Origin of the sequence: Bacillus sp. Leaf49, assembly GCF_001426125.1 — a bacterium.
Taxonomy (GTDB): Bacteria; Bacillota; Bacilli; order Bacillales; family Bacillaceae; genus Bacillus; species Bacillus altitudinis.
Map to the genome: position 1 here is coordinate 1 of NZ_LMRK01000004.1, position 57,671 is coordinate 57,671.

At 40.4% G+C, this 57,671-nt stretch carries 50 protein-coding genes, 1 pseudogene and 2 other annotated features (1 of these 53 running past the window's edge); of the genes and pseudogenes, 34 read left to right on the forward strand and 17 right to left on the reverse strand.

The genetic code is table 11. The features are described 5' to 3' along the window. Positions 1–119 precede the first annotated feature (119 nt). Both ASG46_RS04050 and ASG46_RS04055 read right to left on the reverse strand, forming a co-directional pair. On the reverse strand, positions 120–707 hold the full coding sequence (locus tag ASG46_RS04050) for a YjgB family protein (protein ID WP_050827677.1): 588 nt from the start codon (positions 705–707) through the stop codon (positions 120–122). Between the two features lie 101 nt (positions 708–808). Then, complete coding sequence (locus ASG46_RS04055; RefSeq protein WP_017358781.1) at positions 809–2,791, reverse strand: LTA synthase family protein; 1,983 nt, start codon at positions 2,789–2,791, stop codon at positions 809–811. Positions 2,792–3,369: 578 nt separating this feature from the next. Here ASG46_RS04055 and ASG46_RS04065 point away from each other — a divergent pair. From ASG46_RS04065 to ASG46_RS04095, 7 genes are all read left to right on the forward strand, one after another. After that, a complete protein-coding gene (locus ASG46_RS04065) occupies positions 3,370–5,028 on the forward strand; it encodes a pyridoxal phosphate-dependent decarboxylase family protein (RefSeq protein ID WP_056703306.1) in 1,659 nt (552 codons plus the stop codon). 31 nt (positions 5,029–5,059) lie between these two features. Next, on the forward strand, positions 5,060–6,784 hold the full coding sequence (locus ASG46_RS04070) for a methyl-accepting chemotaxis protein (RefSeq protein ID WP_056703309.1): 1,725 nt from the start codon (positions 5,060–5,062) through the stop codon (positions 6,782–6,784). Between the two features lie 82 nt (positions 6,785–6,866). Beyond that, positions 6,867–7,253: a J-domain-containing protein gene (locus ASG46_RS04075; RefSeq protein ID WP_056703310.1), complete on the forward strand. Its 387-nt coding sequence runs from the start codon at positions 6,867–6,869 to the stop codon at positions 7,251–7,253. A 162-nt stretch (positions 7,254–7,415) separates the two neighbouring features. Next, complete coding sequence (gene treP, locus ASG46_RS04080) at positions 7,416–8,849, forward strand: PTS system trehalose-specific EIIBC component (protein WP_008341760.1); 1,434 nt, start codon at positions 7,416–7,418, stop codon at positions 8,847–8,849. 15 nt (positions 8,850–8,864) lie between these two features. After that, entirely contained in the window at positions 8,865–10,565 is a 1,701-nt protein-coding gene (treC, locus tag ASG46_RS04085; protein WP_056703313.1) for an alpha,alpha-phosphotrehalase, read from the forward strand. Positions 10,566–10,584: 19 nt separating this feature from the next. Further along, on the forward strand, positions 10,585–11,301 hold the full coding sequence (gene treR, locus ASG46_RS04090; protein WP_017358787.1) for a trehalose operon repressor: 717 nt from the start codon (positions 10,585–10,587) through the stop codon (positions 11,299–11,301). Between the two features lie 63 nt (positions 11,302–11,364). Further along, a complete protein-coding gene (locus tag ASG46_RS04095; RefSeq protein ID WP_056703316.1) occupies positions 11,365–11,799 on the forward strand; it encodes a hypothetical protein in 435 nt (144 codons plus the stop codon). 214 nt (positions 11,800–12,013) lie between these two features. Here the strand turns inward: ASG46_RS04095 and ASG46_RS04100 are convergent, their stop codons facing one another. Beyond that, the gene (locus ASG46_RS04100) at positions 12,014–16,294 is read right to left on the reverse strand and encodes a multifunctional 2',3'-cyclic-nucleotide 2'-phosphodiesterase/3'-nucleotidase/5'-nucleotidase (protein ID WP_056703320.1); all 4,281 of its coding nucleotides are present in this window, start codon (positions 16,292–16,294) and stop codon (positions 12,014–12,016) included. 254 nt (positions 16,295–16,548) lie between these two features. Between ASG46_RS04100 and ASG46_RS04105 the strand changes: the two genes are divergently transcribed. Continuing rightward, positions 16,549–17,067: a type 1 glutamine amidotransferase domain-containing protein gene (locus ASG46_RS04105; protein ID WP_007496591.1), complete on the forward strand. Its 519-nt coding sequence runs from the start codon at positions 16,549–16,551 to the stop codon at positions 17,065–17,067. 107 nt (positions 17,068–17,174) lie between these two features. Here ASG46_RS04105 and ASG46_RS04110 read toward each other — a convergent pair whose 3' ends face one another. Both ASG46_RS04110 and ASG46_RS04115 read right to left on the reverse strand, forming a co-directional pair. Continuing rightward, positions 17,175–17,390, reverse strand: coding sequence for a DUF1128 domain-containing protein (locus tag ASG46_RS04110; RefSeq protein WP_008341757.1), 216 nt, complete (start codon positions 17,388–17,390; stop codon positions 17,175–17,177). 75 nt (positions 17,391–17,465) lie between these two features. After that, positions 17,466–18,821 carry an alanine/glycine:cation symporter family protein gene (locus tag ASG46_RS04115; protein WP_056703324.1) on the reverse strand — a complete coding sequence of 452 codons (1,356 nt, stop codon included), beginning with the start codon at positions 18,819–18,821 and terminating at the stop codon, positions 17,466–17,468. Between the two features lie 174 nt (positions 18,822–18,995). On the opposite strand from ASG46_RS04115, the gene ASG46_RS04125 reads away from it, so the two are divergent. From ASG46_RS04125 to ASG46_RS04135, 3 genes are read left to right on the forward strand one after another with little or no spacing between them, the layout of a single operon-like run. After that, positions 18,996–19,466, forward strand: a complete 471-nt coding sequence (locus ASG46_RS04125) for a low molecular weight protein-tyrosine-phosphatase (protein ID WP_056703327.1) — start codon at positions 18,996–18,998, stop codon at positions 19,464–19,466. Between the two features lie 20 nt (positions 19,467–19,486). After that, on the forward strand, positions 19,487–19,819 hold the full coding sequence (locus tag ASG46_RS04130) for a hypothetical protein (RefSeq protein ID WP_046527356.1): 333 nt from the start codon (positions 19,487–19,489) through the stop codon (positions 19,817–19,819). Between the two features lie 18 nt (positions 19,820–19,837). Further along, positions 19,838–20,656, forward strand: a complete 819-nt coding sequence (locus ASG46_RS04135) for a YihY/virulence factor BrkB family protein (protein ID WP_046527357.1) — start codon at positions 19,838–19,840, stop codon at positions 20,654–20,656. A gap of 207 nt (positions 20,657–20,863) precedes the next feature. Here the strand turns inward: ASG46_RS04135 and ASG46_RS04140 are convergent, their stop codons facing one another. Then, entirely contained in the window at positions 20,864–22,045 is a 1,182-nt protein-coding gene (locus ASG46_RS04140) for an MFS transporter (RefSeq protein WP_025206930.1), read from the reverse strand. A 75-nt stretch (positions 22,046–22,120) separates the two neighbouring features. On the opposite strand from ASG46_RS04140, the gene ASG46_RS04145 reads away from it, so the two are divergent. From ASG46_RS04145 to ASG46_RS04155, 3 genes are all read left to right on the forward strand, one after another. Continuing rightward, the gene (locus ASG46_RS04145; RefSeq protein WP_017366828.1) at positions 22,121–22,498 is read left to right on the forward strand and encodes an OsmC family protein; all 378 of its coding nucleotides are present in this window, start codon (positions 22,121–22,123) and stop codon (positions 22,496–22,498) included. 65 nt (positions 22,499–22,563) lie between these two features. Continuing rightward, a complete protein-coding gene (cax, locus tag ASG46_RS04150) occupies positions 22,564–23,631 on the forward strand; it encodes a calcium/proton exchanger (protein WP_017366829.1) in 1,068 nt (355 codons plus the stop codon). 67 nt (positions 23,632–23,698) lie between these two features. Further along, positions 23,699–24,481, forward strand: a complete 783-nt coding sequence (locus ASG46_RS04155) for a YfkD famly protein (RefSeq protein ID WP_017366830.1) — start codon at positions 23,699–23,701, stop codon at positions 24,479–24,481. A gap of 374 nt (positions 24,482–24,855) precedes the next feature. Here the strand turns inward: ASG46_RS04155 and ASG46_RS04160 are convergent, their stop codons facing one another. The 4 genes from ASG46_RS04160 to yfkAB all read right to left on the reverse strand — a co-directional run bounded on the left by ASG46_RS04160 (position 24,856) and on the right by yfkAB (position 28,175). Continuing rightward, positions 24,856–25,575 carry a YebC/PmpR family DNA-binding transcriptional regulator gene (locus tag ASG46_RS04160; protein WP_007496614.1) on the reverse strand — a complete coding sequence of 240 codons (720 nt, stop codon included), beginning with the start codon at positions 25,573–25,575 and terminating at the stop codon, positions 24,856–24,858. Between the two features lie 132 nt (positions 25,576–25,707). After that, positions 25,708–26,109: a nuclear transport factor 2 family protein gene (locus ASG46_RS04165; RefSeq protein ID WP_017358797.1), complete on the reverse strand. Its 402-nt coding sequence runs from the start codon at positions 26,107–26,109 to the stop codon at positions 25,708–25,710. Between the two features lie 100 nt (positions 26,110–26,209). Further along, complete coding sequence (locus ASG46_RS04170; RefSeq protein WP_046527360.1) at positions 26,210–27,046, reverse strand: mechanosensitive ion channel family protein; 837 nt, start codon at positions 27,044–27,046, stop codon at positions 26,210–26,212. Between the two features lie 7 nt (positions 27,047–27,053). Then, positions 27,054–28,175: a radical SAM/CxCxxxxC motif protein YfkAB gene (gene yfkAB / locus ASG46_RS04175; protein ID WP_017358799.1), complete on the reverse strand. Its 1,122-nt coding sequence runs from the start codon at positions 28,173–28,175 to the stop codon at positions 27,054–27,056. A 147-nt stretch (positions 28,176–28,322) separates the two neighbouring features. On the opposite strand from yfkAB, the gene ASG46_RS04180 reads away from it, so the two are divergent. After that, positions 28,323–28,514, forward strand: a complete 192-nt coding sequence (locus ASG46_RS04180) for an SE1561 family protein (RefSeq protein ID WP_003218031.1) — start codon at positions 28,323–28,325, stop codon at positions 28,512–28,514. Positions 28,515–28,616: 102 nt separating this feature from the next. Continuing rightward, on the forward strand, positions 28,617–29,408 hold the full coding sequence (pdaA, locus tag ASG46_RS04185) for a delta-lactam-biosynthetic de-N-acetylase (RefSeq protein ID WP_017358800.1): 792 nt from the start codon (positions 28,617–28,619) through the stop codon (positions 29,406–29,408). A gap of 32 nt (positions 29,409–29,440) precedes the next feature. On the opposite strand, the pseudogene ASG46_RS04190 reads toward pdaA, so the two are convergent. The 3 genes and pseudogenes from ASG46_RS04190 to ASG46_RS04200 form a co-directional block, all read right to left on the reverse strand. Then, positions 29,441–29,741: pseudogene (locus tag ASG46_RS04190) on the reverse strand (DUF2716 domain-containing protein). A 34-nt stretch (positions 29,742–29,775) separates the two neighbouring features. Beyond that, on the reverse strand, positions 29,776–30,735 hold the full coding sequence (corA, locus tag ASG46_RS04195) for a magnesium/cobalt transporter CorA (protein WP_007496624.1): 960 nt from the start codon (positions 30,733–30,735) through the stop codon (positions 29,776–29,778). A 131-nt stretch (positions 30,736–30,866) separates the two neighbouring features. Next, complete coding sequence (locus ASG46_RS04200; protein ID WP_007496625.1) at positions 30,867–31,373, reverse strand: hypothetical protein; 507 nt, start codon at positions 31,371–31,373, stop codon at positions 30,867–30,869. A 433-nt stretch (positions 31,374–31,806) separates the two neighbouring features. Between ASG46_RS04200 and ASG46_RS04205 the strand changes: the two genes are divergently transcribed. From ASG46_RS04205 to ASG46_RS04260, 13 genes are all read left to right on the forward strand, one after another. After that, complete coding sequence (locus tag ASG46_RS04205) at positions 31,807–32,676, forward strand: DNA-3-methyladenine glycosylase family protein (protein WP_025206934.1); 870 nt, start codon at positions 31,807–31,809, stop codon at positions 32,674–32,676. Positions 32,677–32,778: 102 nt separating this feature from the next. Further along, on the forward strand, positions 32,779–34,164 hold the full coding sequence (gene rlmD / locus ASG46_RS04210; protein ID WP_419761756.1) for a 23S rRNA (uracil(1939)-C(5))-methyltransferase RlmD: 1,386 nt from the start codon (positions 32,779–32,781) through the stop codon (positions 34,162–34,164). A gap of 121 nt (positions 34,165–34,285) precedes the next feature. Beyond that, a complete protein-coding gene (locus ASG46_RS04215) occupies positions 34,286–34,696 on the forward strand; it encodes a DUF6508 domain-containing protein (RefSeq protein ID WP_082515455.1) in 411 nt (136 codons plus the stop codon). A gap of 26 nt (positions 34,697–34,722) precedes the next feature. Beyond that, positions 34,723–35,241: a hypothetical protein gene (locus ASG46_RS04220; RefSeq protein WP_056703334.1), complete on the forward strand. Its 519-nt coding sequence runs from the start codon at positions 34,723–34,725 to the stop codon at positions 35,239–35,241. Between the two features lie 133 nt (positions 35,242–35,374). After that, entirely contained in the window at positions 35,375–36,202 is an 828-nt protein-coding gene (locus tag ASG46_RS04225; RefSeq protein ID WP_048002094.1) for a MerR family transcriptional regulator, read from the forward strand. Between the two features lie 26 nt (positions 36,203–36,228). Beyond that, complete coding sequence (locus ASG46_RS04230) at positions 36,229–37,416, forward strand: MFS transporter (RefSeq protein WP_056703337.1); 1,188 nt, start codon at positions 36,229–36,231, stop codon at positions 37,414–37,416. Between the two features lie 213 nt (positions 37,417–37,629). Beyond that, the gene (locus ASG46_RS04235; RefSeq protein ID WP_056703342.1) at positions 37,630–38,460 is read left to right on the forward strand and encodes a DNA alkylation repair protein; all 831 of its coding nucleotides are present in this window, start codon (positions 37,630–37,632) and stop codon (positions 38,458–38,460) included. A gap of 274 nt (positions 38,461–38,734) precedes the next feature. After that, on the forward strand, positions 38,735–39,919 hold the full coding sequence (locus ASG46_RS04240) for a DUF1835 domain-containing protein (protein ID WP_056703346.1): 1,185 nt from the start codon (positions 38,735–38,737) through the stop codon (positions 39,917–39,919). Between the two features lie 74 nt (positions 39,920–39,993). Then, positions 39,994–40,217, forward strand: a binding site (T-box leader). 37 nt (positions 40,218–40,254) lie between these two features. Next, positions 40,255–40,479 (forward strand) — a binding site (T-box leader). A gap of 51 nt (positions 40,480–40,530) precedes the next feature. Beyond that, complete coding sequence (gene thrS / locus ASG46_RS04245; protein WP_056703414.1) at positions 40,531–42,450, forward strand: threonine--tRNA ligase; 1,920 nt, start codon at positions 40,531–40,533, stop codon at positions 42,448–42,450. A 173-nt stretch (positions 42,451–42,623) separates the two neighbouring features. Next, positions 42,624–43,190, forward strand: coding sequence for a hypothetical protein (locus tag ASG46_RS04250; protein WP_025206950.1), 567 nt, complete (start codon positions 42,624–42,626; stop codon positions 43,188–43,190). A 26-nt stretch (positions 43,191–43,216) separates the two neighbouring features. Then, positions 43,217–43,993 carry a hypothetical protein gene (locus tag ASG46_RS21240; RefSeq protein WP_235562208.1) on the forward strand — a complete coding sequence of 259 codons (777 nt, stop codon included), beginning with the start codon at positions 43,217–43,219 and terminating at the stop codon, positions 43,991–43,993. After that, a complete protein-coding gene (locus ASG46_RS21245) occupies positions 43,959–44,501 on the forward strand; it encodes a hypothetical protein (protein ID WP_235562209.1) in 543 nt (180 codons plus the stop codon). The genes ASG46_RS21240 and ASG46_RS21245 overlap by 35 nt, the downstream gene beginning before the upstream one ends. A 356-nt stretch (positions 44,502–44,857) precedes the next feature. Further along, positions 44,858–45,139 (forward strand): hypothetical protein, encoded by a 282-nt coding sequence (locus tag ASG46_RS04260; protein ID WP_056703350.1) that lies wholly within the window; start codon positions 44,858–44,860, stop codon positions 45,137–45,139. A 56-nt stretch (positions 45,140–45,195) separates the two neighbouring features. Here ASG46_RS04260 and ASG46_RS04265 read toward each other — a convergent pair whose 3' ends face one another. Further along, the gene (locus ASG46_RS04265; RefSeq protein ID WP_056703353.1) at positions 45,196–46,704 is read right to left on the reverse strand and encodes a helix-turn-helix domain-containing protein; all 1,509 of its coding nucleotides are present in this window, start codon (positions 46,702–46,704) and stop codon (positions 45,196–45,198) included. Between the two features lie 700 nt (positions 46,705–47,404). On the opposite strand from ASG46_RS04265, the gene ASG46_RS04270 reads away from it, so the two are divergent. The 4 genes from ASG46_RS04270 to ASG46_RS04290 all read left to right on the forward strand — a co-directional run bounded on the left by ASG46_RS04270 (position 47,405) and on the right by ASG46_RS04290 (position 55,697). Beyond that, the gene (locus tag ASG46_RS04270) at positions 47,405–53,557 is read left to right on the forward strand and encodes a SpaA isopeptide-forming pilin-related protein (protein ID WP_235562210.1); all 6,153 of its coding nucleotides are present in this window, start codon (positions 47,405–47,407) and stop codon (positions 53,555–53,557) included. Positions 53,558–53,578: 21 nt separating this feature from the next. After that, complete coding sequence (locus ASG46_RS04275) at positions 53,579–54,181, forward strand: class D sortase (RefSeq protein ID WP_056703418.1); 603 nt, start codon at positions 53,579–53,581, stop codon at positions 54,179–54,181. Beyond that, positions 54,174–54,500: a hypothetical protein gene (locus tag ASG46_RS04280; RefSeq protein ID WP_056703359.1), complete on the forward strand. Its 327-nt coding sequence runs from the start codon at positions 54,174–54,176 to the stop codon at positions 54,498–54,500. Before ASG46_RS04275 ends, ASG46_RS04280 begins: the two co-directional genes overlap by 8 nt. A gap of 384 nt (positions 54,501–54,884) precedes the next feature. After that, complete coding sequence (locus tag ASG46_RS04290; protein ID WP_056703367.1) at positions 54,885–55,697, forward strand: hypothetical protein; 813 nt, start codon at positions 54,885–54,887, stop codon at positions 55,695–55,697. A 40-nt stretch (positions 55,698–55,737) separates the two neighbouring features. Here ASG46_RS04290 and ASG46_RS04295 read toward each other — a convergent pair whose 3' ends face one another. From ASG46_RS04295 to ASG46_RS04305, 3 genes are all read right to left on the reverse strand, one after another. Beyond that, positions 55,738–56,052: a DMT family transporter gene (locus tag ASG46_RS04295; protein ID WP_007496650.1), complete on the reverse strand. Its 315-nt coding sequence runs from the start codon at positions 56,050–56,052 to the stop codon at positions 55,738–55,740. After that, positions 56,053–56,397: a DMT family transporter gene (locus ASG46_RS04300; protein ID WP_003217798.1), complete on the reverse strand. Its 345-nt coding sequence runs from the start codon at positions 56,395–56,397 to the stop codon at positions 56,053–56,055. A gap of 80 nt (positions 56,398–56,477) precedes the next feature. After that, positions 56,478–57,056 carry a TetR family transcriptional regulator gene (locus ASG46_RS04305; RefSeq protein ID WP_008341700.1) on the reverse strand — a complete coding sequence of 193 codons (579 nt, stop codon included), beginning with the start codon at positions 57,054–57,056 and terminating at the stop codon, positions 56,478–56,480. A 174-nt stretch (positions 57,057–57,230) separates the two neighbouring features. Here ASG46_RS04305 and ASG46_RS04310 point away from each other — a divergent pair, with 174 nt between their 5' ends. Continuing rightward, on the forward strand, positions 57,231–57,671 hold the 5' portion of the coding sequence (locus ASG46_RS04310; RefSeq protein WP_056703370.1) for a VanZ family protein. 108 nt of this gene lie beyond the right edge of the window; the window shows 441 of its 549 coding nt (coding positions 1–441); its start codon is at positions 57,231–57,233; the stop codon falls past the right edge of the window.

Below are 57,671 nucleotides of genomic sequence, written 5' to 3' on the forward strand. Positions count from 1 at the left end.
TATTCAAACGAAACTAAACAACCAATCACCGATAAACTATCGGCAATTGGCTGTATAAAGGTGTTTTGATCCCTGTCTCAAAAACGGGGGTCAGTCCCAAAACTCAGGATGCTTTTTATTTAGGAACCGGCTTTGATGAGGTTAATATGCACCACAGTCAGCTCGTGCTGACTGATATCTGGATCATGTCCGACGATAAATTCGAGCTCATAATTACCGGTCTGATAAACGTATTTTTTCTCTTTTGTTTGCGGGATGGTGCTGACTGAATCTGCTGATCCAAGCTGTTTCTTTAATAGGGAAGGAGTCATTCCTCCGATATTCGTTTCTTTTTCTACATTTGTTCCAAAATAACGGATTTCGTTAATCTTGCCTTTTTTGTCATAGTGAAAAGCAAATCCAGGGTTGCCCATCTCAGCATGATACAAATCAAAGCCGCTTTGATCTGTTGCTGGATAAGGCTGTCCTAATTTATGCCGTACGTCTTTTTTTGTTTGAACCCCTATTTTGAGTCCTTCTGCATAGTATGGCATTTGTCCTTTATGCGCCAGCTGATAAATGCTGTTTAGTGCTGCTTTCGGACCTTGAGGAATGGATTGTTCTGCCTGCGTTTGGGTCAGGGCGTGCGCTGAAATCGCCGGGCTGAAAGCAAATAAGGTGGAAGAAGCGAGTGAAGCGGTCACGAGAAATGCTGCTGTTTTTTTCATGATCAATAATCCCTCCTTCTTCACCTATACCCGGTGTCATGCGGATCAAACGTAAAAAGCCCCAGCTGATCTTGGATCGGCTGGGGCTTTAAATGAGAAAGTTATTTGGAAGACGAGCTGGATTCATCTTTGGCGGAAGAGGAATCTTTTTCATCCTGTACTTTCTTTGTGTAGTCATAATCATTTCGCTCAATTGGTGTAAAGCCTTTAGGTTTGTAGAAACGGAGTAAATCTTCCGTGACAATCTTATCAGATGTCTCTAGCATCTTTTTCACCGTTTCGTTTTCTTGTGATGCCTTTTCAGTCGGCTCGATTTTTTCACCTGTTTTGTTGCTGTAATAGTTGTTGCCTACTTTCGTGTAGTCCTTAGACACGAAGTCTCCATTTCTAAATGGCACAAGCTCTTTAAAGTTCTTCGATAAGATATCAGAACCAGACATTAAATAGTTCTTTGTATCATCTCCGAGCAGGTGGAGAAGGGTAGGCGCAACATCCACTTCACCAGAGTATTTATGAATCTGTCCGCCTTTTACGCCTGGCACATGGATAAAGAGCGGCACACGCATAAGCTGGGCATTTTCATAGTCTCCAATTTTTTCGCCAGTCACTTTTTCCATCGCTTCATTATGGTTTTCTGAAATGCCGTAATGGTCACCGTACATAATGACGACGGTATTGTCATAGAGACCGGATTTCTTCAAGTCATTAAAGAACTGTTCAATGGCTTCATCTAAATAATGAGCAGATTGGAAGTAGTTATCAACGACGGAGTCTCCGAAGTCGCCAGGTTCAAAATCGGTATCACCTTCATCCATACCAAATGGGAAGTGGTTTGACAGCGTAATGAATTTCGAATAAAACGGCTGTTTTAGATTTTCAAGCATTGGCATGGATTCTTTGAAGAACGGTTTGTCTTTCAATCCATAGTTCTTCGTATCTTGTTCATTCATATCGTAGTACTCAGAATCGTAAAATCTGTCATATCCAAAGGACTTAAACATTTCATTCCGGTTCCAGAACGTTTTCGTATTTCCGTGGAATTCAGCGGACGTGTATTGGTCCTTTTTCAAAATGCCAGGAAGCGCCTGATATGTGTTTTGAGCTTTGTTAATAAACACAGAGCCTTGTGATAATGGGAAAAGCCCCGTATCCATCATAAATTCCGCATCAGATGTCTTTCCTTGTCCTGTTTGATGGAAGAAGTTATCAAAATAAAACGTTTTGTTGTCATGGGCTAATGAATTGAGGAAAGGAGTGACCTCTTTTCCATTCACCTTGTAATCAATGACAAAGTTTTGCAGTGATTCAAGAGAAATCGTAATGACGTTCATGCCTTTCGCTTTCCCGTAATAAGCCGGGTTTGGATCAGCGCTGTTCGCCTTTAGATAATTCTCTACATCTGTTACGTCACTTGAATTTGCCAGGGCACGCTGGCTGTTTGATTTCACATTTTGAATGGCATCAAACACCGTAAAATTATAAGCACCCAAGTATTTGACTAAATAATTGCGGTCGAACGATCTTGATAAAAGCTCTGGGCGATCAATTTCTGCTGCGATTAAGTTGACAACAAAGATCAGAACAGAGGACACAAGAACGAGTCTAAACGATTTTGTTTTTTGAACAGGTACAGTTGCTGTACTTGTTTGCTGCTGTCTTTTCATGCGGACTGCGAGTACGATCAAGATGATGGTATCGAGAAAGTAAAACATATCAGTCCAACGCATGAGTGAAAATGCACTATCACCTAATTGTCCGCCATTCGTTCCTGCCTGCATCACTGTAGGCAGCGTGATAAAGTCATTGAAGAATCGATAGTACACAATGTTTGCGTAAAGTAAAAAAGACATGAAAAAGTGAATCACAATGATAGCGGCAGGCTGCCATTTTTTCTTGAACAATAAAGCAAAGCCAAGAAAGAACAAGCTGGAGCTAATAGGATTCACAAAAAGCAAAATATGCTGAAGCACATTTGATATACCAAGTTTAAATTCGATTAAATAAGCTGTATACGTCTTGAGCCATAACAAGATGGCTGCAATTACAAAGAAGCCGAGGCCCCTTTTTTGAATAAATGTTTTCATTTAAACACTCCTTTTCTCCGTTAAACGGAAGAGGCGGAACGAAAGAAAACGAACCATTAGAATATACCATGAAAAGCACAAATAGAAAAGTCATAACTGGTGAGCCGGTAAAGCAGCCTGTCCGCGCTAAAAATGGGAAGACATCGGAAATGTTCGATCTTCGAAAAACTTTTTATGAAATTCATCCTATTATTGACAGAAAATTCTGGTATTTTCCTGTTGCTATATCAATAAAACAGGTAAAAAGACACAAGTCTAAAGAATTAATTTGATTTCTACAATGGTGCTTTTAGGCGGATTTCCAGTGTTTATTAATGTTTATGCAGGTTAAGTAAAAAAAATGAGGGAATGAATGGATGAAATCACTGGATAATAATTCCTTCATGAAAATATATTGATATATTTTATTGCTTCATAAACATAAAGGTTTTGATGTGTAGTGTAAGGGTTTTATTCGTTTTGACGAGCGAACAAATTATCTAAATATACTTAAGTGAACAGTTCGACACTATAAACTTTTGAAACGGGGTCGATATAGACAGTGACAGGAAATCTTCCATTGAAAGGATTGATAGTATATGACTGTACGAGTACAGAACCTCGTTCAGAACTGGTTTCCGAGTGAGGACGGAAATGCAGAAGAGCGGAAAGAACTCATTAAATTAATGGAACAGATCATTTCAGGGGTCGATGACCTGAAGGATCCGAACCGTGCTCACCTAAAAGGTGAAAAGAATCGCGAGGAGGACTTTTACAAAAAGCTCACTGAAACAAGTCAAATTCCGATGAACGGACAACAAGCGGAACTTGTGAATGAAGAATTACTGAAGCTTTTACATAATCATCCATACCACACGAAGTATTTCTTCACGAACATTTTGCCAATGGCAAGTACACCAGGAATTCTAGGCATGCTGACGGCTATGCTGGTTAACGGAAACAACCTTTGGGATGTGTATGGACCAGCAGGTGCGGAAGCTGAGGTCAGAGTGGTCTCAATGATGTCTAAGCTCATCGGATATGATCCAAATGTGAGCGGGGGCTACACAACATGGGGAGGTCAAGGGGCTATTTTCTCGGGGCTTCGTTTAGCGATTGCGAAAGTTGCACCGGAGTCATTACGAAAAGGCGTCCCGCAAAATCTTTATGCGTTTTGTTCTGATGCAGCACATTACAGCTTATTTAAGTCAATGGAAGCAACAGGGATTGGCACAGACAACTTAATCAGAATTAAGACGAATAAAGATCATTCGATGGATATGGAAGATTTGCGTTGTCAAATGGAACGTGTTGCCCAAAATGGCGGAATTCCCGTTTATATTGTGGCAACAACCGGAACAACAGATGCCATTGCAATTGATGATGTAAAAGGGGTGCGTGAAACGGCAGAAGCCATTGCTGAGAAGTATGGTCTCAAGGTGCCGCATATTCATGCAGATTCGGCGCTTGGTGGATTCTTTGCTTTCTTTAATGAGTATGATGTATCTGAAAACCCGCTGCAATTCTCAGACGGTGTTCTTCGTATGCTAAAAGAAATCAAAGCGAAATTCCAGCATCTTTCTCTTGCTGACACGATGTGTTTTGACTTTCAAAAACTCGGACAAACACCATACACATCTAGTTTATTCTTAGTGAAAAACGCTGCTGACTTAAAGCGTTTAGATCTGGAAGAACAAGAGACACCATACGTTGGTCATAGAGGCTACGGCGAATATCATACGGGTTATACACTGGAATGCTCAAGAATGGGAAGCTCCATCAGCATGCTAAGTGTGCTGCTAACGTTTGGAATTGAAGGATACCAGCGCTTGCTCGGTCAATTTTTAGAGGTGAACCTTGCATTTAGAGAAGCACTTCGTCAGGAAATTCCACAAGCAGAAGTCGTCAATGATGACAATGTCGGAATGGCTACATTGTTTAGAATTTACCTAGACGGCTCTCCTCGTTTTAAGGAAGAAATATCTGGAGAAGCAACTGCTATGGAAATTGAGCGCAACAATGATTTGAACAAAATCCTCTTTGAAAAGCTTGGAGAGAAAAGAGACGAAATGTTCTTTGGTGATACAACGAAGTTTTTACAAGTCAATGCCAAAGAAGGTCAAGAATTCTATCTAAGTGTGAGTAAATTTTTTGTGATTTCACCTTATACGTTACCGGAGCATATCCCTCATATCGTATCTTATTTAAAAGATGTCATTGCATCTGTTTGTGGACAATTTGAAAGTGTAGAGGCTTAAATTAAAATTGAGAGTGGAGATGTAGAAAAAAATGGCGAAACAAAGGAAGTTTGGAGGACTTACGATATCCTCCAAAATCATGTCAGTCGTTGTCGTAACATTACTCGCAACCGTTGCATTATTCGTTCTAACATTTTATTTAGTTAGCCAGGATTTATCTTCCCAATTATTAAAGCAATTTGATTATCGATTAACAACAGATATTGATACAGCGAAAAAAGAAATCGATAATATTGATGGAAATGTCCTTAGCATTAGCGGGAAGGATGATCCCATTTATGTGGAGATCAAAAAGAAATTCACAGAGCTACAAAAAGATCATACGCTTGAGAACTTATACGTGTTATCAAATAAGGACGGCAAAGAAAGAATCATCGTACTAACAGGGCAAGACAATGATTTTGATCAAGATTATGTCTTTTCAGATGAAATGAAACAAGCTCTTTCTGAAGATAAAATGGTCAAAAGTGATATTTACGTTGATTCGTATGGGACTCATAAATCCGTCTTTTTACCAATTAAAGATTCAGGCGGTGAGCTCACGGGGATTTTAGGAATCGACTTAGATGCGTCTGTTGTTCCAGAAACAACGAAAAAGCTGACAATTTATATCACAGTAGCATCTGCCATTGTGCTCATCTTCGGCCTACTCTTCTCATTCATCATGGGAAGAAGAATTGCAAAACCAGCACGTTCATTAATGGAATCAGCGGATCGAATTGCAGATGGTGATTTAACTGGCATAGTAGAAGTTCAAAGTCAAGATGAGATCGGTCAATTAGCGGCTTCCTTCCAGAAAATGCAGGGACGGATCAAAGAGCTTATTGGAAAGATCTCAAACTCATCAAGTGAAGTGTCGAAAATGTCTTCACAACTTCGCACAGTGACAACGGAATCTAGTCAAAGTGCACAACAAGTGTCAGAAGCGATGACGAATATGAGTGAAGGAATCAATGATTCAGTCGCAAACATTACAGACTGCACAACATCTGTTGCGGAAATCGATACTCAAATCGAAGGCGTGACAAAAGAAGTGGATGAAATGAAATCTGTTTCATCAAAAGTACAAGAGCAGTCAGAATCTGGTCAAAAATTGGTGCAGCATGTGCTTGAACATCTCAACATGTTACACGACATGATGACAAGCTCCAAGCAAGCGGCAGAAGAATTGCAATCACATTCAACAGAAATTGAAAGTGTCATCTCCATTATTACGGACATTTCAGCGCAAACGAACCTGCTTGCACTGAATGCTTCTATTGAAGCCGCACGTGTAGGAGAAGAAGGAAAAGGATTTGCTGTTGTGGCTGATGAAGTCCGTAAGTTAGCTGAACAGTCAGCTGATGCAGCTAAAACGGTCTCAGACTTAGTCATTGGCACACAGGAAAATAGTCAGCGTGTCCTTGAAAGCGTGGAGGAAAGCAGTAAAGCAGTGGAAGAAGGCCGTGAGCAAATGAAAGGCAGCTCGCAGAACTTCGCTGGTATTTATGATGGAGTGTCTCAATTTGCAAGCAGAACGAACAATTTGCTTCAATCTATTCAGCAGGTAGAACGAGCATATCAAACAATTTCTACATCGATTGAACAAATTTCGGTCGTGTCAGAAGAACATGCGGCAAGCTCTCAAGAAGTAGCGGCAGCAACAGAACAACAAAGTGCTGGCATGCAGCAAATTTCAAGTGCGATTGAACAGCTTTCTGACATGTCAGAGGACTTGGCACAAATGGTATCTACTTTTAAAATCGACAAAAAATAACGAGAAAGCTGGCTCTTGTGAGAGAGTCAGCTTTTTTGCTATGCTTAACCAAAATATCAGACGATCTGAAAGGAGACGTGTCATGGATTTTGCGCAGAGATTGTCAGAAGAACGGATCAAAAAGGCGATGGACCATGGAGCTTTTGAAGGACTAGCAGGCTTTGGGAAACCTCTGCCAAAGGATGCTGCTGCTCATGTGCCAGAAGAGCTGAGGATGGGCTATCGAATCATGAAAAATGCTGGCTTTGCCGGGGAAGAAACCGCTTTGAAAAAAGAACTAATGACGGTCAAAGAGTTACTGAAAACGAGTATAGATGGAGAAGAAAGAAAAAAACTCTCTCTCGTATGTGAGGAAAAACAAAAACGCCTCGATGAACTCACATCCAAGCGCCAAACGTTTGCTCGACCAGCCTCCTCCTTTTATAAGAATAGGGTCTACGAAAAACTAACGGAGCATAAAAAAAGATGATGACACGCTGCCTCTCTGAGCACATTGAGGGAGCTTTTTTTATGAAAGCGCTACATTTTCTTATTGACTACATGTATATACAAATATAAAATATGAGGTGAACATGTATATACAAGTTTTGATTCTTTTTTCTTATAAAAAAACGGTCTCGGAGGGGATAGCATGGCTGATTATCAGACAGCGGCAGATCAGATTGTAAAAGCCATTGGTGGGAAAGAAAACATTGATCAAGCCACACATTGTGTGACAAGACTTCGTTTTGTGCTAAAAGATGAAGGTAAGGTGGATGAGAAAGCACTAGAACAAATTGATGAAGTGAAGGGATCTTTCTCAGCGAATGGCCAATACCAAGTGGTCATTGGTCAAGGAGTGGTTAATCGGGTTTATGCCGAAATGGTCAAACAGACGGGAATCGGCGAAGCGACAAAAGAAGACGTCAAGCGTGCCTCTGATCAGAAATTAAACCCACTTCAGCGTGCGGTGAAAACGCTTGCAGATATCTTCATTCCAATCCTTCCAGCTATCGTGACAGCTGGTTTATTGATGGGGATTAATAATATTTTAACAGCTCCTGATATTTTCTTTGATCAAAAATCCATTGTGGATGTGTATCCGGCATGGGCAGATTTAGCAAATATGATCAACTTGATTGCAGGCACTGCCTTTACCTTTTTGCCAGCATTAATCGGCTGGTCGGCTGTCAAGCGGTTTGGAGGTAATCCACTTTTAGGGATGGTCCTTGGACTGATGCTTGTACATCCAGATCTGTTGAATGCGTGGGGATATGGAGCGGCGGAAAAGACAGGTGACATTCCTGTCTGGAATTTGTTTGGACTTGAAGTACAAAAGGTAGGTTACCAAGGACAGGTTCTTCCGATACTTGTCGCTTCCTATTTACTCGCAAAGCTCGAATTATTTATAACAAAAAGGACACCTGAAAGTATTCAGCTGTTAGTTGTTGCACCAATTACATTACTACTCATTGGATTTTTATCATTTATCGTCATTGGTCCCGTTACATTTGCGATCGGAAACGTATTAACATCTGGACTCGTCACTGTATTCCAGCAATTCGCAGCACTTGGCGGCCTTTTATATGGCGGATTATATGCAGCGTTAGTCATTACAGGCATGCACCATACGTTCCTAGCTGTCGATATTCAGCTGATTAACTCAAAACTGCACGGCACGTTCCTATGGCCAATGCTCGCACTATCTAATATTGCTCAAGGATCAGCGGCACTTGCGATGATGTTTGTCTTAAAAGATGAAAAGCAAAAAGGGCTCTCCCTGACATCAAGTATTTCTGCTTACTTGGGTATTACTGAACCGGCGATGTTTGGGGTGAACTTGCGCTATAGATTCCCGTTTATTTTTGCTCTGATCAGTTCAGGGATAGCTGGTATGTTTATTGCCTCACAAGGGGTACTGGCAAGTTCAGTCGGCGTTGGAGGCATTCCAGGAATCTTCTCGATCATTCCGAAATATTGGGGGGCATTTGCCATCGGAATGGTGATTGTGCTGATCGTCCCATTCATTGGTACCCTTTTATATGCAAAACTTAAGAAGAAGGATGTATCACAAGAACTTAACTAGTGGTGGTGAAGGAAATTGAATCAACAAACAAACGAACCGTGGTGGAAAAAAGCCGTGGTCTATCAAATCTATCCGAAGAGCTTTTTAGACACAACAGGCTCTGGTACAGGTGATATCAATGGTGTGACGAAAAAGCTCGACTATATCAAAGAGCTAGGGGCGGATTGTATTTGGCTGACCCCTATGTATGAGTCACCACAGTATGACAACGGTTATGATATTAGTGATTATACAAAAATCCATGACATGTACGGCACAATGGCCGATTTTGAGCACATGCTGAAAGAAGCACATGAACGAGGGATTCGTGTCATCATGGATCTCGCTGTGAACCATACATCTATTTTCCATGAGTGGTTTCAAGCCTCCCGAGAGTCGAAGGAAAACCCGTATCGAGACTATTATATTTGGAAGGAGCCGAAAGCGGACGGCTCTCCTCCGAATGACTGGCAGTCTAAGTTTGGCGGGCCAGCGTGGGAATTAGATGAAGCGACAGGTGACTATTATCTTCATTTATATGATGTTACCCAGGCAGACCTCAATTGGGAACATGATGAAGTGCGCAGGCAAGTATATGACATCATGCACTTTTGGTTTGAAAAAGGGATCGATGGATTCAGACTGGATGTCATCAATAACATTTCAAAGGATCAACGCTTTTTAGATGATGCTGGGCAATCAGTGCAAGGTGACGGGCGTATGTACTATACAGATGGGCCGAGAATTCATGAATTCTTGCATGAAATGAACCAGGAAGTGTTTTCGAAATACGATAGCATGACCGTGGGGGAAATGTCTTCAACGAATATTGCAGACTGCATTCGGTATACAAGACCTGATCGGCAGGAGCTGGATATGACGTTTAATTTTCATCATTTAAAAGTTGACTATCCTAACGGTGAAAAGTGGGCCATTGCGCCATTTGATTTTCTAGAGTTGAAATCAATTCTGTCAGAATGGCAGACGAAAATGCATGAGGGCGGCGGCTGGAACGCATTATTTTGGTGCAACCATGATCAGCCACGCATCGTGTCTAGATACGGTGATGATGGCACGTACCATCAGCAATCAGCGAAGATGCTGGCGACCACCATTCATTTGATGCAAGGCACTCCTTATATTTATCAAGGTGAAGAAATTGGGATGAAGAATCCTCGTTTTGAGGACATTTCGTCATACCGCGATATCGAATCACTGAATATGTACGAAGTCATGCTTGAAAAAGGGAAAACAAAGGAAGAAGCTTTGGCGATTTTACAGGTCAAATCAAGAGATAACGCAAGGACACCTATGCAATGGACGTCGGAAAAAAATGTGGGGTTCTCAAAAGGTACGCCTTGGATTGAACCAGCTCAAAACGGCATTTCAGTAGAAGCTGCCTTAAAAGATGAGACGTCGATTTTTTATCATTATCAAGCCCTTTGTAGACTTCGCAAAGAACTTGATGTAATCACCTATGGGAGCTTTACTTTACTGCTTTCAGATGATCCAAAGGTGTTTACGTATGTCCGAGAAGGCAAAGATGAGAAGATCCTCGTGATCAACCATTTTTATGCAGGCGAGACGGACTTTACACTTCCAGATGAGCTTGCAAAGGATGTCAATGAAATGGAAGGGCAAGTCCTGTTGTCCAATTATGAGGATGTGCCGGCAGATATCAAGGGATTTACGTTGCGCCCATATGAGTCAATCGTTTATCATTTAACCAAACGCTAGTAAATGGGGCGGAGGGAAAATGAAAGAGAATAAGTTTCGAGTGATTTATGATCAGCTCGCTAGACGAATTGAACAAGGTGAATGGCAGGATAAAGGCATCCTCCCATCAGAACATGAGCTGTCTGTCATGTATGACACATCCCGTGAGACGGTGAGAAAGGCATTAAACATCCTTGTGCAAAATGGCTATATCCAAAAAATTCGTGGGAAAGGCTCAGTATTGCTGAATCGGGAGAAAATGCAGTTCCCAGTTTCGGGTCTTGTCAGCTTTAAAGAGCTTTCCCAAACGCTTGGGCGAAAGACGGTAACAACGGTTCATGAGTTCGGTTTAATCAAGCCAGATCAGTATATTCAGTCTCAGCTGAAAATCAGTGGGCAGGAGGACGTTTGGGAAGTCATTCGCTCTCGCAATATTAGCGGAGAAGAAGTCATTTTAGACAAAGATTACTTCTTGCAAAAACATGTGCCGTTCTTGTCTAAGGACATTTGTGAAGGATCGATCTACGAGTATATTGAAGGAGAACTTGGGGTCTCGATTAGTTACGCTCAAAAGGAATTTGTGGTCGAGCCATGTACTGAAGAAGATGAGAGGTATCTCGATTTGAACGGGTTTGATCATGTGGTGGTGGTGAAAAATTATGTGTTCTTGGAGGATACGAGTCTATTCCAATACACAGAAAGCCGCCACCGGCTAGATCGTTTCAGATTCGTGGATTTTGCTAGAAGAGAGAAGTAGACAGGGCCAAGCTCTGTCTATTTCAGGTTGTAGGGAAACAAGAGCAACATTCTAGGAGGACAAATGATCAGACTGAATAGACCATTAAAATTACGAGATTTAGAAATTTTTAGCGTGATGAAAGATCACAGGATTTTATGTTATGTCATCATTGAAGACACGCGAAAACCGTTTACGGAAGAAGATAGAAAATTAGAGCCATTATGTTATATGGATGAAGAAGACATTCAAGCGATTTTGAATGTATTTCATATTTCAATTATCAGTGATGAAACATTAAATGAAGAAGATTTAGCCCTTGTGAAATCGTACTTTGCTGAATTTGTGAATAACACGAACTTAACGAATTTCATTACGAGAGAATATGTTCAAAAGGATTTATATGCCGTTGATGATGAAGATGATATCACGTTCTTTAATAGAATGCTGCGTCATATAGGGTCAGATGATGTGAAAGAATTTGATGACCGTAATTGGATGTATTTATCCCAAGATTGATAGTGAGATGGAAAAAGGACAGAGCCGAAGCTCTGTCCCCAGCGTGTAGACAAACCCTCGCATTCGTTGTCAAATCTGTGCTCCGGTGCTCGACTTTCCTAGACTGCAAAGGTTTTCTATCACGCTGAAAAAAAGACAAAGGGCTAAAATCAAGTCCATTTTAGCCCTTTGTCTTCAATCTGAAAGGACAGAGCAAATGCTCTGTCCTTTTCTATTAAGATGATACTTTGTTTCGTGTGCGCTTGCGCTGGTAGTAATAAAGGATACCGCCTGAGGCGAGCATGAGCAAGCCAATTAATACCGCTGTATACATCATCGTTGCGGTATTCGGCAGTGTGCCGCCTGGCATGCCGCTTCCATCCTGACTTGGATCCGAACCGCCTGGAGCAGAAGTTCCACCGTCTCCGCCATTTTGGTCTGGAGCTGTTCCAGCAGCTTCACTTTGATTGAGTACGGTGTATTCACTAAAGTGCTCCGTTTTACCTGAGACAATCCCGTTTTCGAATGAACCGTTACTTGTTTTGGCATAGCGGTTTTTCTCACGATCGACATAATAGACACCTGGTTTTTTCGCTTTTTCAGGCGCATCTAATGTAAAGAACAGTGTGACGGGATCTTTAAAGGTAGACACATTTTTCTGATCTTGTTTGATTTGGAAATCGTATGTGTCGGTTAATGCGTTTTTCACCTTATTTGTTTTTGCCATCGATATATCTGCATGTTGCTCTGACAAATTGGAGAGCGGTAATGCTAGACCGACTTTGTCATGATAGATGGTGACGTTTGGATCTTGCTCTCGTTTCTTCAATTCAGCTACTTGCCCTTTTGATAGAGACAATTGAACCTTTTTCGCTTCGGTTGCTTTGTCTAAATAGAGCAATGCTTTGTTCGTATGCTGCACATACGTTTGGAATTTCTCATCATCTTGAATGTCATAGACGCCTTTTCCTTTCAAGCGAGGAAGGAATACTTCTTTCACTCGATGGTCGATGACTGGAGAAATATGACCGTCTGCCTGTTCAATTTGCTCTTTGAAAATTTCATAGTCAACATAGCCTAAGTCTTCACCATGAGACGCTTCTGTAAAGACGCTGTAGCCATCACCGCCTGTGCCGACAAATGCGTTAGTCGCCACGCGGTATGTTTTCTGATCATCAATGTCAGTCAGATTGCCCTTTTGATCTTTCAATTTGACATCAATCAGTCTACTGCCAGCTGGTTTACTCAGTGTAAACGTATATTCAATACCGGCTACATGAGGGAATGCGCCTCCGCCTTCTTCAATGCCTGAAAGACCTTGTTCAAGCGCTTTTTTAATTTGACTGCCTTTTAAATCTGCGACATATAGTGTGTTTCCAAAAGGCATCACGGTTAAAATATCCCCTAATGTGATATCTCCTTTTTCAATGCTGCCTCGAATACCGCCACCGTTTGTAATGGCAAGGTCAGCCCCAGCAGATTCTTGTGCTTTCTTTAACATGCCATCTGCAATAAAGTTTCCAAGGTTCGTTTCCTTTGTACGGACGTGTTCACGCTGTCCATCTAAGAAGACGTCTGACGTCCCGACTTTTTCGGTTTTTAAATCTTGGATATCTGCCTTGTACTGATCAAGAATCGATTTTGCGTCCGCATCTTCTTTCACAGAGTCGTCGATCGTGATGAGGTCAAAAGTAGATTCTTTTGGCTGTACGACGCCTTTTTTGTCAAAGGCCACGTCTACTTTTCCTAAAAATTGTCCGTAGTCTTTTACTTGTGCAACAATCGTTGGTTCTTTTTTATTGATGACCTTTAATTTTTCAACAAGGGTGTGGGTGTGACCACCAATGATGAGATCAATGCCATCTACTTTTTGAGCCAGCTCTAGATCACGGTTATAGCCAATATGTGTGAGCGCAATAATTTTATTGATTTTTTCTTCAGTTTGAATGGTTTTGACTGTTTCTTTTGCTTTTTTGTATGCATCTTGAAATTGAATGTTAGGACCACTGCTGGATGTAATGGCTGTGTCTTCAGTGGTGAGACCGAATACAGCGACCTTTTCACCATTTACATCAAGCAGAATGTAAGGGTAAATGCCAGCTTCTTTTTTCTCACCAGCTTTAAATGTTGCTGGTTTTTTCACTAAGTCGCTTAACTGTTTTTCTTTAGAGACATCTACGTTTGATGACACGATCGGGAAGTTCGGTTTTTCAAATTGATGACGGTTTTTAGCATCTACGCTGGATGCGTCACCTGTCAGGAATTGACGAAGGACAGATGGACCTTTGTCAAATTCATGATTCCCAAACGTCATGGCATCGTATTTCATTAAGTTCATCAGTTTCAGATCGGCAAGTCCTTGCCATTTTGTGAAATAGAGATCACCAGAGAAGACATCTCCAGCGTCTAATAAAATATTGTTTTCGCTTTGGGCGCGAACTTCTTTGATCTTGGTTGCGCGTCTTGCTGCATCATCCAGATGGGCATGTGTATCGTTTGTATGCATCACCGTTAAATGCCAATTGTCTGTTGCAGGTGGTTCTGTTGTACCATCATCTTTAAACGCTAGCTTGTACACACCAAGTCCGTCTGTGCTGGCATTCCGAATAAAGTCGACGCTGCTTGATTTCTCTGCGAACGGTTTTGCAAGTAGAGAAGATTCAAAGGTGACTGTTGCGCCTTTTACTGGTGCAATGGACCAGTTTTGATCTGCGCTTGGGTTAATGGTTTTTTGTTCAATAATATAATCCATCAGCACTTGGCGGTTCTCATCTGCTGAGGCAAGCACGACTTTATCTTGTGTGAGGTGCGGGAAGTCTCCACCGCCAGATGCACGGTAGTTGTTTGTCACGACTAAAAATTCTTGATTGTCAGAAACGGGTTTTCCGTTGTAAGACAAGTTTTTGATGCGGTTCGCACTAGCGTTAACAAGTGTGCCCGTTGTGCTGTATTTAGCAGGCTGTGTGACATCTACTTGGTACGTCACACCATCAATCACATCAAAATTATATGAGCGGTATTCTTCGTTTAAAATAGGCTGTTCATTTGAAGTATTTGGTTTAATTTGGTTAAACTGACCTGCAGACATTTCAAGCCAGTCTTTTACTTCACTGCCTTTTAGTTTTACAATCTGTACGGTGTTATCGTAAAGATAGAGATCGCCGATGTTTTTAATCGCTAAATCACCTTTTGCGATATTTGTATAATAGTTCACACCATTGCGTCCGCCGGCTTTAAATGGCGCACCCGCAGAGAGAATCGGCAAGTTTTTGTACGAAGTATCTTTCATTTTTTCTTGTGCATACCATTTCTGGGCATCTGTCACGATTTGAATAGAAGGGTCATCCATCACTTGAGCGAAAAAGCTGTTAATGTCTGCTTCTGTTTTTCCAACTGGCTTTCTGACGTAATCTAGGGTGTTTTGGTGAGTTGTTTGAATGGCATTTTTCACTGTACTGTTTTGAGATGTCACCCCGGCAACGGATTCGATTTTGCCTGTTCCATCTGTGACTTTCCAGTTGCTTCCCTCTGGTTCTAGCGTTAAATCAATGACCCCGAGGTAGCTTCCCCAGTTTTTTGACATGACGACAGGAATGCCATTAATGGTTCCCTTTGCGACATCAAATTTGTCAACGCCGCTATATTCAGCGCTTGGGAATGTGCCATGCTGGTGGCCAGACACAATCGCATCAATGCCTTTTGTTTTTGTGGCAAGGTCAAAGATCATATTTTCTGATCCTTTAGGTGAAGCTGTTTTTTCAATTCCTGTATGAGCAAGAGCGACGATGACATCTGCGCCTTTTGCTTTCATTTCTGGAATGGTTTCATTGGCAGAATCCACAATATCTTGCACTTGAACTTGTCCATCTAAATGTTTCTTATCCCACGTCATAATTTGTGGTGGTACGAATCCTATGTAACCGATTTTCACAGTTTGGGAGGCTCCGTTTGCATCTTTAAAGGTTTTATCCTGAATGACATAAGGAGTAAATCGGTGTTCTCCGTTTAACTTTTTGACGTTCGCATTGACAATCGGGAAGTTGGCGCCCGCAATGGTACCGTCAAGAAAAGATAAACCGTAGTTAAATTCATGATTGCCGAGTGTACCTGCATCATATTTTAATTTGTTGAGTGTATGAATAATGGGGTGAACCTTTGTTTGATTGATGATGCTGTCTTTTTCATTTTTATAAACGTATTCTCCAAGAGGGGTTCCTTGAATCAGGTCTCCGTTATCAACAAGGAGTGTATTGGGATTTTGTGAACGGTGCTTGTCAATCAGCTCGGCTGTTTTTGCCAAACCGAATTCATTTGTTTCTTTGTCGCTGTAGTAATCGTAATTCATCATGTTCGCATGAACATCCGTTGTGGCTAAGATACTGACCTTTACGGCGCTGCCGCTTTCTGTTTCTGCATGAGTAGGTACTGCTGGGAGAATGAGACTAATCAACATAATGGAAGTGAGCAGAATAGACAGGTTTTTCCTTCGTTTAGACCTATGTGCTTGCTTCTTCACCTGATCTCCGCCTTTCTAATTTTTTTGACCACAATACCTATTGTAGAAATGTTTCGTTAACTTTTGTAGTTATTTTTTGCAGATTATTGTAAAGATAACATAAATCATACGAATTACCTTGTTAAGGGAATGCGAATGAGTCTAAATGCTTATTTTTATGAAAGGGGGTTTTCTCATAGGGATAGGATGTTTGATTTCAATTGGCGGGGGTATAGTGTGTAGTGTAAACGATAATCAAGCAGGAGGGTTTCTACATGGGTAAGAAAATTGCAGTTGTCCTAACAGATTACTTTGAGGATGTTGAATTCACCGAGCCTGCAAAAGCCTTTAAAGACGCAGGCCATGAGATCACAGTAATTGAAAACGAAAAAGGAAAAACAGTGAAAGGAAAGCAAGGAGAGGCAGAAGTAAGAGTCGATGCGTCTATCGATAACGTGAAACCAGAAGACTTCGATGCACTTCTGATTCCTGGCGGCTTCTCACCAGACATTCTGCGTGCGGATGATCGCTACGTGCAATTCACAAAAGCCTTTATGGACGAGAAAAAACCAGTATTTGCGATCTGTCATGGACCGCAATTGCTTATTACAGCGAAGACGCTGGAAGGAAGAGGCGCGACCGGCTATACATCCATTCAAGTAGATATGGAAAACGCAGGCGCTAAATTCAAAGATGAAGAAGTCGTCGTTTGTCAGGATCAGCTTGTCACAAGCCGTACACCTGATGACATTCCAGCATTTAACCGTGAATCATTAAAACTGCTCGCCAAATAAGTCGTTTTGACAGGATAAACAAAGCCAGCACCTTGCGAGGTGCTGGCTTTTTCTGTGCATGGATGTAAGAAAGCGGCGTCAACCGCAATTCAATATCAGGTGCACGATTATTTTCTTAAGCTTTTCAGCTCGCTTGCAATGGCTTGCATTTCACTTGGGCTGAATGAAGATTTTTTCATCACCATTTGGTGAAGAAATTCAATATCTTCATACTTATCTGGACTGAAGTCTTCGGCTTTGATGACTCCAATATTCAGCATATTGAGCTTTTGCGAAATGTCTTCAATCAGCTGATTGACTTCAGCCGCTTTTTGCTGTGACAAGGGCGGCACGTCCTTTCCTGCATGTGTCGAATAATATGTCTATTTTAACAGAAAAGCAAAAGAATAAAAGGGCTATTATGACGACACTGAAATGTTTTTTTCCTTTTTCTCCTCTTTGATCTTATCAATGATTCGTTTGGATTCAAACACCACAACACCTGATAAACCGATGAGGCCAATTAAGTTTGGAATGGCCATCAGTCCATTGAGCATATCTGCTACGCCCCAGACGAAGTCATTCTTAAACACGGCACCGAAAAAGACAGCTATCACAAACACGATACGGTAATACATGACGTACGAATCCTTAGCCAAATATGTAAAGCATTTCTCTCCATAATAGGACCAGCCAATGATGGTTGAATAGGCAAACAGGAGCAACCCGATTGCCACGATGATTGAGCCAGCTGGACCGAGGAAGTGAGCAAAGGATAACGAAGTCAGCGCATCACTTTTTTCTGTTAAATACATATCTGCCATGACAATCGTAATGCCAGTGATAGAACAAACAATGATGGTGTCAATAAACACTTGCGTCATAGAGACGAGAGCTTGACGGGCAGGCATATCCGTTTTCGCAGCTGCAGCAGCAATTGGTGCTGATCCAAGACCTGCTTCATTGGAAAAGACTCCTCGTGCGACACCCCAGCGAATAACGGTTCCAATCGCACCACCTGCTACGGCTTGACCTGTAAAGGCATCTGAGAAAATAAGACTGACTGCGCCAGGAACAAGATCAGCATTCATGACAAGAATGATGAGCCCGCAAATGACGTAAAATAAAGCCATGACTGGTACAAAAATAGACGTCACTCGGCCGATACTTTTAATTCCGCCTAAAATCACGAGTGCCGTAAAGGCGGTAATGATGATACCTGTTACCCATGTTGGAATTTGAAAAGTAGAATTCATGACGCCTGAGATGGAATTAGACTGTACCAGGTTGCCGATCCCAAAGGCAGCACTGGCACCGAAAACAGCAAATAGCACCCCTAGCCATTTCTGTTTTAAGCCATGCTCTAAATAATACATAGGTCCGCCAGACATTTCGCCTTTTTCGTTTTTGACCCTGTATTTTACAGCCAGAACAGCTTCTGCAAACTTGGTGGCCATCCCGAAAAATGCAGCAAACCACATCCAAAATACTGCACCAGGACCACCTGCAATGACAGCTGAGGCAACACCGACGATATTCCCTGTACCGACAGTTGCAGCAAGAGCCGTCATTAATGCTTGGAAATGGGAGATATCTCCCTCTGATGTTTTGTCTTGTTTTGAAAAAGCGAGCTTTAAAGAATAAGGAAGTAATCTAATTTGAATGAAGAGAACGCGAAAGGTGAGGTAGATTCCAGTACCAACAATTAAAATCAACAGGGGAGGCCCCCACAAAAAATTGTTCATCGTCGTGACAAATTGCTCAATGATTCCCATCTAATGTCCCCCTTTGTTTGTGTAATTCTCCTAAAGTTTCTCCTTTTTTTGTGTAATTTGTCAATGCCGATGGGAGTTTTTCTTGCAAAGTTTCCAAAAGAAAAAGGGCTTGATATGATAGAGAAAAGGTTTTCCAATGGGACTCTTAGGGAAAAGATAGGAGGAGAATGAAGGATGATTCATGTATTATTTGTGTGCCTCGGCAATATTTGCAGGTCACCGATGGCAGAGGCGATGTTTAGAAAACGAGTTGAAGACGAAGGGCTGAGTGAACACTTTGTGATTGATTCAGCAGGCATTGGCGGCTGGCATCAAGGCAGTCCTCCGCATGAAGGAACACGAAAGCTGCTTGATGAAAAGGGTATCAGCTATGAAGGAATGAAGGCAAGACAAATCATGGATAAGGATATCACCACATACGACTATATCATTGCGATGGATGCTGAAAATGTAGGCGCCCTCCGCAGTTTAGCCGGCTATGGAAAACATCACTTTATTGGCCGTCTTCTTGACTTTGTAGAAGACGACGATCGAGACGATGTGCCAGATCCTTATTACACTGGGAACTTTGAGGAAGTACATGATTTAATTGAAACAGGAATTGATCGTTTTTTGACGTATGTAAAAAAAGAGAAACACCTTTAACTGAAAGGAGATCAGATGAGATGGAAGAGAACAAACAAATCGTGCTTCGGGGAGCTGTTATAGGCGCAGCCTGCGGCATATTGCTGACATTATTTCATCGTCCAACAAGAACTGCACTGAAAGAAAAATGGAATGACTGCCAGCAAAAGCTGGATGAATACCGCCTAGAGCCTGGCAAGATGTCTGCTTGCGTGAAGGAAAAAATGGAAGAAACGAAGCAATTGATGAGAACGGTCTCAGATGATTTGTCTTTTCTGAATGAACAGGTGAATCAGTTAAAGGAAACAACACCAAAGGTATTAGAGATTTTTGAAGAAACAAAGGATCACTTTCAAAAGAAACAGAAAGATTGATCATTGGAGATGAGGCGTATGGGTTTTGTTAAAGCGTTAATTGAACGCTTTTTGCTGCATGAAGGACCGGCAAAATCAGCTGAACTTGCGTATTTCTTTTTGCTTTCATTATTTCCGTTTCTCATCTTCGTGCTGACGCTTGTTGGTTATTTGCCGCTGACATCAAAGGATGTTCTAAGCGTCATTTCTGGTTATGCGCCAGAGGGAGCGCTTTCGATGATTGAATCCATTGCCGAAGAGACGCTGAATAACCGTAACGGCGGATTGTTGTCATTCGGGATTATTGCGGCACTCTGGTCTGCATCCAACGGCATTAATGCGGTGGTCAGAGCATTTAACCACGCTTACGAAGTTGAGGAAAATCGTTCCTTCATTCTCGTACGTTTAACATCGATTATCTTAACCATTGCGATGGTGCTTACGATTATTTTTGCCTTGATGCTGCCAGTCTTTGGAAAAGAACTTGGCTTATTTGTTGCCAAATTAGTAGGGCAGTCAGATGCGTTTCTCACCATTTGGACCGCCATGAGATGGATTATTAGTCCACTAATTTTACTGATTGTTTTTACATCCCTATATTATTTTGCCCCTAACATCAGGCTGAAATTGAAATTTGTGCTGCCAGGCGCCATATTTGCATCTGTTGGCTGGATTCTTGTCAGCATGCTGTTCTCATTTTATGTAGGCGAATTTGCTAACTATAGTGCGATGTACGGAAGCATTGGGGGAATCATTATATTAATGATCTGGTTTTATTTAACCGGCATTATGATCATCCTCGGCGGCGAGCTCAATGCGCTTTTACATAAGCGTAAAATCGTACCAGGCAAGGTGTGAAGAAATCCGGGCATCCTAAAGGAGAACGAACATGTTCAATCTTGACGGATGGGGGAATACCGAATGTCTAAACAATCGAAAAAAGGCGGAAGCAACACAAAACAAAACAAAGGCCATCAGCCAAAGCACAAAACAAGCGGAAGTGCGAATGGGCAAAATGGGTATCACTAGATGAAAAAACTCCTCTGCATAGGTGCAGAGGAGTTTTTAATGAGAAATGGATTCGTTTGGAGTGTCAACCACTGCCAGCGTCTTTCCAAATCGAACACAACAAAACACAAATAAAATCACAATGCTGACAAGGTAAAGTAAATTCATGCCCTCGAACGTCTGCACAAAGAATCCGCCAAGAACCGGACCGAGAATACTTCCTGCACTAAACGCCATCCCGCACATCAAATTCCCAGCAGGCAGCAGATGCTTTGGCAATAAGTCCGTCATATAACTGATGCCAAGTGAGAAGGTCGAACCTACAGCCATACCTGCGATAAAGAAACAGATCGCAACAGCCAAAACGGACTGAATGAAAATCCCTGCTAAAAGGAAAAAGAATGAACCGACGAGTGTCACAACTAAAATCATGCGGCGTCTGCCGAAACGGTCACTCAGCATCCCGAGAGGAAGCTGAAAAACAATACTCCCAATCGCAAACGCAGGTAAAATAAACGCAACAGCATCTATCGTCACCCCGCTTCTCAGCGCATACACAGGGAAGTTACTATTGAGCGTCGTTTCTAAAAAGCCATAGCAAAACGGCATCATAAACGCTACCCAGCCAAATTGAAACGCCTTCTTGAAGCGCTTCAAACTATTTGTCTGCTCTGACGTCTGCATTTCACCTGTATCAGGATATGTATTTTTTAAAACAAACACAAGCAGCCAAATACACAAACTAACTGCACCAGACACAATAAACGGCAAGGATGGATTGATTTCAATGAGTGGTGTTAAAAAAGGGCCAGCGGCAAAACCGAGTCCAAAGGATAACCCATACAATGAAATATTTCGCCCGCGATTTCTAGATGAAGAGGCATAGGTTACCCACGTCTGTGTGGAGAAATGAAGCATATGATCACCGATGCCGATCATCAGCCGCAAGAAGAACCAGACGACATAAGATTCAATAAAGACAAAACTAAATAAACTTAAAAAGACAGCAGCGCCCCCAATGACGATCAATGGTTTAAATCCGAAGCGGCGCAGCGGCGCTTCCATAAAAGGAGACGCAAGCAGCACGCCGAGATATAAGCCTGTGGCATGCAGTCCGTTTAACGTCGGGGAAGTGCCGGCATGTTCGAAAATAATCGAAATAACTGGCAGTAACGCTCCCTGTGAAAAACCAGATACGGATACAAGTAAAATTAAAATCATAAAATGAATTCTCGACATAAGAAGCTCCTTACAAGTTCATGCTTTCATCGTACAATGGAACCATAGGGGTTTCAATAGAAAGGTGGAAAAGGAATGAAGCTGATATACGAAAATGATCGGTGGGTCGCTAATGCTGATCAAAGGCAGCTACATATTTCAGGAAATGAAGAAGCGGGATACAGGCCGTATCAATTGTTCACCTCGGCTATTGCGGGCTGTTTTGGAGAAATGGTCATTCATGTATGCCGGAAAAAACGAATATCCTATCAAGGGCTGACCATTACACCTGAAACGACAAGAGAAGGACCTGTAAACAAAATCACTCATATTCATTTACATATAATCTTTGAAAACATCAGCACCTCTGATGAACAGCTAGAAAAAGTAATGAAACTTGCGTTGAAGCATTGTTCCATGGTGCAATCCGTGAAAGGAACGATTGATATCACCCTTTCACACGAACGAATCTAAATGTATATGATGCCGGCACTCACGAAAGAATAACAGTCAGATATGATGTAAAGGAGATTGGCTGTATGAATCGTTTGTTTCTTGTGATTGTCGCAATTGGTGTTCCATTATCTGTAATTGGCAGTTTTCTTCATTTCCCGCAGGCTGTCATGTTCGCCGTCTATTGTATCGCCATCATCGGTCTTGCAAGTTTTATGGGAAGAGCGACAGAGAGTCTTGCCATTATAGCGGGACCAAGAATTGGTGGGTTATTAAACGCTACTTTTGGAAATGCAGTGGAATTAATCATTTCATTTTTTGCATTAAAACAAGGACTCACCGCCATTGTCCTTGCTTCACTCACTGGCTCAGTGATCGGCAATTTACTGCTTGTGGCTGGACTGTCTTTTTTCGTTGGCGGATTGAAATTTAAACGACAGGAGTTCAATGTCCACGATGCAAGGCATAACTCTGGGCTGCTTATGTTTGCGATTATTGTGGCATTTGTCATTCCAGAAGTCTTTTCCATGGGGATGGCAGAAGATCGTCAATTTGTTTTAAGTATCGGCATTAGCATCGTGATGATTTTGCTTTATGTCGCAGCACTCTATTTCAAACTGGTCAGCCACAGAGGTGTTTATGTTGCCAAGCAGGAAATTGCGGAAGGGGAAGCAGCGACGGAAGAAGAAACACCAGAGTGGTCTGGGAAGTTTGCCACGGCGATTTTACTCCTTGCGACAATTGCTGTGGCGTATATTTCAGAGCGGCTCGTCCATACATTTGACACAGTCGGAGAACAGTTTGGCTGGAGTGAGCTGTTTATTGGGGTCATCATTGTTGCGATTGTCGGTAATGCAGCAGAACACGCTTCTGCTGTCATTATGGCGTATAAAAACAAAATGGATGTCGCAGTGGAAATTGCTTTCGGTTCTACGCTTCAAGTCGCCATGATGGTCGCACCGATCCTTGTGATCAGCTCTCTGTTTTTTGAAAAGCAAATGCCACTGATCTTCTCATTACCAGAGCTCATTGCCATGGCATCCTCTGTTTTACTAACGGTCATCCTTTCAAATGATGGGGATACGAACTGGTTTGAAGGTGCTACATTGCTCGCTGCCTATTTCATTATGGCGATTGGATTTTTCCTTTTATAATCTTTTGTGGATAAGGGACGTCTTTCGGGAAAATACTATGGAAAAATGAATGAGAAAGAGTGATGATATGAAAAAGATGCCCCGCATCATGTTTGTTGTTCTCTTATCCTTAAGTTTTCTATACAGCTTTCCAGCCGAGGCAGCAAAGCCGTTTAAGGTGCCATCGTCTGTCGCCAGTATCTCAAAGGAAAATACGTATCCAAATGCGTCACAAGATCAACCGCTGCTACAGCCGAGCGAGCTGACGGCCGAATTATTTAAAACAACAAGTGTACCAATTGAAAATACACATTTAATTAAAATGCTGAATGAATCCAGTATCTCAGGTACACCGCTAGCAGTTGGCTACAGGGCAACGATTTTTCTTGGAAGATGGGCACTTAGCTATGATTCAAACGAAACCGTCGCCAATTGGGAATACAAAAAAGTGAACACGAATCACATTGATAATAGAGGCGGAAACAAAACAGCCATCGGCAAATACGTGCAAAAGCAACAAGTAAAAGTAAGTGGAGGGCTCACTGCAAAAGTACCAAACCCAGAAGATGTGAAAACATTGATGATGCAAAAAGCCATCCAAAAAACAAAACTTCCGCTCGCCTTCGACACAGTGATTGGTGCAGGAACAAAGCGAGATCAGTCTTACCACGTATCTCCGAAAAAAGCAGCAACCCTGCATGCATACGCTCCAGCCATTAACGAAAAAGGAAAGGTTACTTACGGAGAAGTGTATCTTGTGCTCAAGGGAAATAAACGCAAACTTGTCGTAAAAAATGTGACCTCACAAGGAATCGGCGCTTGGATTCCTGTTCAGGATCACCTGACGTTTGGGTTTCAAGGGATGAATTAAAAACAGTCATCTCCTCTTACCAAGGGGAGATGACTGTTTTTTGATTAAGATGTCCTATCTTTTTTCTTTTTCATTTCATGAATGTAAAAATCAAAGGCGTTATATAAAAACCATACAAAGAAAAGAAAGAGAAAGACTTTAGTGAATATCGTCAAATTGTTGAAAATTAAGCATAGGCCAATAAGAGGGAGGATCATAAAGCCATAATACGAAAACCACCATGTTTTAAAAATGAAACTCAGCTCCTTGGTTATTTGTGGAAACGACTCTTTCTTCATATTACATGGTCTTGAGTAGAACGTAAACCTTACCTAGACAATAAAAAAGCCAACGCGGAAGTTGAATGAATCCAACAACTACGATGGCTTAGCTGATTATTCCCCTAAATCCACATTATGATAAACTTGCTGCACGTCTTCAAGCTCTTCTAATACATCGATTAGTTTCTCGAATTGTGCTTTCGATTCATCATCTAATGTCACTTCGTTTTGAGGCAGCATTGTGATTTCAGCGACAGTAAATTCTTCTACGCCTGCCTGTTTGAACGCTTCTTGAACTTGATGGAATTGATCTGGTTCAGCGTAGACGATCACCGTATCATCTTCTTCCATAATGTCACGTACATCAATGTCTGCTTCCATTAAAAGTTCAAGCGTTTCTTCTTCACTTTTCCCCTCGACACCGATCACCGCTGTTTGGTCAAACATGTAAGCAACAGATCCACTGACGCCCATATTTCCGCCGTTTTTCCCAAATGCTGCACGAACATCAGACGCTGTGCGGTTGACGTTATTGGTCAGGGCATCAACGATCACCATAGATCCGTTTGGACCAAATCCTTCGTAACGCAGCTCATCGAAGTTCTCTTCTGCGCCGCCTTTTGCTTTTTCAATCGCACGGTCCACAATGTGTTTTGGGACACTATATGTTTTTGCACGTTCTAGGACAAAACGAAGTGCTTGGTTTGATTCTGGATTTGGCTCACCTTGCTTGGCAGCCACATAGATTTCACGCCCGAATTTTGCGTAAATACGACTTGTATTGGCATCCTTTGATGCTTTCTTTTCTTTAATGTTGTTCCATTTACGACCCATCTTATTCACTCTCTTTCAATTAGTAAATACACAGTATGAGGGTCCCCATGCTGCATGAAATCAATCTGCTTTCTATTATACATGAATCAGTCAAGAGGATAGAAGTAAGACGGCTGAAAAGAAAAGAATTCCTTAGCTGATATGTCCAAGTTGTTCAAGCGTCTTATTTTTCTCATGCGGTCTAGTCAGCTCATCACACCGAATGATTCTACCATCTAATAAAGTAAATAACGCCATCACATCTATTAGACCATGGTCTCCTGTGGACAGCTCAACATGTACAGTGTAACGAAAACACCCTTGCTGAGTCTCTTCATCAAACAACATATCATGAAAGGCGGGGATGTCGAGCTGTTTGGTCATGACTTTTAATGTGGAGAGATGCTTTTTAAATTCATCAAGGGAAGAGACCTTTCCATCAGTGACTTGCTGATAATCTGAAGAAAAATAAGTCTCCACCTTTTCTATATCTAATTGGATTAACACCTCTTGATACATTTGCTTAATAAAAAAAATCGCTTCAGTTTTTCTCAATGTAAACATCCTTTCTTTTAGTTAACCGGTGAACTATATAATATTATAATTAACTGGTTAACTAAAAACAATCAAAAAAATAACCTCATCACAAATGAGGTTATTTTGTAGGCTGTGGATAGACGAGATCCTCAAGCAATTTCACATCATGCTGATGAAGTTGTGTGATCATTTCTTTTCGCACAGCGAGGGCGGCTTCAAAGTATTTTTCATCCTCGACCATTCCTTTTACGGTGATCTCAATCCCGCGATTCAATTTATTGAGCCCCATAATGCCATGAACCTGAAAAGGTTCAATGGCGTTTTGGAATTCATCTTTTTTCAGTAAATCATGATGCATTTGATTTAAGTGATCACATGCTGTTTCTAGCGCCTTGAAAGCAATGTCAGGATTTTGGTTTGCGCTGATCAAGACTGACTCTGTGATACGCATGTAGTGCATATTGTAGTTTTGGATTTGACGAATGTCTCCGTTTGAAATGGTTAAAAGCTTGCCGCTCCATTCTCTAATTTGCAAAGACCGGAGACCAATTTCTTCAATGGTTCCGTTAAAAAGATTATTGACCGTCACATAATCACCTTTATGAATTTGCCTTTCATAAATGAGGAAGATGCCGGCTAAAATATCACGAATCAAGGTCTGAGCGCCAAAACCAATGACAATTCCAGCAACACCAGCCCCCGCAAGAATCTTCCCAAAGTCATGAAAAAATAGAGAAATCACATATAAGACAAAACATATGGAAGCTGTATACTTTGAAACCGATTTGACCAAGCTCTCAATCGTTTTTTTCTTTTTATCTTCAATGAATTCAGTTCGTTTAAAGAAAATCTGAAGCGCTTTGTTGATCATAAAGACGGCAAGCCAAAGAATGAGTCCAACAAGGAGAATTTCAATGTATTTGTTCTTGACCACTGTCAGAAATGTTTCGTCCATCTATCGGTTACCCCCTGGCTGTACGAGAAGTAAAATCAACATCTTGATAATAACTGTTTTTCACAAGAACATTTGGACCAAGGCATTGCACACTTGGGCAATGACAATTCAGTTCTTTTGCCAATTTTGTGTTCATCCAGCGTGTATAAGCTGATTGCAACGTATCGGTTTCAATATTTCCTAATGGCGGTGTATCGCCAAAGTCTGTCACAATAATATTCCCATCAAAAATATTCACATTCAACCGTGAACGGCCATCAGGGTCATTTCGTACTGTCACATTTTTCGCTTGACGCAATCGAGTCAAGAGGCGCTGGTCTTCTTCATCTGTGCTGCATGAATAAAATGGCAATGTGCCAAACAGCATCCATGTGTTCTCATCACGAACATCGAGCAACTGATGAATCGCATCCCGCATTTGCGGAAGTGACAATGATTCAAGGGCGCTGGCAAAATCACTTGGATACATCGGATGAACTTCGTGACGCTGGCATTTCATCTCGTCCACGATTTGACGATGGATGTGTTCAATATAAGGAAGCGTACGCTTATTCAGCATCGTTTCAGCAGATACGGTTACACCCGCTTTCACAAGTGCTTGACTATTCTCAATCATGCGGTTAAACAATTTCTCGCGCTGCTCAAAGGTTGGCTTTCGGTCCATCATTGCAAAACCAACCGTAGCAAACTCTTCGACTGTTCCCCAGTTATGTGAAATGTGTAGGACATCCAAGTATGGAATAATCTCTTCATATCGAGCCAAATCAAGTGTTAAATTCGAATTAATTTGGGTACGGACGCCGCGTTCATGGGCATACTTTAATAAAGGAACGACATATTCCCGTACAGATTTCAGAGACAGCATCGGCTCTCCGCCTGTGATGCTAAGGGAACGCAAGAGCGGTACTTCATCTAAACGGCGAAGCAGTAAATCGAGTGGCAGTGCATTCGGATCTTTTGGCTGCAAAGTATAGCCAACCGCACAGTGCTCACATCTCATGTTACACAACGTCGTTGTCGTCAATTCAATATTTGTCAGCTTCATTTCTCCGTAATCCTGCACATCGAGATAGGCTTCCCAAGGGTCGAATGCAGGTGTAATCGGACGAAGTGCTGTTTTTTGGTTCATGGTATCTATCTCCTTTTCATTCGGGCAAACATAGACCCGCCAACAGTTAATTTTAAGCCCCATCACCGTTATACGCAAGAGGGGACACAATTGATTTACAAAGGAAAAAAAGATAAGCTATAAACAAATGCTAAAGGGAGTGTATCTATGGGCAAGGCAGCAGACAGCAAAGAACAGCAGGTTGATTATTTAAAGAACCGATTAGATATGTTTATGAATGTGATTGATTCATTAGATCCTGAATCCACAGACGTTGAGGATATAGACAGACTCATCCAGATGATTGACGACCTAGAAGCGAAATATGAACGGTTTAAAACCGATTGGAAGGAAGAATAGCTCGCGCTGATGCGGGCTTTTTTCTTTAAATTGGCAGGTCAAAAAGTGTATGAGTACCCGGTATATTCTGCACAATAGAAGAAAAACCGGGAAGTGACGTAAATGAAAAAATGCATACTGATCTGTCTATGTGTGCTTTTTGTATCGATGCCTTTTTCAAACTTAGAAGCCGTGTCTAATCAGCCGATTCATTGGGGATTTGCTAAAAGCAAAGAGCACAAGCCAGCAGATGCTGGCAAGGAACTGACGACACTCTTAAAGAAATATGATGCTTTCTATTTAGGAAATACGAAAAAGAAAGAGATTTATTTTACATTCGACAATGGCTATGAAAATGGGTACACACCCAAAATCTTGGACGTGCTGAAAAAGCATCAAGTACCCGGCACCTTTTTTGTGACTGGGCACTTCGTAAAGGACCAGCCTAAGCTCGTCAAACGTATGGCAGAGGAAGGTCATATTATTGGCAACCATTCCTATCACCATCCAGATTTAACAACAAAGAGTACGAAAGAAATCAAAGAAGAGCTAGATCGTGTCAATGAAGCGGTATACAAAATCACAGGAAAACAAGATAACCTCTACCTTCGTCCACCGCGCGGGGTGTTCAGTGAAAGGGTACTAAAGGAAACGAAACAGCTTGGCTACCAAACCGTTTTCTGGTCAGTAGCGTTTGTAGATTGGCATATCCACCATCAAAAAGGAAAACAGTATGCGTACAATCAAATGATGAAACAGGCGCATCCGGGTGCCATTTACTTACTTCATACCGTCTCAAGGGACAATGCCGAGGCACTTGATGATGCCATCACTGCTTTAAAAAAACAAGGATATACCTTTAAAAGCTTAGACGATCTCATGCTTGAAAAAGTATGGCATCTCCCTCAGCTATAGAAAAAGCTTGCAGACACTGCAAGCTTTTTGACTTATCCTTCTCTTATTTTACGCTGGAACAAAAGGGGACGATGACGAGTAAAGGAGTCAATCAAGCCCTCACCGAAAATCGTGATGCTTTGCTCCCAAGGATGTCCTAGTAAACCCCAGGTCATCTCTTTTGATAAAAAGAAATAGTCATCTCCATTCTCCAGAGATATCATATGTGATGTAAGGAGATGGTGCTTGAAAACCGGGAAAGCGAGAGATGCTTGGGTTAAATTTAAACTTTTGATCAAATGTTTTCCATGCGTACTTTAGTTCTTTGTCTGTCAGTGGAATCCAGTTTTCCATAGTATCTCCCTTTCAAGCACTTCTCTCAAAAAAACTATTTGAAAATCCTAAACCATCCTTTATGTTTAAACCACAAAAGCATCCCTGAGACAAGCAAACCCATGAAAATCAGTACGCCAAAATAGCCATATTTCCAGTGTAATTCAGGCATGTTATCAAAGTTCATCCCATACACCCCAACAATAAAGGTCAGTGGAATAAAAATCGTCGAGACAATGGTCAGTGTCATCATGATGGCATTCATTCGATTGGAATTTAGTGTTTGATAGCTGTCTCGTAAATCGGCTGTCATATCACGGTTTGACTCAACGATTTCTGTTAGTTTCAATAGATGATCATAAATATCATTAAAATATGCTTGCCGGTTTGCATCGCTTTTCATCATATTCGTGTTCACAATTCGATATAAGAGGTCCCTCATCGGAATAATGGTTCTGCGCAGTTTGAGCAAATCGGATCGAATACCGAATACTTCGTTCATCAAAGTACCATACGTTTTATGCCCTTCTTCATCCTCGATTTCATTGAGCCTGTCCTCAATTTGATAAATAATAGGAAAATAATCATCGACGAGCTGGTCAATCAGCATATAAGCCATATGCTCTGGCCCGCTCTCTCGTGCTTTATCAGACCCTTTGAGCTTTCGAATGACTCGATCAATGTAGGGGGCTTCCTTCAAATGAAAAGTAACGATATAGTTTTCTCCAACAAACAGGTCGACTTCTTCAGATCGAAGTGTTTTTTGATTGAGGGCATGAAGGACGAAAAATAAATACCCTTCATAAAAATCAAGCTTTGGCCGCTGTAAATAATGGAAGCAATCTTCAATCGCAAGCGGATGGAACTGAAAAAATTCCTTTAACAGTGCTGCTTCCTTTTCCGTTGGCGCATAAAAATCAATCCAATACCAGGCAATATCGGGGCTTGAAAGCTGCTGCAATGTTGCATGTTCAATCAAGTCGCCGTTTTTTGTCACTGCAAGTTTTTTCAGCATGTGCACCCCTCCAGACTTGCATTATATCATGAAGCAGCAGCGGTGAACTTATACGTTTTCACCATAAAAAAGCCGATCTCATCGCTGAGATCGGTCCAATGTGCGTGTATGATTGATGGATAAAGCGAGAATTAAGGACGACGGAAGTTGACGAAACCACCGTTACGGTCGAACCAACCTCTAAATGCCCAGTTGATGTAACCGCCATCACCTTTGTTTGTGAAAGATCCATTTTCAAATACCCAAACTCCGTACGTAATGCTTCCGTATTTAACAGTAGCAAACGTTTTAACACCGTTGAAACGAGTCTCATAGCCTTGGCTTAAGTTAAAGACCATGACATTGTATTTTGCGCCAGCAGCATAGAAAGCAGACTCCATTAATCCTTTGACAAAGCCTTCACGGTTCGTGTTAGCATTTGCAGCATTAATTAATGCATTGGCAATTCCAAGTACGTCAAAGTTAATGTTAACATTTGTCGCATTTGTCGTTGCTTTACCTTCAGCAGCTTTGTTTAACACAGTTTGCTGAATAGTTGTTGAAACTGGAGCAGTTTTTTGCTCAGCAGCGTCAGCGAATACTGGTAGTGTCGAAGAAACAGCAGTGGCAAGGGCAACAGAAAGAATTGTTTTTTTCATTGGTCGGATCTCCTTTGTTTTTAAATTTTGGGTCTTCTTTTAGTAAAACGTGAAACTAGGTGAAGCCGGTTATCAATGAGGTAAATATGTTCCTGCAAGATGAAACAAATGATTGCCTAATCCGCTAATTCCTTTGTTCACCTCCTTGATATGTCATAATTATACAAATATTTTCGAAATAGAAGATATCACCCATAGGTTCTATTTCTAATTTAAGGAAAATGATCCTAAAATGTTGAAGATTGATGTCGAATTTTAGCTGAATTCGACTAAAAATTTTCATCTATCCAAAAGGAGAATGACCATAAATAAGGAAGATATAACTGATAAATTCTTGTACTCTTTATATTTAAAAGTATTCAATATAGAGAATCATTCATGCAAAGTGAAACAATCACATCTGCGTGTGTTGACAGAAAGGAAGAGGAAAAACATGTGGGAAAAACACCTATTGGTTGAACCGCCCTATCACTTCGATCAAGTGCTGAGACGTTTGTCGAGCGATCCATTAAAGGCGGTCGATCTGGATAAAAGAGAAATCAAAGTACCGATGAGGCTGAATCATAAACCGTACGTTGCAGTCGTTCAAGCGACAGGAACAAAAGAAGCGCCTTCGTTCCGGGTACAGGCTAACGGGCCGGAGGAAGCGATCCTTTCTGAGGTGAAGCGGATATTTGGCATGGAGCATCAATTACATGCCGTGCATGACCATTTTGCTCAAACAAATCTTGCGCCCATTTTTGAACGTCATATCGGAACGCCGCTTATGTTGGATTTCCATCTATATCATTGCTTGATGAAATGCATCATTCATCAGCAGCTCAATCTTGCATTTGCTTATGAGCTGACGAAACGGTTTGTTCATACGTATGGTGAGCAAATCGACGGCGTTTGGTTTGACCCTTTACCGGAAACCATTGCATCACTTGAAACCGATGATTTGAGAAAACTGCAATTCAGTCAGCGAAAAGCGGAATATGTGATTGATGTCTCAAAGCGAATAGTGAGCGGCTCTCTGAATTTAGAAGAATTACACGACTTAACGGATATTGAAATTGAAGAACGTCTGCTTCCGATTAGAGGGATTGGACCTTGGACGGTTCAAAATGTCCTCATGAATGGACTTGGAAGACCAAATCTCTTTCCAATGGCAGATATCGGGATTCAAAATGCGATCAAACGTCACTTTGACCTGCCAGAAAAGCCAACAAAAGAAGAGATGGCAGTTTTAAGCAAGGAGTGGGCACCGTATTTAAGCTACGCCTCCCTTTATTTATGGAGAAGTATAGAGACAGATAAATAATTGAAAGGCATTTTCGCTCTTCGTCCAAGTCGTGATATACTATTCAGATGGAATAAAATGAGGACAACCGATAAAGGTTTAAATAGAACGGAGAGAATAAACGTGAAAGAAAAACAGCAAGGAGCCCTTCTGCAAAAGGGGCAGCAGTTCCCGCTTACCATTAAACGCCTTGGCATTAATGGGGAAGGGGTCGGTTATTTTAAAAAGCAAGTGGTCTTTGTCCCAGGTGCACTTCCAGGTGAGGAAGTAGTAGTTGAAGCAACGAATGTCCAAGCGAAATATGCAGAAGGTACGGTGAGGAAAGTCCGCAAGCGCTCAGAACATCGAGTGAAACCGCCGTGCCCAGTATACGAAGAGTGCGGAGGCTGTCAGCTTCAGCATTTGGCATACGAGCAGCAGTTAAAGGAAAAACGCGATATTGTCATTCAATCAATGGAGCGTCATACAAAGCTGTCGGTTGAAAAGATCGACATTAGACCAACAATCGGTATGGAAGATCCATGGCACTACCGAAATAAAAGTCAGTTCCAAGTCGGAAGATCACATAGCGGCGACATCATCGCAGGGCTTTATGGGCTGAATTCCCATAAACTTGTCCCGATCAAGGAATGTATCGTCCAGCATCCGAAAACGAATAAAACAACAGGCGTCGTCCGCAAAATTTTAGAGAAATTCGGCGTATCTGTTTACAACGAGCGGACAAGAAAAGGCGACGTGCGCTCGATTGTTGTGCGTGTCGGCTTTGAAACAGGTGAAGTCCAAGTTGTCCTTGTCACATCAAAACCTGAGTTTCCAAAGAAAAAAGAAATCGCCGAAGCCATTCAAAAACGTCTGCCAGAAGTGACGTCTATTATGCACAATATCAATGGCGAAAAAACATCAGTCATCTTTGGGCATAAAACATCGCACCTAGCTGGCAACATGGTCATCCAAGAATTTTTAGGAGACGTCTCATTTGAATTGAGTGCACGGGCTTTCTTCCAATTGAATCCGAAGCAGACATTAAAGCTTTACGACGAAGCGAAAAAAGCGGGCAAACTGACTGGCAAAGAAAAGGTAGTCGATGCGTATTGCGGTGTTGGAACCATTGGAATGTGGATCTCAGATGGCGCAAAAGAAGTAAGAGGTATGGATGTCATCAAAGAATCAATTGATGACGCGAAGAAAAATGCCAAAAAACACGGCATGAAAAACGCGACTTATGTGACAGGCACAGCCGAACACTGGCTGCCAAAATGGGTTAAAGAAGGCTTCCGTCCCGATGTTATCGTCGTCGACCCGCCAAGAACAGGCTGCGAACGCACTTTCCTAGACACCGTCAAACAAGTCAAACCAAAACGCTTTGTCTACGTCTCTTGCAACCCATCCACACTAGCAAAAGACCTTGAATACATGTCAAAAGACTATAAGATCGAATACATGCAGCCAGTGGATATGTTTCCGCATACGGCGCATGTGGAGACCGTGGTATCGATGGTTAGAGTATAAAAAGTGAAATGAATAAAACGGTCCGTGATTTGAATACTGGCTTCTAGCTTGTAGGATCATCACGGACTTTTTTTATCAACTTATTCAGAGATGTCGATCAAAGGAATGGAGGAGGATGAGGTTGAGTCAATTTGAGATTCTAACTAACTATATCCCTTTGCTTCAGGGCAATGGTATTGGTGAATGGGTCATAGATAAAGAAAATGATGGAACAGCGGAACACCCGATTCAGATGCCCTATGTGAATTATTCCGAAACGGTCCGTCGTTTTATCGAGGATGTCTATACATTTGCAGAACAGCATCAAGAAATGGAGATTACCCGCTATAGAGAGATCCTCAAAGAAAATGGAATTGAATGGGGAATGAACGACATGGAGGATGTGGACGTTTCCAATTTAAATTCGCAGTGTGTGCTGGCTCTCATCATGGGGGTTCTGAGAGCTGAACGATTTTGCGATGGTGTCATACTCGATTTCTTTACAAACGGAACTATTGTCAAGTGGCTTGAAAGATTGGAACGTTTGGAGTAAAAGAGACTAGATTTCGGGGTGATCAATTGAAAAACAAAACAGATGTATCCCACATGTTTCCTCCTATGAAAATAGAAGAAATTGATCATATTTTATTATATGATCTTGATGCAATAAAAATGGAAAAAGAAGATGAACGTATAAAATTCATTTTACAAGATCCCTATTGTCCTGATAAACATCATATTCACAGTGTGTATGTCATCTATAAAAGGTCTATACTCAATTTACTTGAAGGTAGGATTCGTTCTATTCATAGTCATGAATTCATGACTGCTAAGAAAAAGGATCGAACGATTTCTATAGAAAATATAGAATATGTATTAGAGATCGCTACAGTTTTGGTTCTTGCAAGTGAAAATAATGGAATATTGACGAATTATTTTTATAGTGGAGTCGGACAAAGGTTAGATTGTATTTTTAATCTATGCTTAGGTTATTCAACAGATTTACAAAAGAAAGAGCATAAAGTAAGTTTGAAACGATTTATGGATGATATAAAGATTGTTGAAGCGATGGGATTGTTAGAAAAAATAGTAGGATAATGAGCAAAACCTAGATTTTAGAGAAATCTAGGTTTTTTCGTCTTTTGAAAAATTTAATCAACTTCATGTTGACCTTCCCCTTAACTGAAAGGTTTATACTGTGATCAGATCAACAAATCGGAGGAGATGCAGGATGTTCAAGATCGGCGATTTTTCTATGTTAAGCAAAGTCCCTGTCAAAACCTTAAGATATTATGACCAAATTGATTTATTAAAACCTAAACAGATCGATCAAGATTCGGGATACCGTTATTACTCAGCTGAGCAGCTACTTGAGGTCAATCGAATTTTTCTCTATAAGGAATTAGGCTTTACGTTAAAACAAATGGGGCAGCTTCTTCGTGAAGATATTTCGGTAGAGCAGATTCAGGGCATGTTTCTCTTGAAAGAGAGTGAGATTCAGCAATTGATCGAGAGAGAACAGCAGAAATTAGCCCGTATTAAGGAGCGGATGCACCTCATCAAACGAGAGGGGTGTGTTGAAAAAGAACAGGAGGTCATCATCAAATCGGTTGAAAGCAAACGCATCATGTCTTTTCAATCCAACGGAACTGTTGATGAGATCCCATCATTCTTTCAAACGTTTCATCATTTGTTACATAAACACCCGCAAGAATTGAACTCAGAGCCACAAATCGTGCTGTGGAGGGAATCACTTGCTAAAGAAAGTGAGTTCGAATTTGAGGTTGGGTATTCCGCTAAAGCGTTAAGGGGCTCTCTTCCTCAGGGAATTACGATGCGCACGTTACCAGCTGAAGAAACCATGGCGACACTATTATTTCATTCACAATCCCCATTTGCACAATCTGCTTGTGTTGACCTGGCGACATGGATCGAACATAACGGATACCGCGTGAAAGATGATCAGCCGGGCCGAGAAATCTATTACCCATTGTCAGAAAATGAAGAAGGAAGACTCATTGAAATTCAAATTCCTATAAAAAATGAAGTCAAATCGTAAACATTGCCCAAAGGAGAACCGTCACGATGAAAAATAAAGCCGTTGTTTATTTACTTGCTTTAGCAGCCTTTTTAATCGGAACAATCGAATATATCATTACAGGGATTATTCAAATGGTCGCAGCTGATTTACAGGTCACGACATCAGCTGCTGGTTTATTGGTCACATCCTTAGCGCTCTCAGCAGCAATCGGCGCACCGATTGTCATTGCACTAACCATCAATATCGACCGCAGAAAAATATTATCATGGATGCTGATCATTTTTACTTTAAGTAATATCATCACAAGTGTCAGCCATTCGTTTGAAATGGTGCTGATGACAAGGGTTTTACAAGGAATTAGTGGAGGGACGGCCATTGTGGTGGCAATGGCTGTGGCCACTCGTCTTGTGGAAAGAGAAAAAAGAGGAACAGCCATTGGCATCATTTTAATGGGATTAAGCAGCTCCTTGGTTTTAGGCGTTCCAATCGGGACATTTCTAAGCAGTATGATCGGATGGAGAGCATTATTCGCAGCCATTGGAGTGATCACGCTTATTCCGCTGATTGTGGTGTATAGGCGGATCCCTTCTATGAAAGAACAAGAACCGGTGACGCTTCGTATGCAATTATCGATTTTAAAAGACAAGCGTATATTACTTGCAGTGGCAGTGACGCTATTTTATGTAGGTGGATATTCCACGTTATTTACCTATTTAACGCCCTTCCTGCAAGCATCAGCCAACCTAAGCATCACAGAAATCAGTGGCATTTTGTTACTAGCGGGAATATGCAGCTTTTTAGGATCAAGCCTTGGAGGGATGGCAGCAGATAAAAAAGGGCCCATCTTCACGATTTTTTCTGGCATCATCTTGCAAATCATGATGCTCATGCTGCTATCATTTGTCACAGGGAATCTCGTGGTCATGGTGGCTGTTATCATGATATGGATGATCGCTACATGGAGTACATCACCAGCTCAGCAGCTATATCTTGTATCCCTTGTTCCAAAATCTCCTGATATTGCATTAAGTGTCAATACATCATTTATTCAATTCGGATTTGCTTTAGGATCGGGGTTAGGGGGGATTGTGTTGAGCAGGACATCTATATTGCACCTGAGCTGGATCAGTGCTGGAACGGTTCTTCTCGCTTTACTCATGACCATCTTGATGGTGGCGTTTGACAGAATCTCTCAGCAGAAGAGTTTGAAGGTGATCGAGCAAGGAAGGTAACATAGATTTACTAGTATTGAGGGAACTACTTATTTCGGTAGTTCCTTTTTTGATTTGAAGAATGCACCAGTTGAGAAGTTTATTTGCTACAATAGGAGTAAATATCCAAAGAATGAAGGGATCAATTTCACACTAGCTTTTTAAGGGTGAATAATAAATTATTTTAAAAATGTATGTCAAACAAAAGTACTACTAGACAGGAGAGAATACATAATGCCAATAAGTGAGAAGATCATCAATCGTAAAGGCGCTCGAAAGGGGAGTGACATTCCTCATGACGTCTTGATTCTTTTGAATCAGGGAGAGTTAGAGAGTGTCAATTTAACTGAATGGCTGGCTGTCAATCATGTGACTCTATTACAGCATGTTTTGCCGTCCATTGGTTTAGACAAACATTTAATCGATCTTTCAGCAGAAATCGCCAAACAAAAAGCGGAGTCAGGCATGAAAGCGATTCGTCTTATCGGTCATTTGTTAGATGAAATGCTGCAGGAAGAAAATGAGGAAAAAAGAGTGGAAGTCATACAGGCATGCAGTTGTCACATATCTGATAGCGTCCGCTGCTGGGCTGCTTATATGAACAAACAGCATTCATCCTCTTTAGAAGAGAAACTAGCGTACATTCAGCCATTTGCAGCTGATCATCATTTTGGTGTACGCGAAATTGCTTGGATGTCAGTGAGAGAAAGTCTAAGTCAGCAGCTCGATCAAAGTATAGAATATTTAACAGAATGGGCAAAAAGTGAGGATGAAAATATTCGTCGATTCTCTGTAGAGGCAATCCGTCCAAGAGGTGTATGGACAAAGCATATTGAGTTATTAAAACAGGAGCCAGAAAGAGCACTGCCAATTCTAAATCACCTCAAATCTGATCCATCAACATATGTTCAAGATTCTGTAGGAAACTGGCTGAATGACGCTAGTAAAACACAGCCTGATTGGGTACGAAACCTGTGCGAACAGTGGTCAATGGATTCTGATACAAAAGCGACTAGCAGAATTGTTAAGAAAGCCAAAAGAACGATTGTGAAGGGGAATTTGTGAATTAGAGCATGATCTACATTCCTTTTATGAGGAGATTTCTATCGATAAATCAATCGGAAAGAAAGTCTCAGAGAGTTGTACGCAAATGGCCCCATTTCGTGGGGCTTTTTGTTTTTCGTAAAAGTCTAGCTTCCACTGTTCTGCCATGATTACTTCTGTAAAGATCTAATCATCTCCTTGTCATACTTTTGAATGAAATTGACTCAATAGAATTGACGAAAGAACCATGAATAGGTGAAGATGAAATAAAATGTAAGATAAAGGGAGACGAATGATGATACATATCATATTTGGGGCGGCAGCTGCCGGTAGTTTAAAACAAGCAATACGTGAAATGAAGCAAAAACAAATAGATGATGTCATCGCTTTTGATGATATCTATTCAATTGGACCACTTCTACATTTACACGAACATGAAGGACAAGCGAACCGTATAGAATGGCTGCGTAACGTGATGTCAAATGAATTTGGCTATTTTGACGACATGGTCAACGATCAGCATAGAATGCTTCAGCAAATAAAAGAAATAAAAGCTGGCAGTCGTATACTCATCTGGACAGGCAGTAATGCACATGAGCAAATTGCCTTGCGATATGCCATCTATTTATTAAAAGAGAAAAGCATTGAATTGTCTGTAATCAATATAACGACAGCATTTGATCAGCTGTTCAATACGAATACAAGAAGAATGATCCTTCGACATTCCGGAGAAATCGCATCTGAAAAATTTAAAATTTTGTATGAGAGTAAAGAGCATATTCACCCAGTGACAAAAGAAGAAAGAGAAAGATTACAAAACGAATGGCTTTCACTTGCTAAAGAAAATCATATGCTGCGGATATGGCAAAAAGGACAAGTGATCAGCGTACCAGAAGATGAATTTGATGCTTATTTAGTGAAAATGGCTAAGCGGCTTCATCAGTCCGCGCCAGAAGAGGAGTATATCGTCACTCCACGCTTAATAGGAGAAGTCATTGGTCATTTAGATCAGTATATCGGCGATGATTTTATTGAATATCGATTGAAGACATTAATTGATCAAGGGATGTTTGACATGAAAGGAAAAAGAACTTCCATGCGTTATTACTCGATTAAACTGACAGAGTTCGGTCAGAACTTCAAAAAATGGGTGTGCTGTCGAGAGTTTGAGGATCATCCTTTTGTGAAAATTGAAGGAGATTACGGTGGTGAACCTTTTCATTGCGGGCATTGTCAATGTCATTTAGAAAGAGATGATGTACCAATGAGTGATACCCTTTTCTCAAAGTTATGGAATTGGAATATACAGTATGGCCGCTGGTTTGACGAAGAAACCGATGATTTGCTGCCAAATGGTGTAGACATGGAAAGAAAGTTCAATCAAGAAGGAGAGCGAATCACTGAAGAAGTGAAACGAGCCTTATCTCCTGCGTTTCAAATTGAATACAGCCCAAGTGAATACACACAATATTACATTTAAAGAATGAATTTCGTTATCACTGCACAAAATAATCCTTTACATGATCCATCATCATCATGTAAGATATGGAGAAATTAAAAGCGAAGAAAAGGACATGAGCCATTTTTACTGGTTACCAGAGAGGGAAGTGACGCTGAAATCTTCCTAACACAGAAAAATGGTCTTACCACCTTTGAGCTGTATTGGAGAAATTACAGTATCCAATACCGTTTACGCCACGTTACGGCACCAGAGCCATAAAGCGCATACGCATTATGGGAATTTGGGTGGAACCACGGATCACACATTCGTCCCTTTATGAGGGATGGGTGTGTTTTTTTGTTTACTTTTATAGCATGATTGCTTTGAAAAGGACATGAGTAGCTTTTATCGGTTCACAGAGAGGGAAGTCACGGTGAAATCTTCCTAACGCAGAAAAGCTATCTTACCACCTTTGAGCTGTATTGGGGAACATTACAGTATCCAATACCGTCTACGCCACGTTACGGCACCAGAGCCATAAAGCGAATACGCGTTATGGGAATTTGGGTGGAACCACGGATTACACATTCGTCCCTCTATGAGGGATGAGTGTGTTTTTTTATTTCAAAAAAGAGAAAGGTGTGTCAGTGATGAGAGAAAAAATGGTGAAAATTCAATTTCCAGATGGAAAGATCAAGGAGTTCTCCGCAGGTACGACAGTCGCAGAGGTTGCCTCCCATATTAGCCCAAGTTTAAGAAAAAAAGCAGTAGCGGGAAAGATCAATGATCAGACAGTGGACTTAAGTTATCCGTTAAACAACGATGCGGGGGTTTCGATTCTAACACTTGATTCAAAAGAAGGGCTGGAAGTGTTACGTCATACAGCTACACATGTATTAGCCCAAGCTGTGAAAAGGTTATATGACAATGTGACACTGGGGATCGGACCTGTCATTGAGAATGGATTTTACTATGATATGAAGCTGAATCAAACGTTAAGCGTAGAGGATTTGGCAATGATTGAAAAAGAGATGAAAAACATCATAAACGAGAATCACCTTATTCAAAGAATGGAAGTCTCTTACAAAGAAGCTGAAGTGATGTTTGCACATGATCCATATAAACTGGATATTTTAAAAAGTCTCCCTCGACAAGAAGCCATCACGATTTATCAGCAAGGAGAATTTATCGATTTGTGCCGCGGTCCCCATTTACCTTCTACAGGGTATTTAAAGGCATTTAAACTAACACGTGTGGCAGGGGCTTATTGGCGGGGAGATAGCAATCAGGATGTCTTGCAGCGAGTGTATGGTGTAGCGTTTCAGCATCCAAATCATCTAGCTGATTATCTTCATTTCATGGAAGAAGCAAATAAACGTGATCACCGGAAATTAGGGAAACAGTTATCCCTCTTTATGTTTTCAGAAGAAGCGCCAGGCATGCCGTTTTATTTACCAAAAGGTCAGATTGTCAGAAATGAATTAATGGCCTTTTCTAGAGAAGTGAGAGGTCAAGCGCAATATGAAGAAGTAAGTACTCCATTTATGATGAACCAAGAACTTTGGGAAAAGTCAGGCCATTGGGATCATTATCATGAGAATATGTATTTCTCAGAAGTAGACGATACAAGTTTTGCTTTAAAACCGATGAACTGTCCAGGGCATATGCTCATGTTCAAAAATAACTTATATTCCTATAGAGACCTTCCAATTAGAATGTCTGAATTTGGTCAAGTGCATCGTCATGAATTTAGCGGAGCATTAAATGGATTGTTCAGGGTCAGAACATTTTGCCAAGATGATGCCCATATTTTTTTAAGAGAAGATCAAATCGAAGCTGAAATCAAACGGATTTTTCAATTAGTTGATCATGTGTATCGGACATTTGGTTTTGAGTATTCAGTCGAACTATCCACTCGTCCAGAAAAAGCATTAGGGGATGACGCTATTTGGGATGTATCCGAAAAAGCGCTAAAAAATGTGCTTGATCAGTTAAAGGTTGACTACTACTTAAATGAAGGAGATGGGGCATTTTATGGTCCGAAGATCGACTTTCATATTCAAGATGCACTAAAGCGGAGCCACCAGTGCGCCACAATTCAGCTGGATTTTCAAATGCCAGAGAAATTTGATTTAACATATATCAACGAGAAAAATGAAAAGGTGCGTCCAGTTGTCATTCATAGTGCCATTTTTGGTTCACTTGACCGGTTCCTTGGTATTCTCATTGAACATTTTGCCGGCGTCTTCCCGTTATGGCTCGCACCAATCCAAGTACAAATCATACCTGTCTCAAGCGTTCACCTTGATTACTGCATAGAGGTGCAGCAGCAATTAAGAAATATCGGAATTAGAGTCACAATCGATGAACGTGATGAAAAACTCGGCTATAAAATGAGAGAAGCACAAATGCAAAAAATGCCTTATATCGCTGTCATTGGAGATACAGAAATGCAAGAAAAAACACTGAACATCAGACAACATGGAGAAAAAATGTCAAAGCTGCTGTCTATTGATGAATTTAAACACCAGGCAGCCCAGCAAATAAAAGACAGAACAGCTAAAATATGATGTGCTGATTTCATGAAGAAGGAAAAGACGTCCATTGAATGTGGACGTCTTTTCATTTGTGAAAAAGCCGAATTGACAATTGAAAGGGAAAATATTGAAACATTTTTTCGTTAAAATCGTAATAAGGATAGAGCGTTTATCAGAAAAATTTGAAACGAGGAGGAGTTTATCACATGGAACAAGCTGCACTAAAAAAGATGAGGACAAAACAAATCGCTATCTCTAATTTATTTGTCGGACTTATGATCATCATTTTTTTTATGTTGATTCAAATTGTTAAAATCCAACTGACACATTTCCTTTTTTGTTTAGGAATTTTAATCCTTATCCAAGGCATTTTAGGCTTTATCAGAAAAGGAACAACAAAGTCTTTCATACCTATTTTAGAGCAGGTAGCTATTTATGAAAAAGAGAAATTAGGGAAAGAGTGGGAAAAGGAAAAACGGTTAGATCATGTGTGGAAAATCATATTGAGTGTCATTATGTTTATTCAATCATTTACTTTACAAAATGTGGATAATGCATTTAGTGACGTCGATCCTGCATTGATCATTTTCTTGTTTTTGATGGTTCTAGCCATTTTAAATATAAGCATGCTTTTTCGTTTTAGAAAAATCGACCGATCGACTGTAGGTGAATTAACAGGCTACACAAAAGAGTCAAATATAATGGCAATCGCTTTAGGATTTTTTATGGCAATCGTCATTTTCATCTTTATCGTTATTTTTATTCTTCCATAAAACATCATCATTTTGAGGTGAATTCATTGAATGCAAACATTCAACAACTGATCGATCAGACAAAGGCGACATTTGGCTTAGATCTTTACTATCTAAAAAGACACAGTTTTCATCGCTACGTCAATATGTTCAATGAAACGGTTTATACATTGAATATGGAATGGTTTCCCTCTAATGAGGCTGAACCCGAGGACGATGATCTAAACCCAGACGGCACAGCTGTCATTGAAGTGAACTTGAATACAGGACAGACCGAGTCGGTTATTTTTGTTATGGACAAAACCTATGCGCAGCATGGTGTCACGTTTAAGAGACCTTATCCAGCTCATGTCATTCAATGGATCGAACAAGAAACAGGATTGATCTATGGAGAGCATTTTCATATGCATCAGAAGGAAAAAGGGGAACTTTCTTTCGAAGAAGCAATAGATGGTGTGAAAGTAACACCTTCAGGCAGAATCGAAGTGAAATGGAATGAACATGGACAGCTCATGTACTTTACACACCAAGGTCCATTTATAGCTAAAACATTACTGAAAGCTGAGGAATATGTGCTTTCCCTTGATCAGGTGAGGAACTTAGCTGAGCAGCAAGTGCAGCTATTTCAATTGCCTTCCTTCGAGCACAATCAAATCCGTTCTATTTATGCTTTAGAAGAAATCTATGTGAAGAACGATGGAACAGGAACTCTTCCGTTTGAAATTGGGCGTGAAGAAACACATTGTATACACATGAATAAAGTCATTGAGTGGAATGAACCGATAAACAATGCCTTTGAAAAAAAAAGAAATGGACATTCATGAGAACATTTCAGCTGAACAAGCTTTCTCATTGGAACCGTCACCAGATTCCTTCCCGATATCAAAAGAAGACCAGGATGAGTGTATCAAAGCAGTCCGCACCTTCTTGGCGCAAAAATATCCAAACGATACAGGAAAGTGGGTTCTAAAAACACTCCAACGTGATCATGGATACATCCATGCGATATTAAAAACGAATGAGCAAGAAGGCAGTGGATTTATGGATAAAATCAAGGTCTTCATTGATGCCAACACTTTTGAAGCCATTAATTACATAGATAAAAAGGAGATGTTTCAAGTATGTGGGATACTCAATCCATCTCAAACAGCTAGTGAAATCACCATAACTCAGAAACAAGCCTTTGAAACATTGAGAGAACGCCTCGAACTTACACCTATCTATGTCTATGACGATGTGCAAAAACAATATGTTTTATGCGGCAAGCTCGATTGTCATGATGGCGTTGATGCAGTGAGCGGCGAAGTGTTCTCTTTGACAGACCTTTCATAACTTCCAAAAGAACAGTGAGGAGCTGTTCTTTTTTTGTCCCATCTCCCTCTTTTTTGCAGAAAAATGGAATATTGTAGCAGGAAGTTGTCGTTTCATCACGAAAGAAAACAGGTAAGAATATGATCATAGGTCCATTGTTTGGATTCGTGGTGGAGTCAATGAGAAGACATAGGAAACGTTATACATATTAAACATTCGTGACAGTACAGTTGATCTACAGTATCAAGTCTAAAAAGTGAGTGATCATGTCTCAAGCCGTATGCGAAAATACGTGTACCGAGATCATATGATGAGTTGGTTCCGTTTGTTTTTAGGTGAGTTTGAAGCCAAGTTAGAAGAAAGTGAGGATATCTACCTTGAGTACATTGGAAGTGTTTCGTCAGTTTTTGGTTGACCATTATCCTGCGTTACAAGATGAGCTTTGGCTGAAAGATGTTGATACCCTTCGAATCTCTCCTATTCTTCATCCTTTTCTGAAAAGCAAGCTGCCAGAAGGGATTGAAAAATTCACTTGTGTCCTATTCACACAGCAAACAGATCAAACCACTGCCCCGCTCAAAGTCTACCTTCTATTAGATGAATATGAGCAATCGCTTTACGCCATTGATTTGATGAATGAACAAATCGTGCTTCATTAATACAGAACCAAAAAGCTGCTTGAGAATGTCTCAGCAGCTTTTTTTTATGATGAACATTAGTTTGTCATATCAACCAATCTTCGGTGTAAGTTGTCCAATTCTTTTTTTTTTGGAAAAGAGCTGATCAGCAGCGTAGATCGACCGAATTGAAGAGGAAGCTCAGTATCGGTCACAATCATATCAACCCCAAGTTGATCCATCGTGACATCATTTAACGTATTTTCTGGACTTGTAAAAATGTGAATGAGAGGAGGCACGCTTAATTTAATTAAATCAGCAATAAACAAACTATGATAATAACCTAATGTTGAAATAACAAAAATGTTCAGCACGTTTCTCCGTTCCATCTCTAAATGAACAAGCCCTCTCCAAGAAGATGTAATGATACGAATCAATTCCCGTTCATTTTTCACAAAAGAAGCGAGGATATCGTCTGTTTTTAACTCTTGGATGATATGACTAATCCTCGAATAGAAGTAAGGAAACTGTTTTTTCACCTCTGATAAATAGCTCGATTTCTTTTTGAAAAGGAATCCATCTCTCACGGTAATTTCATTGGAATACACATAATATTGGAGAAGAACGAGTGTCATCACCTTACGATTCGCTATTTCTTGATGAAAAATCGACTCCAACTGGGTGATAAATGAATGAATGGCATCATAGAGGCGTGGTGTATGCGACTGAAAGAACGTCAATTTTTCTTCGACAGTTTCAATTGATTTAAAGTGCCCAATAGCTGGTTCGATCAATAGCAAAAAGACAAATTCATGATGATCCAGCGTCACATCAAATACGTCTTTGGCCATTCGGCAGATGTGCTCTTCCCATCTTCTAATTTGATCATAGATTCCTTTAGCTGTAGAGGTTTGTTTTTCTTCAGTCATTGAGTATGTATATTTACGGCTGATTGTAAAACCTTTTCGCATTCGGTGAATGGAAACGCCGAGCCACAGGCAGTATTTATCTATCGCGACATCTGGTACATTGACTTCGAGCACCTGAAATAGTTCTTGTAATAAATGAACTGCGTCTTGTTTTTGAATATCATCAAATGGCCAAAGGCGGCTTCCATACACTTCAAATAAAAATTCAACAAAGAATTGACGAATCTCCTTCTCATTCCCATGGAACTGCATACTATCTGGGCGTAACTCGATGTCATAGGATGTAAGGATCGAGTTGATTTTATGAATCGTGTTATACAATGTGGATCTACTGATATTCAGCGTGTCCATCCATTCATAGAAAGATCTGTTTTCTTCAAAAAAAATGCCGTCAATCAATCGAATTTCAATCGTATCCTTTAGAATTTCTTTGATATAGTAATCCACTCGTATCGTCTGCGTATTACAAATGGATATGCCTTGTCTTGGCTTTATGTGGATTAACGGTTCTCCGTTCTCGGTTTGGAACGATTTCATTTGTTCTATATCGCTTTGAATGGCTCGAACAGAACCGATATGTTCATTCGATATCTCTTGAAGGCTCCACCACTTATTTTTGGATACAAGCAATTTTAAAATGTTTATCCATCTCTTTGATTTATTATCAATGAGCTCCATCAAACAACTAACTCCTTTCTTTGGCTTACCTCTATATATTATGAAGTTCAGATGAAGAACATTTGAGCTCAAAATAGGCATGAAATGATTGTAATGTTTTGCCTAAATCGTTTTGTCTTCAATTTTGACGATAAAAGAGAAAAAAATTAGACGAAAACAAATGTTATTCGCTGATTCTCCATATTTTTCTTTTAAAAGGTGATAAGTATGCCATGAATCTTATAAAAATGGATCATTTTGTTTATTTTTTTGCTGCTCAAACGGTAAATGTAAGAATAAAAAGCATCGGCTTTTTGATTACCATATGAAAGGGAGTAGAAGGAATGCGATCTATATGATGCTGAACTATCTCACCATACATACCATATGAGTCATGCTTGTTTTATATGAACGTTCTATATGTGAATACATGCTTATATATGCATGTATTAATCATTTGTTGTTCATTCCAGTATAAATAGAAAAATTCACATGTCTTCTTTTCATGTTCCCTCTCACTATTCCCCATTGCTATAGACCCCTATCCAACTACTATATCTACTACTCATGATGACCTTTCAAACTCATGATTCATCAACTCATTTTATTCATAGGGTCTTAAGGTGCAATTTTTAGAAAAATTTGATCAGAAGCGGAGTGATTGATCAGACAGTATACAAATGATTTTTTAATCGTTGTTGAAAAATAATTGTAGAAAAGGGTGGATGTATTGAAAAGAATATTGTCGGTGGCACTGATGACCGTGTTAGTCATACAGTCTAGTATATTAGGAATCTTGCCTTTAGCAGGGGCACAAGCTAAAGACATTCAAGAGAATATTTATGGGAATATTGAGTTTGCTGATAGCGAAGGCAACAAGTTATCAAGCATAGAAGATCAGCAAGTTAGAAAGGCCAGTGTGCATTGGTCTATTAAAGGAATTGATCTCAAAAAGCAATATCCTTATATTCTCTCTCTTCCTTCAGTCATTCAGGTAGAGAAGGAGCAGAAAGAACTCATTACTGTCGATGACATACCTGTTGGTGAGTATACCGTTTCGAAACAAAATGAAGTGACGGTCACATTCAATGAGGATATTGAGCTTGATCCGAATTTAGAAGGATCTATAGATATTGACGTCACCAGTATAGCTGAGAAAAAAGAGAAAACAAAGCAAAACGAGCGTGAAGATAACCTTTCAAAAGATGATTCAACCTCATCGGAGAAAGACAAAGCTGCTAACAATCAAGAAACTGTTCAAAAGACACAAAGCGATGAAGATGAGTTACTAAAAAACAAAGTGAACGTGTCTAAGCGTGTAGGGCTGCAAAGTGTTTCAAAACAAATGCAGATACAAGAAAATCTCCTTACTGATGCGAAATTAATTTTTGAAGATCAGGAAGGACATTCAGTTGATAAGCCTGACGTCAACTCACTGATTTCCATTAACTATAAGTGGGCCATCCCGAATGGTCATAACTATAATGGCGGCGATGAATTCCATTTCAAGGTTCCAGAGGAATTAGTCATTTATGAAAAAATCGATCGTCTCGAGATGAAATTTAATCAATCGACCATCGGTTATTTTTCTGTAGATGAAAGCGGAAATGCCTCCATCGAGTTCACAGATTTTATTAAACAATATTCAAATATCCAAGGAACACTTCAAGTATGGACACAATTAGATAAAAAAACAGTGATCACTGAAGAAAAAGAAGTGGTGATTACCCCGATTGAAGGCAAAGATACGATATCGATCCCGATTCAATACATTCCAAATGGTCCAAATGTCTCTAAAAAGGGAGAACCCAATCGATCTTACAATGCTGAAACCATTCAATGGACAGTCGATTTTAATATGGACTTAGATGATGTGAAACAAGCGAAACTGTTAGATCCGATTCAAGAAGGTCAAGCGTTAAAAAAAGATTCAATCAAGCTTTATCGTGTAGATACAAAGCTAAATGGTGAAACATCGCTTGGACAGCTGCTTGACGAAAACCACTACACCATCGGCCAAACAGCAGATGGTCAAGATTTCACGATCGAATTTAAAGATGACGTGCATCTCGCTTACCGTTTAATGTATGAAACGGACATTACGAATCAAGATCAGTCTGCGTTTCGTAATAAAGCGTCCCTTGTTTCTGCTGATAAAGAGATTAGTTCAGCAGAAGGAACAGTGAATGTGACAAGAGGCAGTCCTTTAAATAAAAAAGCCGCCCACTACGATCCAGTCACTCAAACGATTACTTGGGAAATTCGGTATAACTATAACGAAAAAAAGTTGGCTCAAAAGGATGCTTTAATAGAAGACTTCTTTAACGGTACACAGGCGCTAATATCTGATTCAATTCAAGTCAAAGAAGTCACAATTGATGAGAATGGCAAAGAATCAGGAACAAAAGCGTTTGAAGATTATGTGGTTCAACCTCAAAAAAAGGATGAACAAAACGGGTTTACCTTGCAATTCAATCAAGATATCCAATCGGCTTACCTGATCACATATCAAACAAAAGCAACCGAGCGAATTTTCGAAACTGAAGACATTATCAATACTGTAACAGCTGGCAAAGAGAGCGAACAAGGGAAGCAAAGAATTGATCAGCAAATCCTAACGAAAGACCACGGAACACCGGATTACAAGAACAAGACCATTCCATGGCGTATCATCTTCAACAAAGATCAACAAACCATGAACAACGTAATATTAAAAGATACGTTTACAAACGAAGGATTGACGCTGCAAAAAGATAGTTTAAAAGTGACGACAGGTAATACAGTGCTTGAAGAAGGCACAGATTATCAAATCGTTGAACATGCAAATGGATTTGATATTCAATTTATGAAAGAAATCAAGACAGAACATACCATCACATATACAACGTCTTTTGATTATGAAAAAAGAGCAGATAAAGATCAAAAGAACCTGCGTAACCATGTAAAACTTGAATGGGTAAATGAAGATGGCAAGGATTTGACGAAGGAAAATCAATCTGTCTTTACGCCTGACACATACACGCAGTCAAATGGGTTCAAGAATGGAACATATGATGCAAAGAAAAAAGAGATCACATGGAATATCGGTGTGAACTACAATTTGAAACATCTAGAAGAGGCGAAAATCGAGGATTTCATTCAAGGAAATCAGCGTTTGCTTAAAGATTCAATTATCGTCTACTCGCTTGATTTACAAGGCGGGGAAAATGGTGCGGAAGAAAAAGAAGTATTAGCGAAAGAACATTATGACATCAAATTCCTTGAAAATGAAAAGGGAGAATCAGGCTTCGAAGTCATTTTCAAACATGCCATTGATTCCCCATACAAAATCACGTATCAAACAAGTGTTGAAGGAATGGATTTAGTACAGAAAACCTACGAAAATAAAGCGACCCTTTATGATGGAAAGACGAAAGAATCAGACGTGAATGCTGTGGTGTCCATTCCAAATGGAGGGAAATACACGAGCAAATCAGGAAATCAGCAAGGGAAAGTCATTGATTGGAAACTGAATATCAACTTTGGACAATCAACAGTCCAAGATGCGACGATTATCGACCATCCGAGCAGTAACCAAGCCATAATAGAAAACTCATTTCATCTGTACTCGACAACAATAGATGAAAAGGGGCAAGTGACTAAAAAGGATGAGCTGGAAAAAGGGAAGGATTATGAACTAGACCTTGAATTCGATCCAGATTCTTTTCAAATCAAATTTAAAGAAGAAATCACGAGACCCTATATTTTAGAATACCAATCTCTCATTTTAGATAAGGTGGGAAGTACACTTCAAAACGAAGTAACGTTTAGAGGTGAAAATGTAAAAGAAATCAAAAAGGAATCCGAAGCCTCAATTGTGGTCAAACGTACCGCTGGCATGGGAGATGGCACAGGAGCGATTGGCGCTTTAACCATTCATAAGGTAGATGCGAGTAGTGGAAAAGCGCTAAAAGGAGCAACCTTTTCTCTGACTGATGCTGCGAGTGGTATCGTCATTGGAACAAAGACAACAGATGAAGAAGGAGCTCTTCGATTTGATCGTCTTCTATATGGTGACTATATCGTGACAGAAGAGAAAGCACCTGATGGTTATTTGAAAACGAAGGAACCGATCAATGTCACGATTGATCAGCCTTACGAATCAGGAGATCAAACGAAAACAGGAAATAGCATGACGGTGCATAACCAAGAAATCCGCCAGCATGTGAAGCTCACGAAAAAAGACAAAGAAACGGGTACGGCATTAGAAAATGCAGAATTTGAACTGAGAAATGAATCTGGAGATACCGTTCAAACCCATTTGAAAACGGATGAAAAAGGAGAAATCCTTTTCAAACATCTTGAGCCAGGTTCTTATTACTTTGTTGAGACAAACGCACCGAAAGGCTATCAATTAAATCAGCAAAAATGGCCGTTCACCATTAAAGAAAATCAAACAGAAACAACGGTTGTCACCGCAGTAAATGACATCATCAAAGGCTCTGCAGAATTGAGCAAAATAGGTGAAGGCGGAGAGAGACTAGAAGGTGCACAGTTCAAGCTCTTAGATCAAGATGGGCATGAGCTAAATGGTGCGCTTGTCACAGGAAAAGATGGCAAGATCACGATCAATGAACTAAGACCGGGTACGTATCAGCTCATCGAAACAAACGCACCAGACGGTTATGTATTAGATGAAACACCCATCACATTTGAAGTACCACTCGATTCAAAAGAACCAGTCATCATTTCACAAAAGAACCTCTATGAAACAAGTGCATTAGAAGTGATGAAAGAAGGGGAAGATGGCAAGAAGCTTCAAGATGTTCGATTTGAAGTCTTGGATCAAAATGACAAAGTCGTGCGTAAAGATTTGACAACAGATGAAGATGGGAAGCTGTTAGTCGATGACCTCAAACCGGGCAAATATCAGCTTGTGGAGACAGAGAGTATTGATGGTTACCAAAAGAAAAATAAACCTTATCCGTTTACCATCGAAATCGCACAAAAAAAACCGGCAGAGATCAAAGTGATCAATGATCTCAAAACTGGAGCTGTCCAGCTCACGAAACTCGGTGAAAAGAATGATGTGCTTGAAGGAGCAGAATTCAAGCTAGTAGATGCAAATGGAAAAGAGATAAAAACAGGTCTTGTCACAGATGAGAACGGGAAGATCATCGTCAACAATCTGAAACCTGGAACCTATCAGTTTGTTGAAACGAAGGCGCCATTCGGTCATGAGCTTGACGAAACACCTGTCACTTTTGCTATTCCATTTAACCCTGAGAAGCTGGTCAGTGTGACAAAAGAAAATAGCCGCACAACTGGCGGAGTGCTATTACACAAAACAGGCGAAGATGGGAAATCATTAGAAGGGGTTGTCTTTGATCTATCTGATGCCAAAGGAAAGATAGTGGCAGGAGGAGAAGGGATTACAACCAATCAGGATGGAAAGATTACCTTCACAGGTCTTAAACCTGGAACCTATCAATTTGTTGAAAGAAAGAGTCTTGAAGGCTATGAATTGAGTGCGAAACCACTTGTCTTTGAAGTTGAATTAGGTCAAAAAGACTTGATTCAAGTGGAGGCCATCAATCAGCTCAAGAAAGGTTCTGTAGAACTAACTAAAATAGGGGAAGAACAAGAAAGATTGAAAGGCGCAGAATTTACACTTTTCAATGACGATGGTAAAGAATTGATGTCAGGTTTAACAACAAATGAAAAAGGCATCATCACTGTCAACGATTTGAAACCAGGCGCTTACCAATTGGTTGAAACGAAGGCTCCTTTTGGACATCAACTTGATGCAGAACCAGTAGACTTCAAGATTGATTTCAATCCAAATCAACTGGTGAAAGTGACGAAAGAAAATATTCGGACGACAAGTGCTGTGAAGCTTGAGAAAAAAGGGGAGGATGGTCAATTGCTCGCTGGCGTGACCTTTGACCTGATTGATGCGCACGATCAGCGTGTGAAGAAAGACTTAAAGACAGACAAAAACGGTCAACTGACAGTCGATCAACTGAAGCCAGGAACCTATCAATTTGTCGAAACAGCAAGCATTGCCGGCTATGAATTGGATCAGACACCTGTCTCATTTACGATTCGTTTAGGTCAAGACAAACCAGCAAAAGTAGAAATGATCAACAAACTGACGCCGGGAGCAGTGGAACTGACCAAAGTGGATGCTGAAGGACACACGCTGGAAAACGCAGAGTTTGCTCTTCAGAGTAAAGACGGGAAAACGTTGAAGAAATCACTTGTAACGGATCAAAAAGGAAAGCTTCACATCAACGATCTAAAACCGGGAGAATATCAATTCGTTGAAACGAAAGCGCCTCACGGCTATGAATTAGATGATCAGCCGATCCGGTTTACGATTGAGAAAAATCAGCAGAAGCCTCTTCAAGTAACAGCGAAGAATCACTTGATTTTAGGAAGTCTGCGTATCATAAAGGTAGACCAGCAGACTGATAGAACCTTAAAAGGTGCAGCCTTCGACATTCGTACAAAAGCCGGGAAAATCATCAAATCTGTGACAACAGGAAAAGACGGAGAAGCCATTGTCAAAGGGCTTAAACCTGGTGAATATACACTCACAGAGACGAAAGCTCCAAATGGTTATGTAGCGCTAAAAAAACCACTCGCTTTTACAATTCAAATGGGCGAAGTGGAGATCAAGACATTGATTGTAAAAAATGCTCCAATGAAGAATGAAGAGGACCACACGAATCCCCCAGCCTCAGATCAAGGGGATCAACATCCGCCTCATGATTCAAACGGTGAATTGCCAAAGACGGGAGAAGAATGGCTACGTTATTTGATGTATGCAGGGATTTTACTAGTAGTGTCTGGAACTGTTCTTCTTGTAGTCAGAAGAAGGACCATTCAGTAAAAGGAAGGAACGAGTGTATTGATGAAAAAAAGAACCTTATTAGGCAGCTTTTTGGTGGTCGCAGGACTAATGCTTATCTCCGTTCCTTTTCTATATGAGTGGCGAACGTCTCAAGAGGCAACAGCCATGGAAGAGGCATTGAAAATGATTGAAGAAAATGACAGTGATGCCCTTTCTTCTATTCCACATTTAACTGTGTCAGAAGAAGACCTGCGAGATACGATGGAGCTTGAGATCCCGTCAATTGATTTAAACGAAAAAGTGCTTCCTGTTACAACAAAAGAAAATTTAAGTATTGCACTGACTCAAATTAAATCTCATCAAATGCCAGGGGAAGGAAATTTCACGATTGCAGGCCATAGAGGGTATAGAGGCGACCGGCTTTTCCGACAGCTGCCAGAGGTGCCTAAAGGAGAAAAAGTCGTCTTACATCATCAAGCAGAAACATACGAATACAAAATTGTCAGCTCAGCTACGATAGAACCGACGGATGTTGATGTACTAAAGGATCGCGGGAAAAATGAACTGACATTGATCACTTGTACTCTTGATGGCCAGAAACGATTTGTCTTAAAAGGAATACGAATCAATGCTTCAAAGGATAAGCAACCGTCGGATGTATAACACCAACATAATAGATGATGAGTTTGATGGAAAAGCAACGCTCACGACCGACATGTTACACCAATTGTTAGTAGAACATTATCCCACTTTAAAAAACGAACGCTGGGATGTGGATATAGATACAATTCGGATTTCACCTATTCTTCATCCTTTATTAAGAAGAAAGATTCCGATAGGTATTGAAAAATTCACATGTGTTTTGTTCACGCAGCAGACAGGGTCCTTTGGAGAGCCTTTGATTGTGTACTTTTTATTTGATGAAAAAGGCGAATCGATTTACGCAATGGATTTCTTGCTTGAGCAGCATGATCCACATTAAACGAGAAATAAAAAAGCAAGATCTTTAATGAACGGGTACGGTTTTAAGGTGGGAAAATTGTATTAGTCATATAATGAGGACTCTAATTCGTATATGAATTGGAGTTCTTTTATTTGTTTATATGAAAGAGTACGAGCTATCGTCAAGACCTGTGCAGAATATATGGAGGATAGTGAAAGCGAAGTCGTTGATATGTTGTTGCTCCATATTTTAAATGAAAAAGATTTTATAAAATGGATTGAAAACAGACGTAATCATCGGCGGATTGTGGTTAAACGGACCAAAGAAGACCATCTAGATTTTATCCCTTTCCCTGTTTCTTCGGAAAAACTTCTGATAAAATTCATTTAGATATCCGTCATTAGTAGGTATGGAGGTAAAAGAATGTTAAAAGAAGACCCTGAATATATTTTTCGTCATGATGCACGACCAGAAGCTGTTCATGATTTAGCCGACGTAGATGAAAATGCCACTGAGTTAGTAATCACAGGAAAAACAAAAAATATTGAAAGGTTGAACTCTTTCTCTAACCTGACGAAATTGTGGATTTACAAAGTGGGCCAAAAGGAATTCAATACGATCTTGAGCTTAGTTAACCCTAAAATGCTCTATATGCGTGAACTGAGAGTAGAAGATTTATCAATCATCAGTTCTCTTCAAGATGTTGAGGTATTGGCACTTGAATGGAATACAAAGGCACAAAGTTTATGGGATCTATCAAAAAACACTTTTTTAAAATCTTTATCCTTAACAGATTTTTCAAAGTTGAATGACATAGCCCCTTTGCAAAAAAACACTGGTTTAGAATGGTTGCAATTGTCAGGCGGGATTTGGAATACATTAAATTTAAATACTCTACAACCTTTAAGATACCTTAAGAATTTAAAATATCTGTGCTTATCAAATATAAAAGTGAAGGACGAGTCTTTAGAACCAATATCGGCATTAGAGGGACTCAAGGAGCTTGACATTTCAAACCAATTCCCGACAGAAGAATACGCTAGATTATCCGTAACCCTTCCAAATACGAAGTGTGATCGTTTTGCACCATACATCTTTTTATCAAGTCCTATTGTAGATAAAGATGTAATGGTAATTGGAAAGCGGAAACCGAAATTAAATTCAAAAGTCGATGGGAAAAAGTTGCAAAAATACGAAAAACAATTTAAAGCGTACCAAGAAAAGTATAAAAATTAACTTAAAAAGCAATGGATAATCTATTCCATTGCTTTTTCTATTACGCAAACAACTTCAGCCCAACGACGCCAATCACAATCAGCAGCAAGCTGAGGATACGAATCATGTTTTTCGGCTCTTTAAATAGAATCATATTAAACAAGACAGAACCCGCTGTTCCAAGTCCAATCCAAACCGTATAGGCAACGGAGACTTGAACGGAAGAGAACGAGGCGTACAAAAACAAAAAGGATAAGGCAAATCCGCCGACAAATAAAATGCCTGTCGTGAGTTGCTTTTTCTTACTGAACATATTGAGACCAATGGTTCCGCCAATTTCGCAGGCAGAGGCCAACAGTACAAAAAACCAGCCCATTTATACCGCTTCTCCTTTCTGCTCATGTGCATCTCCATCAGACACTTTCAGTCCAATAATTCCGAGAATTAAAATGCCCATAAATAAAAGCTTTTCTAATGAAAATGAACCGCCGAACAGCGCATAATCCATCAAAGACGTACCAATCGTTCCAACTCCGGCAAACACGGCGTACACAGTCCCAGTCGGCAGCTTCTCGCAAGCTTTCATTAAAAAATAAAAATCAACCGGGATCAGGCAGATAATGATCGCCCACTCCCACACAGCATCAGCTCTATTTAAACCAAACACCCAAAGTAATTCAAATAAACATGTGAGTGCAACATACATCCAGCTTTTTTTCATTGTATTTCCTCCTAAAACTGAAAACTGACGATTCGTCATTTTGAAGCCAAAAAAGAGCGTACAGCAAGTGCTGTACTAAGTTAAGGTGTCTCTATGCCAAGTGCGTAAAGGAGAAATTGCTTCACCTCTCGTTTTTGAATCAGAACCTCTTCTGTATCTGTTTCTGTAAATAAGTACATTTGCTCAGCTGATGATTCAAGTAAACCGATAATGAATTTCGCAGCATATTGACAGTTCAAGTTCGCACGTACTCTTTTGTCCTGTTTTGCCTTTTCTAAAAAAGAAGCGACCCATTTGTAAATCGGTTCATAAATATCTTCCCATTCCTTTAAATGCTCGGTGGCAGCTAAACCTGAATACGTTAGGGCAAGAACATCACGGTATTGTCTTGTAAAAGAGAAAATAAATTCAACTAGCGCATCTGCTTGATCAAGTACATCCGCATGCTGAGTGAGTTCCTTTTCAATGGCAGGGACCATCTGTGCGATTAGATGTTCAGCGATGGCAGGCATGACAGACAGCTTTGAAGGAAAATATAAATAAAAAGTTCCTTGCGCTACTCCTGCTGTTTTCACAATATCCGATATAGTCGTCTTTTCAATTCCCTTCTCTTTAAAGGCATCAATCGCAGCAAGCATAATTTTTTCTCGTTTTGACACAGGATCACCGACCTTAAAATGACTGAATGTCAGTCAGTTTAGCGGAAAACTGACGATTTGTCAATATGGGTTTCTCGTCATTGAATAGGAGAATAAGTGATGAATAGATGCGGGCAGGCCTGAATAAGCTGTAAATATGGTCAAGCATGATGTGAGAAAGGGGCAGCTCTCCGTATGACATTCAGTGCGATGTTTTCCATGACTTATTTTCTCTTGCTCGTCCCGCTTTATTTACATATGAGATACAGACAGTCGAAAAAACAAAAACGGTTTATCTATTTACGAACTGAAATCGTTCTTGCCTGTCTGTTTATGTATACAAATGTTTTATTATATTTGACGGTCTTTCCTAATCGTTTTTCCGCACCAAGGGATCAGGTGAGTGTCAACCTCATGCCTTTGCAGTCCATTTATCAAAATCTCCATGCGTATCATCATGGCTATCCCAATCTTGTTTTTTTAAATTTGGCAGGGAACATTTTGTTATTTGTGCCACTTGGTTTTTTTCTTTATCAAGCATTCCGAACCTTGCGCTGGCAAAAGGCAATTCTTGCTGGCTTTTTCTTGTCAACAATAATTGAAGTGCTTCAATGGATATTCTCGCAATCTGGTATG

Bases quoted from the DNA above. Each gene is read 5' to 3' on its own strand.
- ASG46_RS04050 (WP_050827677.1), bottom strand. From the start codon at position 707: ATGAAAAAAACAGCAGCATTTCTCGTGACCGCTTCACTCGCTTCTTCC.
- ASG46_RS04055 (WP_017358781.1), bottom strand. From the start codon at position 2,791: ATGAAAACATTTATTCAAAAAAGGGGCCTCGGCTTCTTTGTAATTGCA.
- ASG46_RS04065 (WP_056703306.1), top strand. From the start codon at position 3,370: ATGACTGTACGAGTACAGAACCTCGTTCAGAACTGGTTTCCGAGTGAG.
- ASG46_RS04070 (WP_056703309.1), top strand. From the start codon at position 5,060: ATGGCGAAACAAAGGAAGTTTGGAGGACTTACGATATCCTCCAAAATC.
- ASG46_RS04075 (WP_056703310.1), top strand. From the start codon at position 6,867: ATGGATTTTGCGCAGAGATTGTCAGAAGAACGGATCAAAAAGGCGATG.
- treP (WP_008341760.1), top strand. From the start codon at position 7,416: ATGGCTGATTATCAGACAGCGGCAGATCAGATTGTAAAAGCCATTGGT.
- treR (WP_017358787.1), top strand. From the start codon at position 10,585: ATGAAAGAGAATAAGTTTCGAGTGATTTATGATCAGCTCGCTAGACGA.
- ASG46_RS04095 (WP_056703316.1), top strand. From the start codon at position 11,365: ATGATCAGACTGAATAGACCATTAAAATTACGAGATTTAGAAATTTTT.
- ASG46_RS04105 (WP_007496591.1), top strand. From the start codon at position 16,549: ATGGGTAAGAAAATTGCAGTTGTCCTAACAGATTACTTTGAGGATGTT.
- ASG46_RS04115 (WP_056703324.1), bottom strand. From the start codon at position 18,821: ATGGGAATCATTGAGCAATTTGTCACGACGATGAACAATTTTTTGTGG.
- ASG46_RS04125 (WP_056703327.1), top strand. From the start codon at position 18,996: ATGATTCATGTATTATTTGTGTGCCTCGGCAATATTTGCAGGTCACCG.
- ASG46_RS04130 (WP_046527356.1), top strand. From the start codon at position 19,487: ATGGAAGAGAACAAACAAATCGTGCTTCGGGGAGCTGTTATAGGCGCA.
- ASG46_RS04135 (WP_046527357.1), top strand. From the start codon at position 19,838: ATGGGTTTTGTTAAAGCGTTAATTGAACGCTTTTTGCTGCATGAAGGA.
- ASG46_RS04140 (WP_025206930.1), bottom strand. From the start codon at position 22,045: ATGTCGAGAATTCATTTTATGATTTTAATTTTACTTGTATCCGTATCT.
- ASG46_RS04145 (WP_017366828.1), top strand. From the start codon at position 22,121: ATGAAGCTGATATACGAAAATGATCGGTGGGTCGCTAATGCTGATCAA.
- cax (WP_017366829.1), top strand. From the start codon at position 22,564: ATGAATCGTTTGTTTCTTGTGATTGTCGCAATTGGTGTTCCATTATCT.
- ASG46_RS04155 (WP_017366830.1), top strand. From the start codon at position 23,699: ATGAAAAAGATGCCCCGCATCATGTTTGTTGTTCTCTTATCCTTAAGT.
- ASG46_RS04160 (WP_007496614.1), bottom strand. From the start codon at position 25,575: ATGGGTCGTAAATGGAACAACATTAAAGAAAAGAAAGCATCAAAGGAT.
- ASG46_RS04170 (WP_046527360.1), bottom strand. From the start codon at position 27,046: ATGGACGAAACATTTCTGACAGTGGTCAAGAACAAATACATTGAAATT.
- yfkAB (WP_017358799.1), bottom strand. From the start codon at position 28,175: ATGAACCAAAAAACAGCACTTCGTCCGATTACACCTGCATTCGACCCT.
- ASG46_RS04180 (WP_003218031.1), top strand. From the start codon at position 28,323: ATGGGCAAGGCAGCAGACAGCAAAGAACAGCAGGTTGATTATTTAAAG.
- pdaA (WP_017358800.1), top strand. From the start codon at position 28,617: ATGAAAAAATGCATACTGATCTGTCTATGTGTGCTTTTTGTATCGATG.
- corA (WP_007496624.1), bottom strand. From the start codon at position 30,735: ATGCTGAAAAAACTTGCAGTGACAAAAAACGGCGACTTGATTGAACAT.
- ASG46_RS04200 (WP_007496625.1), bottom strand. From the start codon at position 31,373: ATGAAAAAAACAATTCTTTCTGTTGCCCTTGCCACTGCTGTTTCTTCG.
- ASG46_RS04205 (WP_025206934.1), top strand. From the start codon at position 31,807: ATGTGGGAAAAACACCTATTGGTTGAACCGCCCTATCACTTCGATCAA.
- ASG46_RS04225 (WP_048002094.1), top strand. From the start codon at position 35,375: ATGTTCAAGATCGGCGATTTTTCTATGTTAAGCAAAGTCCCTGTCAAA.
- ASG46_RS04230 (WP_056703337.1), top strand. From the start codon at position 36,229: ATGAAAAATAAAGCCGTTGTTTATTTACTTGCTTTAGCAGCCTTTTTA.
- ASG46_RS04235 (WP_056703342.1), top strand. From the start codon at position 37,630: ATGCCAATAAGTGAGAAGATCATCAATCGTAAAGGCGCTCGAAAGGGG.
- ASG46_RS04240 (WP_056703346.1), top strand. From the start codon at position 38,735: ATGATACATATCATATTTGGGGCGGCAGCTGCCGGTAGTTTAAAACAA.
- thrS (WP_056703414.1), top strand. From the start codon at position 40,531: ATGAGAGAAAAAATGGTGAAAATTCAATTTCCAGATGGAAAGATCAAG.
- ASG46_RS04250 (WP_025206950.1), top strand. From the start codon at position 42,624: ATGGAACAAGCTGCACTAAAAAAGATGAGGACAAAACAAATCGCTATC.
- ASG46_RS21245 (WP_235562209.1), top strand. From the start codon at position 43,959: ATGCCTTTGAAAAAAAAAGAAATGGACATTCATGAGAACATTTCAGCT.
- ASG46_RS04265 (WP_056703353.1), bottom strand. From the start codon at position 46,704: ATGGAGCTCATTGATAATAAATCAAAGAGATGGATAAACATTTTAAAA.
- ASG46_RS04275 (WP_056703418.1), top strand. From the start codon at position 53,579: ATGAAAAAAAGAACCTTATTAGGCAGCTTTTTGGTGGTCGCAGGACTA.
- ASG46_RS04280 (WP_056703359.1), top strand. From the start codon at position 54,174: ATGTATAACACCAACATAATAGATGATGAGTTTGATGGAAAAGCAACG.
- ASG46_RS04290 (WP_056703367.1), top strand. From the start codon at position 54,885: ATGTTAAAAGAAGACCCTGAATATATTTTTCGTCATGATGCACGACCA.
- ASG46_RS04295 (WP_007496650.1), bottom strand. From the start codon at position 56,052: ATGGGCTGGTTTTTTGTACTGTTGGCCTCTGCCTGCGAAATTGGCGGA.
- ASG46_RS04300 (WP_003217798.1), bottom strand. From the start codon at position 56,397: ATGAAAAAAAGCTGGATGTATGTTGCACTCACATGTTTATTTGAATTA.